The 40,643-nt window shown below is 39.9% G+C and carries 38 protein-coding genes and 2 pseudogenes; 20 read left to right on the forward strand and 20 right to left on the reverse strand.

Features of this window, described 5'->3' with window-relative positions:
- The first annotated feature begins 35 nt into the window (after positions 1 to 35).
- On the forward strand, positions 36 to 1,211 hold the full coding sequence (locus O0V13_RS19445; RefSeq protein ID WP_268036671.1) for an MFS transporter: 1,176 nt from the start codon (positions 36 to 38) through the stop codon (positions 1,209 to 1,211).
- 36 nt (positions 1,212 to 1,247) lie between these two features.
- On the opposite strand, the gene O0V13_RS19450 is transcribed toward O0V13_RS19445, so the two are convergent.
- The 5 genes from O0V13_RS19450 to O0V13_RS19470 all read right to left on the reverse strand — a co-directional run bounded on the left by O0V13_RS19450 (position 1,248) and on the right by O0V13_RS19470 (position 6,461).
- Positions 1,248 to 2,594 (reverse strand): M24 family metallopeptidase, encoded by a 1,347-nt coding sequence (locus O0V13_RS19450; protein WP_268036673.1) that lies wholly within the window; start codon positions 2,592 to 2,594, stop codon positions 1,248 to 1,250.
- A 71-nt stretch (positions 2,595 to 2,665) separates the two neighbouring features.
- A complete protein-coding gene (locus O0V13_RS19455; protein ID WP_268036675.1) occupies positions 2,666 to 4,009 on the reverse strand; it encodes an MATE family efflux transporter in 1,344 nt (447 codons plus the stop codon).
- 2 nt (positions 4,010 to 4,011) lie between these two features.
- Positions 4,012 to 4,554 (reverse strand): NUDIX domain-containing protein, encoded by a 543-nt coding sequence (locus tag O0V13_RS19460; RefSeq protein ID WP_268036677.1) that lies wholly within the window; start codon positions 4,552 to 4,554, stop codon positions 4,012 to 4,014.
- Between the two features lie 56 nt (positions 4,555 to 4,610).
- A complete protein-coding gene (locus tag O0V13_RS19465) occupies positions 4,611 to 5,093 on the reverse strand; it encodes an Lrp/AsnC family transcriptional regulator (RefSeq protein WP_091650251.1) in 483 nt (160 codons plus the stop codon).
- Positions 5,094 to 5,303: 210 nt separating this feature from the next.
- The gene (locus O0V13_RS19470; RefSeq protein ID WP_442780937.1) at positions 5,304 to 6,461 is read right to left on the reverse strand and encodes a tol-pal system protein YbgF; all 1,158 of its coding nucleotides are present in this window, start codon (positions 6,459 to 6,461) and stop codon (positions 5,304 to 5,306) included.
- A gap of 116 nt (positions 6,462 to 6,577) precedes the next feature.
- Here O0V13_RS19470 and O0V13_RS19475 point away from each other — a divergent pair, with 116 nt between their 5' ends.
- The gene (locus tag O0V13_RS19475) at positions 6,578 to 7,228 is read left to right on the forward strand and encodes a sulfate ABC transporter permease (RefSeq protein ID WP_268036678.1); all 651 of its coding nucleotides are present in this window, start codon (positions 6,578 to 6,580) and stop codon (positions 7,226 to 7,228) included.
- Between the two features lie 60 nt (positions 7,229 to 7,288).
- Here O0V13_RS19475 and O0V13_RS19480 read toward each other — a convergent pair whose 3' ends face one another.
- From O0V13_RS19480 to O0V13_RS19495, 4 genes are all read right to left on the reverse strand, one after another.
- A complete protein-coding gene (locus O0V13_RS19480; RefSeq protein ID WP_268036679.1) occupies positions 7,289 to 7,624 on the reverse strand; it encodes a rhodanese-like domain-containing protein in 336 nt (111 codons plus the stop codon).
- Positions 7,625 to 7,707: 83 nt separating this feature from the next.
- Positions 7,708 to 7,947, reverse strand: a complete 240-nt coding sequence (locus O0V13_RS19485) for a hypothetical protein (protein WP_268036681.1) — start codon at positions 7,945 to 7,947, stop codon at positions 7,708 to 7,710.
- Entirely contained in the window at positions 7,926 to 8,804 is an 879-nt protein-coding gene (locus tag O0V13_RS19490) for a sterol desaturase family protein (protein ID WP_268036682.1), read from the reverse strand. The genes O0V13_RS19485 and O0V13_RS19490 overlap by 22 nt, the downstream gene beginning before the upstream one ends.
- Positions 8,804 to 9,610: a sulfite exporter TauE/SafE family protein gene (locus O0V13_RS19495; protein WP_268036683.1), complete on the reverse strand. Its 807-nt coding sequence runs from the start codon at positions 9,608 to 9,610 to the stop codon at positions 8,804 to 8,806. The genes O0V13_RS19490 and O0V13_RS19495 overlap by 1 nt, the downstream gene beginning before the upstream one ends.
- Before the next feature lie 205 nt (positions 9,611 to 9,815).
- On the opposite strand from O0V13_RS19495, the gene O0V13_RS19500 reads away from it, so the two are divergent.
- Positions 9,816 to 10,619, forward strand: a complete 804-nt coding sequence (locus O0V13_RS19500; RefSeq protein ID WP_268036684.1) for a universal stress protein — start codon at positions 9,816 to 9,818, stop codon at positions 10,617 to 10,619.
- A gap of 37 nt (positions 10,620 to 10,656) precedes the next feature.
- On the opposite strand, the gene O0V13_RS19505 is transcribed toward O0V13_RS19500, so the two are convergent.
- Positions 10,657 to 11,313, reverse strand: coding sequence for a Crp/Fnr family transcriptional regulator (locus O0V13_RS19505; protein ID WP_268036685.1), 657 nt, complete (start codon positions 11,311 to 11,313; stop codon positions 10,657 to 10,659).
- 207 nt (positions 11,314 to 11,520) lie between these two features.
- Between O0V13_RS19505 and O0V13_RS19510 the strand changes: the two genes are divergently transcribed.
- From O0V13_RS19510 to O0V13_RS19540, 7 genes are all read left to right on the forward strand, one after another.
- Positions 11,521 to 12,783: an NAD(P)/FAD-dependent oxidoreductase gene (locus O0V13_RS19510; protein ID WP_268036686.1), complete on the forward strand. Its 1,263-nt coding sequence runs from the start codon at positions 11,521 to 11,523 to the stop codon at positions 12,781 to 12,783.
- 107 nt (positions 12,784 to 12,890) lie between these two features.
- On the forward strand, positions 12,891 to 13,529 hold the full coding sequence (locus O0V13_RS19515; protein WP_268036687.1) for a hypothetical protein: 639 nt from the start codon (positions 12,891 to 12,893) through the stop codon (positions 13,527 to 13,529).
- A gap of 104 nt (positions 13,530 to 13,633) precedes the next feature.
- The gene (locus O0V13_RS19520) at positions 13,634 to 13,855 is read left to right on the forward strand and encodes a FeoA family protein (RefSeq protein ID WP_268036688.1); all 222 of its coding nucleotides are present in this window, start codon (positions 13,634 to 13,636) and stop codon (positions 13,853 to 13,855) included.
- 4 nt (positions 13,856 to 13,859) lie between these two features.
- Complete coding sequence (gene feoB / locus O0V13_RS19525; RefSeq protein ID WP_268036689.1) at positions 13,860 to 15,995, forward strand: ferrous iron transport protein B; 2,136 nt, start codon at positions 13,860 to 13,862, stop codon at positions 15,993 to 15,995.
- A gap of 2 nt (positions 15,996 to 15,997) precedes the next feature.
- Positions 15,998 to 16,114 carry a FeoB-associated Cys-rich membrane protein gene (locus tag O0V13_RS19530; RefSeq protein WP_268036690.1) on the forward strand — a complete coding sequence of 39 codons (117 nt, stop codon included), beginning with the start codon at positions 15,998 to 16,000 and terminating at the stop codon, positions 16,112 to 16,114.
- 49 nt (positions 16,115 to 16,163) lie between these two features.
- Complete coding sequence (locus O0V13_RS19535; RefSeq protein ID WP_268036691.1) at positions 16,164 to 17,639, forward strand: lipopolysaccharide biosynthesis protein; 1,476 nt, start codon at positions 16,164 to 16,166, stop codon at positions 17,637 to 17,639.
- A gap of 417 nt (positions 17,640 to 18,056) precedes the next feature.
- Positions 18,057 to 18,977, forward strand: coding sequence for a universal stress protein (locus O0V13_RS19540; RefSeq protein ID WP_268036692.1), 921 nt, complete (start codon positions 18,057 to 18,059; stop codon positions 18,975 to 18,977).
- On the opposite strand, the gene ypfJ is transcribed toward O0V13_RS19540, so the two are convergent.
- Positions 18,974 to 19,864, reverse strand: coding sequence for a KPN_02809 family neutral zinc metallopeptidase (gene ypfJ / locus O0V13_RS19545; RefSeq protein WP_268036693.1), 891 nt, complete (start codon positions 19,862 to 19,864; stop codon positions 18,974 to 18,976). The genes O0V13_RS19540 and ypfJ overlap by 4 nt on opposite strands.
- 137 nt (positions 19,865 to 20,001) lie before the next feature.
- Here ypfJ and O0V13_RS19550 point away from each other — a divergent pair, with 137 nt between their 5' ends.
- The gene (locus tag O0V13_RS19550; RefSeq protein WP_442780936.1) at positions 20,002 to 20,787 is read left to right on the forward strand and encodes a 3-keto-disaccharide hydrolase; all 786 of its coding nucleotides are present in this window, start codon (positions 20,002 to 20,004) and stop codon (positions 20,785 to 20,787) included.
- A gap of 214 nt (positions 20,788 to 21,001) precedes the next feature.
- Here O0V13_RS19550 and O0V13_RS19555 read toward each other — a convergent pair whose 3' ends face one another.
- The 6 genes and pseudogenes from O0V13_RS19555 to O0V13_RS19580 all read right to left on the reverse strand — a co-directional run bounded on the left by O0V13_RS19555 (position 21,002) and on the right by O0V13_RS19580 (position 26,446).
- Positions 21,002 to 21,403 carry an energy transducer TonB gene (locus O0V13_RS19555; protein WP_268036694.1) on the reverse strand — a complete coding sequence of 134 codons (402 nt, stop codon included), beginning with the start codon at positions 21,401 to 21,403 and terminating at the stop codon, positions 21,002 to 21,004.
- Between the two features lie 85 nt (positions 21,404 to 21,488).
- A pseudogene (locus O0V13_RS19560) lies at positions 21,489 to 21,809 on the reverse strand (energy transducer TonB); the annotation flags it as partial.
- 216 nt (positions 21,810 to 22,025) lie between these two features.
- A pseudogene (locus tag O0V13_RS21675) lies at positions 22,026 to 22,760 on the reverse strand (M56 family metallopeptidase); the annotation flags it as partial.
- Positions 22,757 to 23,131, reverse strand: a complete 375-nt coding sequence (locus O0V13_RS19570; protein WP_073569957.1) for a BlaI/MecI/CopY family transcriptional regulator — start codon at positions 23,129 to 23,131, stop codon at positions 22,757 to 22,759. The gene O0V13_RS19570 and the pseudogene O0V13_RS21675, both read right to left, overlap by 4 nt.
- A gap of 88 nt (positions 23,132 to 23,219) precedes the next feature.
- Positions 23,220 to 24,047, reverse strand: coding sequence for a DUF4249 family protein (locus tag O0V13_RS19575; protein ID WP_268036695.1), 828 nt, complete (start codon positions 24,045 to 24,047; stop codon positions 23,220 to 23,222).
- Positions 24,047 to 26,446: a TonB-dependent receptor gene (locus O0V13_RS19580; RefSeq protein WP_268036696.1), complete on the reverse strand. Its 2,400-nt coding sequence runs from the start codon at positions 26,444 to 26,446 to the stop codon at positions 24,047 to 24,049. The genes O0V13_RS19575 and O0V13_RS19580 overlap by 1 nt, the downstream gene beginning before the upstream one ends.
- Positions 26,447 to 26,590: 144 nt before the next feature.
- On the opposite strand from O0V13_RS19580, the gene O0V13_RS19585 reads away from it, so the two are divergent.
- From O0V13_RS19585 to O0V13_RS19620, 8 genes are all read left to right on the forward strand, one after another.
- A complete protein-coding gene (locus O0V13_RS19585) occupies positions 26,591 to 27,556 on the forward strand; it encodes a vWA domain-containing protein (RefSeq protein WP_268036697.1) in 966 nt (321 codons plus the stop codon).
- The gene (locus O0V13_RS19590; RefSeq protein WP_268036698.1) at positions 27,556 to 28,200 is read left to right on the forward strand and encodes a hypothetical protein; all 645 of its coding nucleotides are present in this window, start codon (positions 27,556 to 27,558) and stop codon (positions 28,198 to 28,200) included. Before O0V13_RS19585 ends, O0V13_RS19590 begins: the two co-directional genes overlap by 1 nt.
- A gap of 1 nt (position 28,201) precedes the next feature.
- The gene (locus O0V13_RS19595) at positions 28,202 to 28,810 is read left to right on the forward strand and encodes a hypothetical protein (RefSeq protein ID WP_268036699.1); all 609 of its coding nucleotides are present in this window, start codon (positions 28,202 to 28,204) and stop codon (positions 28,808 to 28,810) included.
- Between the two features lie 127 nt (positions 28,811 to 28,937).
- Positions 28,938 to 30,119 (forward strand): acetyl-CoA C-acyltransferase, encoded by a 1,182-nt coding sequence (locus O0V13_RS19600; RefSeq protein WP_268036701.1) that lies wholly within the window; start codon positions 28,938 to 28,940, stop codon positions 30,117 to 30,119.
- 48 nt (positions 30,120 to 30,167) lie between these two features.
- Positions 30,168 to 31,256 (forward strand): toxin-antitoxin system YwqK family antitoxin, encoded by a 1,089-nt coding sequence (locus O0V13_RS19605; RefSeq protein ID WP_268036702.1) that lies wholly within the window; start codon positions 30,168 to 30,170, stop codon positions 31,254 to 31,256.
- Positions 31,257 to 31,314: 58 nt separating this feature from the next.
- A complete protein-coding gene (locus O0V13_RS19610) occupies positions 31,315 to 32,256 on the forward strand; it encodes a phosphoribosylaminoimidazolesuccinocarboxamide synthase (protein WP_268036703.1) in 942 nt (313 codons plus the stop codon).
- 15 nt (positions 32,257 to 32,271) lie between these two features.
- Positions 32,272 to 32,652: an STAS domain-containing protein gene (locus O0V13_RS19615; RefSeq protein WP_268036704.1), complete on the forward strand. Its 381-nt coding sequence runs from the start codon at positions 32,272 to 32,274 to the stop codon at positions 32,650 to 32,652.
- Entirely contained in the window at positions 32,649 to 33,566 is a 918-nt protein-coding gene (locus tag O0V13_RS19620) for a ribonuclease Z (protein WP_268036705.1), read from the forward strand. The genes O0V13_RS19615 and O0V13_RS19620 overlap by 4 nt, the downstream gene beginning before the upstream one ends.
- A gap of 4 nt (positions 33,567 to 33,570) precedes the next feature.
- On the opposite strand, the gene O0V13_RS19625 is transcribed toward O0V13_RS19620, so the two are convergent.
- Genes O0V13_RS19625 through O0V13_RS19635 form a run of 3 tightly spaced genes read right to left on the reverse strand, consistent with a single transcriptional unit; the run spans position 33,571 to position 39,391 of the window.
- A complete protein-coding gene (locus O0V13_RS19625; RefSeq protein ID WP_268036706.1) occupies positions 33,571 to 34,689 on the reverse strand; it encodes an efflux RND transporter periplasmic adaptor subunit in 1,119 nt (372 codons plus the stop codon).
- A gap of 43 nt (positions 34,690 to 34,732) precedes the next feature.
- Entirely contained in the window at positions 34,733 to 38,002 is a 3,270-nt protein-coding gene (locus tag O0V13_RS19630; RefSeq protein ID WP_268036707.1) for an efflux RND transporter permease subunit, read from the reverse strand.
- Positions 38,003 to 38,011: 9 nt separating this feature from the next.
- Positions 38,012 to 39,391 (reverse strand): TolC family protein, encoded by a 1,380-nt coding sequence (locus O0V13_RS19635; protein WP_268036708.1) that lies wholly within the window; start codon positions 39,389 to 39,391, stop codon positions 38,012 to 38,014.
- Positions 39,392 to 39,752: 361 nt separating this feature from the next.
- On the opposite strand from O0V13_RS19635, the gene O0V13_RS19640 reads away from it, so the two are divergent.
- Positions 39,753 to 40,544: a queuosine precursor transporter gene (locus tag O0V13_RS19640; RefSeq protein WP_268036709.1), complete on the forward strand. Its 792-nt coding sequence runs from the start codon at positions 39,753 to 39,755 to the stop codon at positions 40,542 to 40,544.
- Positions 40,545 to 40,643: the final 99 nt, after the last annotated feature.

A 40,643-nucleotide genomic window follows, 5' to 3' on the forward strand; every position in this document is an offset into this window, starting at 1 on the left:
AATTCGGCCTTTTTTCTTTCACTATACCCAAATTTATGAGAATACTCCCCTCTTTTTTCAGTCTCAATTTCTTCCTTTTGTGCCTGAGCTCATTCTTGTTTTTCTCATCATTCAATATGATCATTCCAGAACTCCCAGCTTACCTGACTTCGCTGGGAGGTGAAGAATACAAAGGATTGATTATTTCCCTTTTTACCCTGTCTGCAGGACTTTCAAGACCATTTAGCGGAAAGTTGGCTGATAAAATCGGAAGGATTCCAGTAATGATAGTGGGAACTTCCATTTGCTTCATTGTGGGCCTACTCTATCCTATTCTCAACTTTGTCAGTGGTTTTCTATTTCTTCGATTTATCCATGGATTTTCCACAGGCTTCAAACCGACTGGAACTTCTGCCTATGTGGCTGATATTGTACCTTTCCAAAAACGAGGAGAAGCCATGGGTATCCAATCTCTTTTTGGTTCACTCGGAATGGCCGCTGGACCCGCTATTGGAGGTTGGATAGCGACCCATTGGGAGTTGAATGTGCTTTTCTACACTTCAGCATTTACCTCCATCTTTTCAATTTTGATCTTGATTCGTCTCAAAGAAACACTACCAAACAAGGAGAAATTTTCATTGAATTTGTTTCGCTTAAAAAAGGATGAAATCATCGAAAAAAGAGTATTGGTCCCCTCAACTATCCTCTTTTTGGCTGTTTTCTCTTTTGGGGTGGTATTGACCATCATCCCTGATTTATCCGAACATTTAGGAATAGAAAACAAAGGGCTATTCTTCGCTGTATTCACCCTATCCTCCTTAGGTATCCGATTATTGGCAGGCAAGGCCTCTGACAAGTATGGAAGGGTTCCAGTAATGAGAGTAGCGATTTTCTGTTTGATTTTGGCTATGGTGACAATAGCCTCTGCTCAATCCAAAGCAACATTATTGGCTGCAGGAGTTTTATTCGGATCAGCGGTAGGAATGTACAGTCCTACTACATCTGCCTGGGTGGTAGACCTTTCCTTGAATGAATTTAGAGGAAGAGCTTTGGCAACGATGTATATTTTTCTGGAGGCTGGAATTGGATTTGGAGCTTTGGTTTCAGGCTGGATTTATGGAAATAATCCCGACAATTTCAGATGGGTTTTTCTTACCTCAGCAGGGATGGCTTCTTTGGCCTTTTTCTATCTGATTTTTATCAATAAAGGAAAGTACCAGATAAGTCATTAAAAAAGGGTCTGAAAATTCAGACCCTTTTTTAAGAATTTAATTCCCCAAATACTCGCTTGTTCGAGGAATGGCAACTAATTTCTTTTGGCGTCCATTGTAGTAAGTCACTTTTTCTCCATCGAAATAAGCACCTTCCTCTAACATGATTCTGACATCTTTGTTCCATTCTTTGACATGGACAACAGCATTCAATTCAATAGCATAGCCAGTGCTAGCATGAAGAGGAAAATCTCCCGCACCCGGAGTATCTCCCTGATTATCCCACATTCCAATAGTTGGACCAGCAGAGTGACCATAAAAACCCAATGGGTGGGTATAAATACTTCCATTGATGCCTTCAGATTGCATTTGGATTCTGGAAGCTTTTAGGATCTCATTTCCTGTTTTTCCCGCAACATAATTGGATGTCAAAATATCCTGCAGCCTATTTCCCACTTCAAATGCCTTTTGAAGATATGCTGGAACCTCGGTCTCACCAGGTTTCAATACATAAGCCATTTCTTGGGTATCTGTATTCAATCTCAAATAGGTGATTCCAAAATCAATATGTAGCAAATCACCAGGCATAATGGTTGCATCCGATGGACGAGAAGCAAAAGATCGCTTGGAAGCCTCTGAATCAGCATCTGCTCTTTGAATATCTACAGAGGGATGAAACCAAGTATCCAATTTCAGCTCCTTGATCTTTTCTCTATACCACCATACCACATCATCGGTGGTCGTGACTCCAGGAGTGATAACAGCAGAAGATAGACCTTCCTGTACAATTTGATGAGCGATTTCCTGAATATGACGATAGGTAGCCATTTCTGAAGGGGTCCGGGTCTCAATCCATCTTACAGCCAAAGTCTGAGCTGAAACCACATTTTTCTGAAGATTTTCTGGCAAATAATCCATGAAAACTCCATATTCATTATGCGTTAATCCGTCTGCATGACCATAATCTTTGGCAAAGTTCAATCCGATCTTTTTCGGGATTTTAGAAGCAATCAGTTTCATTAAAGCATCCCACTGATCTGGCTGTTCTTCAGGATTCCAGGCTCTTTTAAATGATTTTCCTACATCATACCTCGCTACTGCGTAGGTTTCTACTGCGGCATTTGGACTGGGTTGATACATAACCAAAATCGTCCTTCTTCTAGCTGCCATCCAGGTTGCAGGCAACATGGTTCGGATAACTGGATCTTCGTTATATTCTCTTGAAATCACCACCCACATATCGATTCCTGTTTCAGTCATCAATTGAGGTAATAAATTATCAATTCTGTCCTCCAGCCAGGTATCAATGACTTTTGCTTGCTCTCGCAAAGGCAAAACAGCCAAGTCCTGCCCATAGGAAATGGAAGAAATCAAGAGAAAAAGAATAGGTAGTAGTTTTTTCATAAGGGAAGAGGGTGGTTTTAAACTTTGAATATAAACTTCCTCTGCCCAACCTCTATCAATTTTGTTTGAAACTAGATTCTTTTTTCTTGAATGGCTTTTTTGCTAAGGATATGAAAGCGATAAAATAAAACCACAGCAGTGATAGTCAGACCTATCAAAAGTCCATACCAAATTCCTCTTTCTGCCATTCCCATCTCAAAAGCAAGGAAATAACCCAATGGCAATCCCAAGACCCAATAAGCAATTAAGGTGATTAAAGTAGGAAATTTGACATCCTCCATACCCCGTAAAACTCCCAAACCAGCTACCTGCACTCCATCGGATAACTGGAACATTCCAGCAATAATCAATAAAGTAGCTGAGGTCGCTATCACCTCAGGATCGTCAATATAAAGAGATGGCAGGAAGTTTCTAAAGCTGACAAAAAGCAATGCAGTAATGGCCATAAATATCAATACCATTGCAAAAACAACCATTCCTGCCTCTCTCATTGCTTTAAAGTTCCCCTTCCCAATTTGATTACTCACCCGGATCATGCCAGCAGTACTCAATCCGGCAGCCATCATATAGCTAATGGATGCCAAATTCAAGGCAATCTGGTGACCCGCCAAAGCATTTACTCCGATCCAACCCATCATAATAGCCGCCGACCCAAATGCACTTACTTCAAAAATGTATTGAAAGCCAGTTGGTATCCCCACTTTCAAAATTCGATTGATCATTGGAAAACTGAATTTCTTCAGACCTAGAGAAAGCTTTAACTTGGTATATTTCTTGGATCCCAGAATATACCATCCCAATAAAATCGGCATCAAAATTCTAGAAATCAAAGTAGCAAGGCCTGCCCCAACCAACCCCATTTCTGGAGCTCCCAAATGTCCAAAAATCAGTACCCAGTTTAGAAAAACATTCACAAGGTTGGATAAAATAGTCACCACCATTGCTTGTTTGGTTTGCGAAAGTCCTTCTGCCAGTTGCTTGAATGTTTGAAAAAACATAAAAGGAAAAAGCGATGCAGTAATGATGAACAGATAAGGAATCGCCAATTCAACCACTTCCTCTGGTTGATTTAGAAAATGTAAACCTTGGGATAGTCCCAAGATAATCATGGTCAAGATCACAGCCGTACCCATATTGATCCAAAACCCATGCTGAAAAAGTCTTCCAATCCTATTTAACTTCCCTTTCCCTTCGGCCATGGAAACCAATGGAGTAATTCCCATTGAAACTCCCATTCCAAACATCAATAGCACAAAAAAGATAGAATTGGCCAAAGAAGCTGCTGCCAAAGGAACAGCCCCTAACCTACCTACCATCATACTATCGGCCACACCCACCATAACTTGTCCCAACTGACTCAGGACAACCGGATAGGCCAATTTGTATGTAATCTGAAAATGATCTTTAATCGTCATCGCTAAAAGCCCAAAATTCGGGCAACTTTTAAAATACCTGCAATACTGATAGAATCGGTAATCTCACCTCGCATTACCATTTCTACCACTTCCGAAAATGGAAGCTTTTTAATCTGAAGCACTTCTGTTTCTTCAAACTCTGTCTCTCCCTGACTTAATTCTTCTGCCAAATACACAAACCCTTCTTCATCAGTTACTGAGTTGGACGTATGAATTCGAAGAACTTCCGTCCATTTATTGGCTGTTAATCCGGTTTCTTCCTTGAGTTCCCTTTGGGCACTTTCCAGCAAATCCAATCCAATTGGTCCTCCTCCCATGGGTATTTCCCAGGAATATTCATCCAAAGCATAACGATACTGCCCTACCAGCCAAGTATTTCCTTCTTCATCGATAGGTACAATTGCCATGGCCTTGTTCTTAAAATGCAGTTTTCCATAAATCCCTTCTTTTCCAGCAGGATTGAGCACTTCATGCTCTTCCAAATGGATCCAGGGGTTTTGATAGATTGATTTTTTACGAAGAGTTTTCCAGGGATTTTCTAACATAACACAAAAAAAAAGGGGTGACATTGCCACCCCTTTCGATTTTAATATAAAATAGTTTATGCCGGGATAGGCAATACTTTAGAATCTTTGAACGTGGACAAAATTACCATGGATTGCATTGAGTCTACCTCTTTAATCTCAGATACTTTTTCCAACATCAACTTTTGGTAAGCAGTGATATCTTTTGCAATGATTTTCAAAATGAAATCACCGGTACCAGTGATGTGATGACACTCAATAACTTCAGGAATACCATTGATTTCTTTCATAAAAGCATCAATATTTCCTTTGTTGTGGCCAATCAAACTTACCAAAACAAAAGTGCTCACACCTAATCCGATTTTTTCAGGATCAAGTTTTGCGTGGTAGCTTTTGATGATTCCAGATTGTTCCAATTTTTTCACACGTTCCAAGGTTGGAGCGGGAGAAAGTCCTATATCTTTAGAGAGTTGAGCGTTTGTGATTTTCGCATTTCCCTGAAGAATTTCGAGTATTCTGCGATCAATTTTATCAAATTTTATTCTTACGCTATTATCCATGATTTCTTGCTTTTACAAAATTTTCTGTGGTGCAAATTTATAATAATTAAGGAAAATTTTAAAACTATTAAAGATATTTTAATAGACTAAAATCAAAATAATCTTTAGAAATGATGGGGGTTTAGCAAAGAATCCTTTCAATTTAGCTTTTCCAATTCCCAAATTTCAAATTATCTCCTGTATTGATTGCTAAAAACGTAAACTTTTCGCTTAAAGTTTATTCTTTTTGATAAAATCTCTTGCAGCCTGATGAGCGGGGTGTTTTCGCTTTGCGTATTTCTTTACTTTCTTAAAATATTCTTTTGCCAGAGCTTTATTATTCTCATCCATAGCGATTTTGCCAAGTTCTACTAAAGAGAAAAGATAATACCCACTTTCTTGGGACTCTGATTCTTCACCGTAAGAAAGCGTTTTCAGATAATACCGCTTGGCTTGCGTTTGATCTCCTATTCGATCATTATACTGAGCCAGGTAAAAAGCCGCATACCTTCCACTGTTGGCTTCATAGCCTTCTTGCTTGGCGTCGATACGGTCCAATATCTCTTTGGACTGCTCCATGGATTCTGTCCACCTGCCTACAGTATATAAGTGACGAGCATAGGACCTATGGAAATAAGGATTGTCTGGAAACTTCCCATGAAGATATTCTGAAATTCGAAGTGCTTCATAGGGCTTCTTTTCCTCTGATGCATACAATCGGAATAAGAAGTACATCGCCTCTATCCTTGTGTAAAAAGCATTTTCGGCCACTTGTTCCAGCTGCTGCAATCCTAACTCCTTATCTCCTTTTGGAAATAGTGCCATGACAGGTTTCAAGAGCGGATAATTTTCCGGTATCCATTCGGAGAAATAATTGAACAAGGCATCTCCCAGCAACAATTCAGGATTAAATTCTTCTTCTCCCCTACTCTTTTCCATGTATTTCAAGGCATTCTTACCTGCCCAGGCTGCCCTGGTCCAGCTTTTTCTTTCTGAAAGCAATCGACCTTGAAATCCATACCCTGCTGCCAGGAAGAAAGCTGCCTCCTTGTTGTCTTCATCCTCATCATACATCTTTTCGGCCTTTTCATTGGCTCGATCGATGTAGGCAAGAAAAATATCGTCGTATTTTTCATTGGTGACATCCACCTCAATCCTCCACCAATAACTCAAAGCCATCAAAAAATCAGGTAGCGGATGATTGGGGTATTGATAACTCAAAACTGCAAAATCATGCTCTGCAGTCTTGAAATCAAAATTATACATGCTGTTGATGGATTTGGTCACGCGGTATTGTAAGCCGCGGTCCAATAGCAGATAGGGAGACGATTTTACAGTCAGACTATCTGCAGGCAAAGATTGAGCATCCAAAGGACGAATACTCATCATCAATAGCATGAAAATATATATCAGGGTCTTTTTATTCATAGTTATACTCCAATTCTATACAAAATTATACCATATCTCTCACTTTCGATTAGATTTGAATAAGATTGATAAGAAACATGCCCAAAGAACTCAGTACAATAGCTCAACGTGTAAAAAGCCTTTTGGATTTCGATAAGAGACTCTATTTTTTCTTAATTCTGATGTTGTTTTGGGTGATTCGCTATTTGACTAACACAGTTATCATCCAAGCAATTCCCGATGGGGAAAATTTAGATGCACGCGGAGATTTGATGATCTTCCACGTATTCAACACGTTGAACTATATCTGGACACCATTTGCGCTTCTTTGGAAGTTTACCGTGATCTCTTTTTTATTTTGGTTGGGAGGATTTTTTCTAGGGTACAAACTTCCCTATAAAGAATTATGGAAATTCGCTTTAGTCGCAGAAGGAGTATTTATTCTCCCTGAATTAATTCGCTTTTTGGTCTTTTTGAACCCAAGTTCTTCTACCACTTTTTTGGAAATCCAAGAGTATCAACCTTTCTCAGTTTTATCCTTACTTGGATTCAATTCGGTAGCTGAGCGCTGGTGGTATCCATTAGGCACCTTGAATATCTTTGAGGTGATCTATGCGGTTCTATGGATTTACGGCTTTCACGCTATCAGCAATAGAAATATGAAAGAGTCTGTGATTGCAGTTTTGGTTTGCTATGTATTCCCATTAATCGTTTGGTTGACTTGGTTTGTGATGGTCTATAGGGACTAGCAATAAAAAACGCGGGCTGAAACAACCCGCGTTTTGTATTTAAACACCTATTCTAATTCATTATACTACTTCGAAAGGCCATCTTCCGATACCTCCCGACATATTTTTCAATTTGGTAAAACCCATACTTGCCATTACTTCGCAAGCCTGTCCACTTCGGTTACCACTTCTACAGTACACTAAGTAGGTTTTGTCTTTGGGTAGATTTTGAATTTGAGTTACAAAATCCCTTGACATGATGTCAATGTTTCTGGCTCCTCTCAATTTTCCACTTGAGAATTCACCAGCGGTTCTAACATCCAACACTACAGTGTTTGGTTGTAACATCAGATCATTAAATTCACCTACAGGAATATCTTCGTAATTTTTTGGTTTTGCTTTTAAGAAATCAAACATGGTCGTTCTGGTTTAAATTAGTATTACAAATTTACCATATCCCACATCCTCAATCAGTACTTCTTGTCACACAAGAAACTTAATTATTTCTTTCCCATTGCCTTCAAAATGATCAATCTAATCAATAAAACCCATGGAAATCCATGAAGTGCCAGATCGAACCAATCCATCATTTGCATCCCATGCGCCCCGCCTGCTACCCATTTGATTTTTCCCCAAATGTGTGGTTCTGGGGTATAGGGCATCAAGCCCAATGTTAAACAGATCAAAATCACAGGACCCCAACTCAAATTAGGTCTGCTTATTTCTTTTTTTTCAGCCATGGATATGTGATTTGTGACCAAAAAGTCTGAGGAAATTCTTCAATATTTTCAAAGCCCAATGGCTCGTCTTTTCCATCATTTGGGATGTAGGCCGTTCCAAAGATATAATCCCATAAACTCAGGGAAATTCCATAATTCACACCATGACTTCCCTCAGGAAGATGCTTGGCATGGTGCCAAGTATGCATGATAGGGTTATTCAATATGTATTTTAAGGGACCGTAAGAAATCTTCACATTGGCATGGTTCAAATGACCAATCAATATGGTTACGATGTGCAATACAAAGAAATCATCCAACCCAAAACCGATCATCGCCAACGGAATATACTGAATGGACTTATAGACGATCGTTTCCATCCAATGGTATCGTAAATGTGCCGCAAAACCCATTTGCTCAACAGAGTGATGGACTTTATGAAACTCCCAAAGCCATGGAACATAATGGAGCAATCTGTGAACATTCCATTGGATAAAGTCCGCGACAAGAAACATCAATAGAAATTGTCCCCAAACCGGCCAGGAATTCACTTCAATGGCCACCAAATTGGTGACACCAAATACCCCGAGAAAGTCATTGAAAGCCTCTACAAACACATTTGAAAGGGAATTATAGAGGACTAATGAAAACAAAAAGAAGTTGAAAAACATATAAAATGCATCCAACCAGAAGTCTTTTCGGAACAACGGACGATCTTTTCTCCAAGGGAAAATGATCTCTAGCAACCAGACCCCGATAGAAAGACCCAAAAGCCAATAAAAATAATTGTGCCATGATGGGTACAGAATCTCTGAAGTCAGATAATTCCAGTACCCATAATAGCCATCTAGAAATATTTTAAAATACTTTTCAAGCATTATGCACCGAATAATTCTTTACCGATGATATAAATACCCATAATCAATACAAACCAACCGAAGCCTTTCTTCAAAGCTTTATCATTGATTTTCTTAGAAAGTGCAGATCCTATGAAAATACCAACTACAGAAAGTCCTGTGAAGATCAACAACATGTTCCAATCAATAGTTTGGTTACTAACATCTCCCAAGAAACCAATTAAAGATTTTGCTGCAATGATCAAAAGGGAAGTACCTACAGCCAATTTCATCGGAAGTCTAGCCAAAATCACCAATGCTGGAATAATTAAGAATCCACCACCGGCACCTACGATCCCTGTGATCAAACCGACAACTGAACCTTCCAAAGCAATCATTGGAATATTGAATTTCACTTCACTTTCTTCGTCACAATCTTTACACTTCTTGCTACGAATCATAGAAAATGATGCCGCTAACATGATAATCGCAAAGAAAACCATGATCCCCATATTCTTGCTGACTATCGTCTCTCCTACTGTAAACAATGGATCAGGAAGCCATGGAACTAGAAATTTTCTAGTCAAGAAAACGGCAATAAAGGAAGGGATTGCAAATACAAGGGCGGTCTTATAATCTACCAAACCTTGTCTCATGTAATTACCCGCCCCAACCAAAGAAGTGGAACCTACAACAAATAGAGAATAAGCCGTAGCCAACACTGGATCTACACCTAAAATGTAAACCAAAACAGGAACGGTCAAAATAGAGCCGCCCCCACCAATAAGTCCTAAACTCACACCAATTATAATTGCTGCTGCATATCCGATAAGGATTAATACATCCATAATTTCAATTTTTTAAGTTTTACCCTACAAAAGTAGCTTGGCGAGCTCCCGGTAAGCAGTAACAATTGTCACATGTAGTTTATTCCTTTAGAAAATTAATCCCAACCCCTTCATTTACTGCCAGATTAAATTAGTGAAGAGATTGATTTTTATCATGGTTTTATGATTTTCTTTCCAATAAATTGAGACCAATAAATGAAAGACCATGAAAATCCTCATCCCAATTGATTTCTCTGACAATTCCATCAAGGCATTAGAATATGCTATTGGACTAGCGGGCCCTAAAAAGTATAGCATCACTTTGGTGCATGTAGTAGAGATGGTTTATGATTTTGCTGCACAAACAGCCGTGGCAATTGATGGTATGCATCAAGATGCAAGAGAGTCTTTGATCAAACTGATTCATAAGTATGATCATACCAATATTGACTTTCATTCCAAAACCTTAGAAGGAACACCTTCTATCCTACTTGCCAAACAAGCTGAAGAGGAAGATGCAGACTTGATCATCATGGGAACTCATGGAGTTTCTGGAATCAAAAAAGTGATGCTTGGATCTACTGCCGTTGAGGTAGTCAAAGAATCTACCAAACCGGTTTTATTGGTTCCAGTAGAAGGAAATATTACTTACACATCCAAAATCACCCTGGCTCTAGAAATAGCAAATCATGAAGAACCTTTTATTGAAAGAGTAATTAAAATTGCTGAATTCTGGGATTTGGATTTAGAAATCCTTCACCTTCAAAACAAATTTGATTTCAAAGAAAAGCTTTCCGTTTTAGGACTACAGGCCTTTCTCAAACAAAAATTCCCAAAACTAATCAGTGAAGTAATTACTATCCCTACTGTGGAAATAGGAAAAGGATTGGATGCCTATTTTGAAGATAATGAAGATGCCATATTGACGATGTGCCACCATCACCAAACTTTCTGGCAGCAGATCACAAGTAAAAGTCGCTCTCTTGAAATGGCTTATCACACAAAAGTGCCTCTCCTGATCATGCTTTAATGTCAGAAGAGGCACTTTTTTGAATTTCTATATTGATTTATTTACTCATCAATTCTTCGAAATCATCGCGAATGTAAATCACATTCCGGCCCAATTCAATCCACTTTTTCTTCTCTAGCTGTTTTAGAAGTCTAGAAATCACTTCGCGGGAGGTCCCCAATTCTGTGGCTATCTCTTGGTGAGTAGTATGCAGTTCATTGGTTTTGTGCTGCTTCATTTTGGTTACGATGTAGCGCATCAACCGTTCGTCCATTCTTTTGAATGCAACTGCATCCAGTGCAATTAGCATTTCTTGAAACCGACTTTGATAGGTGGAAGAAACAAAGTCTTTCCATTGCTTAAACTCATCGGACAATTGCTCGTGAACGGCAATCGGAACACCCAACATCACAGTGGGCTCTTCTACCACAGCTTTTATTTCACTTGGTTTGGAAGCCGAGCAGCAAGTCAATGATAAAGCACAAGTTTCCCCTGCGTCCAGGTAGTACAAAAACAGCTCTTTACCATCTTCATCCATTCTCATTATTTTGATGGAGCCTTCTAAGACTACTGGGACCATTTTGATGAATTTACCTGGTTCCATTAAGACTTTTCCAGGTTCCAAATGCATGATCTGTCCTTTCTCCAAAAGGATTTCCAAGAGTTTAGGATCTGTGAAATTGGGAAGTGCTGATTTGAGTTCTTCTATAGTCATGATTCTTTTAAAAGCTGCAAAAGTATTTTTTGGTTCCTCTGCAATAAGTGATAATTATCACAAGGAAGCAATCAAAAAATGAGCATTGTAAAGCAATATTTTCTATTAATTTTTTAGTGAATACAAATTTAATACTGAGAAGTGACGTAAGTCACAAAATTTTATTTTAATTAATTATACCTTTTGACCAATAAAAAGATCCAAACTATGAACCATTTTGAAATAGTAATTATTGGAGGTGGCACTGCAGGAATAACCGTAGCAGCACAATTGAAGAGAAAAGATAAAAACCTTCAAATCGCGATAATCGAGCCATCAGAAAAGCATTATTACCAACCAGCTTGGACTTTGGTTGGTGCAGGTACTTTTGATTTTAAAGACACCGAAAGAGATGAGGCTGATTACATCCCTCACGGTGTGGAATGGATAAAAGACAAAGCAACGGGAATTGACCCAGCAAAAAATGAGGTAAGTACAGAATCTTCTGGTCCAGTCACTTATGATTATTTAGTGGTGGCACCTGGATTAATCATGGCACCGGAATTACTTCCTGGACTCCAAGAAGCTATGGAAAAAAAGGTGGTATGTAGTAATTATACTGACCCAGAGCATACTTGGGAGGTTTTGAAAAATTTCAAAGGTGGAAATGCCGTTTTCACTCAGCCCACTACTCCTATCAAATGTGGTGGAGCTCCACAAAAAATCATGTACCTCGCCGAGGAGTATTTCAGAAAATCTGGAGTAAGAGATAAAACCAATGTAGTCTTTGCCACACCTGGAACAGTCATATTCGGTGTCCCAGATTTTGCAAAAACCTTGAATAAAATCATTCATGATAGGAATATCATTTTCAAGCCTTTTTATGCTCCCGTAAGAATAGATGCTGAAAATCAAATTATCTATTTCAAATACGCGAAGCCAGGTGAAAGTAATTGTACCATCATAGAAGGAAATGCCATCGGAGAAGAATTAAGTGGGGATACGGAAATCAAGATTCATTTTGACATGCTTCACCTGGCTCCACCTCAAGCAGCGCCAAAATTCATTCAGGACAGTATAGTTTCCATTCAGGAGGGCCCAGGAAAAGGTTGGGTTGATGTGGACATCCATACACTTCAGCATAAGCGTTTTCCAAATATTTTCTCTTTGGGAGATGTCGCACATTTGCCTACGGCAAAAACTGGTGCTGCTATCAGAAAACAAGCTCCAGTAGTAGTTGCTAACCTTCTGAAACTAATCCAAACTCATGAGTCGGGGAAAGAATCTTATTCTGGATATTCTTCTTGTCCATTGGTAACTGGATATGGAAAAATGGTTTTAGCCGAGTTTAAATATGACAATGTAAGAGATAGCGATCCCTTAATTTCAAAATTTGTTGATACTACTAAAGAACAATACAGTATGTGGCTTCTGAAAAAATATGGATTGCCTTTCATGTATTGGAATCTGATGCTCAGAGGAAAAGCATAGCATTTTTTCTTCATAGACAGGGAGCCCAAACCGATTTTTGGTTTGGGCTTTTTTGTAGCAGATCTAATTGCCCTTTCGTTGGGTAAAAAAAAGGCTATTTTTATACCATGCGGTTCAATTCGAAAAAGACACTTCTTACACTCACAATTTTTTCTGGGATGGCCTTGCTTCCCATGTCATGTGATATCACTGATCCTTTCTGTAACAATTCCTGTGGTTGTGACCCAATCAGTCCTGCCAAAGATTTCATTGTAAAGGGCTTTGAAACAGAAAATATCCAAGCCAATGGAAATGAAGCGAATTCTGAAAATTTCTACCCATTTGATCAGGTTTTTAAAACAATTTCTCTGGGTGAAATAGAATATTTAGCAATTCAAGATTCAAAAAAATCCAATAGTTTCCCGGGCATGGCCTTTGCCTGTAGCTTAGTTCCTGCCAAATCAGCTAACCAATTGATAAATATCCAGATTTTCAATATGGAAAATGTCAATTTGGGAGATGGAGATTCTCTTGCTATTGGTCAGGACATCACTCCTCTTTTCGGCATCAATTACATTCATAATCAAGGAACTAGGCCTATTTCAGAATTTTTAGAAGAGGGTTTGACGATTTACTTTGGTGATGTTTACAAGCTGCAGTTTTTAAAAGATCCAACAGAAGAAGTAGAATTGACATTTAGCATTCGAATTCAACTTCAGGGAGGGCAAGAATTTAACCTTCAAAACGAGATTTTGAAGATCAGTTAATAAGGATCATTTCAAAACCTGATAAAAATCTTTTTTATTTTTCTTTAGATTCATTCCAAATAAATTATTTTTGCATTCCGAGTTTAGAAATTACCGGAATTCTTATGACTGCAGACCTAATTCCATTATCAAAAAGTGCGATTATCAAGGACATCGCAAATTCACCTTTGAAAATCAATCTGATGGAACTTGGATTTCTGCCAGGTAAAACGATCACCCTCCAACATATCGCTCCGATGAATGGTCCTTTGGCTTTTCGTTTGGATGAAACGATTCTTGCTCTTCGAAAGACTGAAGCAGCTCTTTTGGATGTACAAATCCTCTGATTACATGTCTGAACCAACTCAAACTCCCCTCGTTAAACCATTGAAGATCGCCATTATTGGAAATCCCAATGTGGGGAAGTCAACCATATTCAACCAATTAACTGGTCTTAATCAGAAGATTGGAAATTATCCTGGGGTAACAGTCGATAAAAAAACTGGGGTAATGAACTATCAGAGCAGCACTTATGAAATAATTGATTTGCCTGGTACTTACTCACTTTACCCCAATTCCGAGGATGAGATTATCGCCCACCGGGTATTGAACCAATTAAGTGAAGTTGAGCGCCCTGATTATGTATTGATGGTAGTCGATTCCCTTCAAGTATCCAGAGGTCTTTTTCTGGCTTCTCAGTTAATTGACTTAGGTTTGAACCTGGCTTTGGTGTTGAACATGGCTGATATGGCCGAAAAACAAAGATTAGAGATCAAAGGCTATGAGCTTTTCAAATCTTTGGGAGTTCCGATTTTGAGTACTGATGCAAGAGGAGCAAAAGGCATCGAACAAATTCGTGAATTGATTCATCAAAAGAACTTTTCAAAATCAAGTGAATTCCTTCCTGTTAGTGAATATTTAGACCCACAAATCTTAACAGATGTCAAAGAAAAATTCGAGGTTAAAAACGACTATCAAGCATACCAGATTCTTCGATTTGGATTGAAAGACAAAGGTCTTTCTCAGGATAAAAGAGATTGGATCGCCAATAAATTAAATTCAATCCAAGTGGATCTTCCTGCCGCACAGTTGGAGGAGACTAAATTAAGGTATAGAAAAATCACAGGGATCATTGAAAAAGCCCTGAATAAGAAAGAAATCAAGGAAAGAAGATCTTCCGCGATCGATAAAATCATCCTACACCCTGTTTTCGGATATTTGATTTTTGCTACAATCCTACTAGTGATGTTCCAAGCTATATTTGCTTGGGCTTCCGTTCCTATGGATTTGATTGACGGATTCTTTGGTGATTTGGGTGCTTGGGTAAGCACAAATCTCCCTGATGGCCCATTGACAAGCTTATTGGCAGATGGAATTATTCCTGGCATTGGCGGAGTTGTCATCTTTATTCCACAAATCGCCATGTTATTCGGATTCTTAGCCATTTTGGAGGACACTGGATACATGTCACGTGTAGTTTTCCTAATGGATCGCTGGATGAGACCATTTGGTCTTCATGGTAAAAGTATCGTTCCTCTTGTTTCCGGTGTGGCTTGTGCTATCCCCGGAGTCATGGCGGCAAGAAATATTGGTAACTGGAAAGAAAAAATCATAACCATCATGGTTACTCCATTGATGAGTTGTTCTGCCAGACTTCCAGTTTATATCATTTTGATAGGATTGGTAGTTCCAAATGAAACAGTACTTGGCTTTGTCAATATGCAAGCCTTAGCCTTATTGTCCCTTTATTTATTGGGAGTCGTTGGTGTTTTGGTAACAGCTTTTGGATTGAAAAACATTCTAAAAACTGCCGAAAAGAGCTTTTTGATGGTCGAGTTGCCAAGTTATAGAACTCCAAGATGGAAAGACGTGGGTATCACCATGTACAGCAAATCCAAAACATTCGTAACTGAAGCTGGTAAAGTTATCTTGGCTATTTCTGTCATCCTTTGGGTATTGGGTTCTTACGGTCCTCCTTCCAAAATGGATGAAATCAGAGCTGCAAGTGAATTGAGATTGGCGAACGCTGGTACTGAAGAAGAAATCGAAACCATTGAAGCGGAAACCTCTTCTCTTCTATTGGAAAACTCCTTCATTGGAATCATGGGAAGAGCAATTGAGCCGGCTATCAGACCATTGGGATATGATTGGAAAATTGGAATCGCATTGATCACCTCATTTGCAGCTAGAGAAGTTTTCGTATCAACTATCGCAACTATCTACAGTATTGGAGGAGATCCGGAAGATGACTCTACCATTCGTGAAAAATTAAATTCACAGATCAATCCAATAACTGGAGATAAGGTATTTAATAAGGCAACTGCCTTCTCTTTAATGGTATTCTATGCCTTTGCTATGCAATGTATGAGTACATTGGCCGTAGTTTACAGGGAAACTAAAGGATGGAAATGGCCGTTAATTCAAACAGTATACATGACCGTCTTGGCATATGTATCTGCATTGATTACCTATCAAATATTCTCTTGATTATGTGGCAAGAAATTATCGTCGGAATTATCGTATTGGGAGCATTAGCCTATTTGGGGAGAAGATTCTTCTTCCCTGCTAAATCCCAACCTGGGTGTGACAAGTGTGCCAAACCTTGATTGTAAAATCAAGCCATTGATTTTCCTGATTTTTTGATAATTTCAACGCATGGGCAAAGTTGCCAGCCAAAGTATTCAGACCACCATTTTTTCCTACATCGGAGTAGTTATCGGCTATTTCAATGTGCTCTGGCTTTATCCCTATGCCTTAGAGGCAGCACAATTAGGTACTTTCCGAACCATTCAGGACCTAGGGTTACTGTTTGTTCCTTTTGCACAATTAGGTTTAGGACATGGCATCACTAGGTATTTTCCCAAGCTAAAAAATGGCCAATCCGCATTTCTAAGCTTCAGTTTGCTCTTGGCATTTATTGGTTTTCTGATCGTCAGTTCACTATTTTATATTTTCCGTGAACAGGTCGTCGGGCTATTTTCCAAAAATTCACCAGAGGTTATCAACTACCTTTGGATAGTACTGATGATCACGTTCTTGGCATTGGCAAATTCCATTTTGGATGCCTATAGCCGCTCCTACCTGAAAGTGGCAATTCCTGCTTTTTTTAGGGAGGTTTTACTTCGTCTATTGACAGGACTATGGATTTTATCTTTCCTGGGTGGCTGGATCAATTTTGATCAGTTGATGGCTGGATTGATCCTCGTATATGGAATCCCCCTTGTTGGGATGCTTGTCTACCTGATTTGGTTAAAAGTTCTCCGTTTAGATTTCAATTGGACTTCATTTCCAGAAGGCTTTCGCTCTTCATTTTTGAAATTCAGTCTAATCACATTTTTGGCAACAGCTGCTTCTACTTTGATTTTAAAGATCGACAGCATCATGGTAAGCTCTATGGTCAGTTTGGAAGCCAATGCCATTTATACGATCGCCTTTAGCATGGCTTTGGTCATTGAAATGCCAAGAAGAGCAATTTCTCAAGTGGTCATGCCGGTGATTGCAGATCATTTTTCAAAAAATGAAATATCAGAAATCAACACCCTTTACAAACAAGTATCTCGAAGACAACTATATATCTGTCTCTTACTTTTCATTGGCATTTGGGTAAATATTGACTCTATCTACCATTTCATTCCAAATCGTGAAATATATGAAAGTGGGAAGTGGGTAGTTCTTTTCATCGGGGTTGGCAAACTCTTCGATGTTGCATTTTCAATCAACGGGGAAATCCTGGTTTTCTCAAATTATTATCGATTCAATCTGATCGCCACCGTCATCATGAGCGGGATGATTATTTTATTCAACTATCTTCTGATACCTATTTACGGAATCGAAGGGGCAGCCATCGCATCTGCTTTGGTGATGTTGCTCTTCAATTTGGTGAAATTCTTTTACTTGAAAATCAACTTAAAACTCAACCCTTTTGATCTACACAGCTTAAAAATTTTAGGAGCCGGCTTACTTGTTTTAGCATTGGCTAATTTCCTACCAGTCATGGAAAATCCATTGATCAATATGGGAATTAGATCAATTTTAATTGTAGTATTATATTGGATGATCGCTTGGTTAGGATTCTCTGGAGAAGAAGAACTGGAATGGATCAGGCAAAAAATTAAAAAGCCCGGATCTTAGAGTGTTACAAACCTCCTTATAGACAAGATTTGAGCTGCCTGAAAACCGCAAACTTCCACTGTTATCCTGCCAAATGGCGAGGCCCCGATAGCTATCGGGGTGAGGCCTGTTTTTGGAAAGGGCTTCACTCGGTATTTTGTTAAATTGTGAAGTTTGAACATGTCAGCGACCCGGACTCCTGCAAATATACGATTTAATCATGGAGGGGTTAAGGATACTTAGAGAAATTCAAATAAATTGTCTAAGCCATCTCATTCGAGAAATTAAAAATAGAATTTTATTTGGGTAATTATTCTAATAATTCAACACCTTAATTTATTTCACATAAAAATTAAACCAATTCAAAATTTTATACCGAACTAGAACTTTATTTATCCTTTTTAACTTTAACTTTGCAACTTCAAATCCAGGAAGACTATGTACTTGATTAAAAAACTGATTGTTTGTCTTGATCAGACCACTTTGGATAAAACTTTGATCCAATACGCCTCTTTTATTGCCAGAGTCAACCAAACGAAGAAAGTTTACTTTGTTAACGTAATCAAGAACTTATCAGTACCCAAAGAAGTCTTGGAGGAGTTTCCAAATTTGGTCGAAAACATGATCAATGAAAGACAGGAAGCTATGGAAACTGTCGTTAAAGAGAACTTTGGAAACACGAAAAACATCTCATTAAACTATATTGTCAAGGAGGGTTCGCTTTCAAAAAAGGTCCTCAAATTAGCAGAAGAAAAATCTGCTGACATGATCATAATCGGTAGAAAAGTTGATTTACCTGGAACCGGGGTAGCTTCCCTCCGATTAGCGCGAAGAGCTTCCTGCTCTTTGATGATTGTTCCTGAGAACTCAGTTGCCAAGTTGAGCAAAATCTTGGTTCCGTCGGACTTTTCAGAATACTCCAAAGATGCTTTGGAAGAAGCAATCATGATTGCCAATAAACATGGCAATGTGGAGATCGTTTGTCAAAACGTATTCACCGTACCGTCAGGCTATCATTTCACAGGCAAAAGCTATGAGGAGTTTACTCAGATCATGCAGATGCATGCTGAGATCAATTACAAAAAGTTCATCCGAAAAATAGATACCAAAGGAGTCAAAATCACTCCTATCTATACCAAAGACGAGGATGATGATCCAGTACAAGAAATTGTATCCAAGGCTATGGAGATTGAAGCTGACGGAATCATCATTGGTGCCAAAGGCCGTACAGCGGCAACAGCTCTTTTTATTGGAAGTATGGCAGAAAGATTAATCCAATACAATGACAGCATGCCTCTTTTGGTCACCAGACCAAAAGGAAAGAATGCGGGAATTCTGGATTATATTCTTGAAATCTAAAGTGTTTCAGCACTAAAGGTATCTCCCTGTCTTAAATCTCCAGTATCAAACCCTTTCTTAAACCACCTCATTCGCTGGGCGGAAGTTCCGTGCGTAAATGAGTCAGGTACCACGCGTCCAGTAGCTTGTTTTTGAAGACGGTCATCACCAATGGCGTTGGCAGCATTGAGTGCTTCTTCCAAATCTCCTCTTTCCATCATTCCACTGGTTTTCTGGCTATGATGGGCCCAAACACCCGCTAAAAAGTCAGCCTGCAGTTCCAATTTGACAGAATACTGATTGTATTCCTTTTCACTGACTTGACCTCGGAGATTGTGGACTTCATCAGTGATTCCCATGATTTTTTGAATATGGTGTCCCACCTCATGTGCAATGACATAGGCTTGGGCAAAATCTCCAGGAGCATTGAGTCTTCTTTCCATTTCCTCAAAAAAGCTCAGGTCAATATACAATTTCTCATCACCTGGGCAGTAAAAAGGACCTGTTGCTGCACTGGCATTTCCGCATGCAGAAGAAACAGAACCTGTAAAAAGCACCAAAATTGGCTCTCTGTAATTTTCAATCAGTTGATTCCACACCAATTCTGTATCCCCTAATATAGTGGCACTAAATTCTGCCAAACGATCTTCTTCGGCTGTAGGAGTATAATTGGTTTCTGTTGTAAATCCCTGACTTCCACCCCCCAAAAATCCACCTATAAAATTCAATGGATTCGTTCCTGTCACAACAGAGAAGACAATCACAATCCCTACGATGATTAAACCAGTCTTGGAAAACAATATTTTCAACAAAGGACCAATCAGCAAGGGATTAAATCCTCCACCTCCTCCACTTTGTCCCCTTCTATCTTCTACATTTTGACTTTTTCTACGGCCTTCCCATTTCATAATAATCAGTATTTGTGTAAAAATTCCAGCCTTTCAGGGCATTCTGTGGAAAATTAATTTTTCGCTCTCCTAAAAATAACCAAATTGACAAAAAAGTATTGAATACATACTAAATCTTTCTTTAAACCCTTAAACCTATGAACCAAAATTTTTCCTGGATGAATTTCAAATCAATCTTAGCTACCCTTTTACTAATTGGGAGTTATTCCTTATCAAATGCACAAGTGGGAGTTGGAACAGCTCCAATTGAAGGAGCTGAACTGATGCTCGATGGCAGCAAAAAGATGCTATTGGAAAAGTGGGAATATTGGAAAGGTCCTCGGTTCAAAGCTGAAGACCCTATCAAATGGGCCGAAGTAAAGGATCCTGTTTCAGGTGGGAAAGCAATCAGCTCCAATGATCCAGCAGCAGCAGGAGGTTTGTATGGAGCGGCTGACATCGTCACCAAGAAAAAATTAAAAGACTTCAGAGCTCATGTAGAGTTTCTGATCGAAAATGAAGGTGGGAACAGCGGGGTCTACCTTCAAAATCGTTATGAAATCCAAGTGCTTGACGGAGACTATGGTCTACATGGAATGGCTGCTGTGATCAATGAACATCTTCCAAAAGTTGAAGCTTACAACGGAATAGGCAAATGGAATTCTTACGATATCGTATTCAAGGCAGCACGATTTGAAAATGGAAAATTGACAGAACAGCCCAAAGTCACCATCTATTTCAATGGCAAAAAAATTCATGAAGATGTAAGTATCCAGCAAGTTTGGGGAGGCCCCAATTCAGGACTTGACGGTGGAAATGATGGTGGAAAAGGAATAACTGATAGACCGGGAGGATTGAAACTTCAAGCGGAAGGGCATGATGTACTCTATCGAAATGTCTGGATCAAGGATTTGAATTTGGATGGTAAGTCGACGGATTTTTAAGGATTGAAAGAGGTTGTCTCATAATTGAATGTTGTCACATTGAGCGAAGTCGAAATGTTACTTACCTTGCTTCATAAGGCCTTCGATATACCCGTCTTTCGTCGCTCCAGTGCTCAGGCTGACAAATTTTAGACTTTTGAGACAGCCTTTTTTTTTAACAAAAAAAACTCCACTAAAAAATGGAGTCTTTCAAAAAATTGAATCATCTACAATATCAACTAAGCTTAAATTGGATTGGAAGCCTCATTTCGGTTCTTACTTTTTTCCCATCCTTCACTCCAGGAGACCAATTTTTTGTTTCTGAAATGACTCTCACAGCTTCCTGATCACATCCTGCTCCAATTCCTCTGAGAATCTCTACATTGGAAACCGAACCATCAAGTTCTACAACAAACTTCACCGCTACAGTTCCTTCAATTCCTTTTTCTTTGGCCGCTTCAGGGTATTTTAGATTAGTGGACAAATAAGTAATCAGTCCGTCCATCCCACCTTTGAATTGAGGAATTTCATCCAATTCCTGAACCTCATTGGCTTTGATAGTTTCTTGACCTAATGAGATTTGACATAGGCCCATGGTTAAGAATAGGACCAAAGAAAGTACGCTTAATTTTTTCATGTTATTTTATGGTTTAGTTTTCAAAAAAGGGCAAAAAAAGACTCCCCTTTTACCGGGGAGTTTTTCAAATAATCACCCCTAGATTTTAGCTTAATTTAAATCGGATTGGAAGTCGCATTCTGGTTCTTACTTCTCGACCTCTTTGCTTACCTGGCTCCCAATTAGGAGCATTCTGAATTGCCCTAATCGCTTCCTCATCACAACCAGCACCTATTCCTCTTAGGATTTGTGGGTCTTCCAAAGATCCATCTGTATTGATCACAAAGACTACAATCACAGTTCCTTCTATCCCCATTTGTCTTGCTTGAGCTGGATAATTTAAGGTAGAGGCTAAGTACGAGTTCCAGCCTTCCATTCCCCCTGGAGGAACAGGTTGTGTTTCAACTACATCAAAAATTTCATCTGCTGAAATTTCAGTAACTCGACCATTCACAACACCTTTCAAATCAGTAGACCCATCTTCATTAATGACCTCCACGATTTGTTCAGGCTTGATTGGCTCATCCTCCAGATTCTGCTCACAGGCAAACACAAATACCATCAATGCCAGCATTGGCAGTACCAGCAGAAATCTACTCTTCTGCATCTCCGTTGATTTCGTTTTGTTCATCATCACAATTCGCTTTTTGGTTTGAAATTGGTTAAAAGAATTCATCAACTGCCAGCCTTGATCCTGAGCGATCAGCTTCACCAATAATCTTGAATAATCAATTTGTGAATAAGACTGAGTAACCCCTTGATCTGCTTGAAATTCATGGACCTCACGAAGGGATTTTTCAAAACTGTAGACCAATGGATTGAACCAGAAAACAGCTTTGCACAATTGAATCAAAATCAGGTCCCAAGTATGCTTTTTGGACACATGAATCGATTCATGAAGTAAAATCTGCTTCTGATCGGGGTCCTCAGGATCATACTTAGGCAAAAGAATATAATTGAAAAAAGAAGCTGGCTCAAAGCTAGGATGAACTGCCAGTTTCATCCCTTTGTAATCGTATTTTTCAACCAATTGCAATTGGAAAATCGGCTTGGCAAGTCCCAATGAAAATTTGACCAACCCCACCATCAGCCCTATTAAATAAACTCCTAAAAGTGCTTCCTGCCAAGTAAAACCCGACTGAGTTTCAACACCCTGCCCTACCTGAAATGTCGGCATGGTGTATTCCAACATGGCAGAATCAGGATTATTTAATTTGAAGGATAAAAACGGAAGAACAAGAACCATGGTCAATAGGCTCAATAAGACTGTTCTATTCCAATCAAAAAATGTTAGTCTTTCCAAAACAAGTTTAAAAAAGACCCAGCCTATCGCCAAGATCAAACTCCCTTCTAGGAGAAAATTGAAGAGGATTTTCATTTCTTACCTTTCTTTTCGTAGTCATCAATTAACTTTTGTAAGTCTTCCACTTCATCTTTGGAGATCTTTTTTTCTTTGACCATAAAAGAGAGGAAATTTCCGACAGAACCTTCAAAGAAATGCTTCACCATATGGTTGATGCTTGACTTTGAATACTCTTCCTGGCTCACTGTGGGAATGTACATGTGAGTCGTACCATAAACTTTATGAGTTAAATACCCCTTTTTCTCCAATAATCTAATCGTAGAAGCCAAAGTGGTATAAGGTGGCTTAGGCTCAGGCAATTCATCCAAAACATCTCTAACCAAAGCTTGTCCCTTTTTCCAAAACAAACGCATGACGCGTTCTTCCTGCTGCGATAATTCTTTCATAACCCTAATGTAAAATGAATTTTTTAAACTTCCTATTAAATTTTCGTAGATCTACTTCAAAAAAATAAGAAGAGTAATCAAACTCCTCTTATTCTCGTATCAAAACAGTCTCTGAAAGCACTGGACTCACCATGAAATATCCCAATACATCTCCTCCTCCTTGCTGGATTCGAATATTGGTATCTGGATTTTGGGGTGGCGGACTGAATAAACCTCCGTCATTATATAGAAGTCCGACTAGTTCGGTGAAATAGTTATAAACATCCCGATTCATCCGAAACAATTCCATTCTCACTCTATCTCCTTCATCAAAAGCATAACCAAGCTCCAATCCTTCCTCAAAGAACTTTAAGCCAAAAGTGTCATCGAATAACAAATAATCATCCCTGCTATTCTTCAAGGAATCATTTTCGATAACCCGTATTCGATAATAATTATCATCCTCAAAAGGGATTTTGCCGTAGGCTTTAATAAAATAACCCTCATCAAAAAAAAGACGCTCCTCTTTAAATTCATAAGTCAAACTATCCAAAATTGGCGGAGCCAGCATAGTCCCTGAAGAGACAAAATATTTATCCTGCCAAGCAACATGGAGCTCATAGGTTCTTCCTATTTCAGCAACCACTTGATTGTCTGAACTTTTATAGGACTCCGTCTCTGGATAATACGTCAATTTTTTAACCATATCCCTTTCTGGAGTCATCACAAATACTTCTGCGTCAGAAATAATCGGTCGGGCCGTAGTATCAAAATAGTTCTTGGCCAGGGTAATTTTCACTTCATTATAATAGTCCTTGTCAGTCCACACCCCTTCGATGACGGGAATTGCTTCATCTATGGTCGCCAAAGGCAAATCCACCTCCTCCTGACAGGAAAACAATGCAATCAATACTAAAAAGGAAAAGTATCTTTTCATCAAAACTGGAAATTATAGGTTATTGAAGGGAGGAATGTAAATAGATAAGTCATTACGATCCCCTGTTTGGTAGATGTGATAGGTCCATCGTCTGCACCGTATCGGAAATCATCATTATAAATCTCTCTAAACTCATAAGCAAATGGATTTTTTCTTCCATATAAATTGTAGACGCTAAAATTCCAGCTTCCTCTCCACTTTCTACCTTTATTTGGGTTCTTTAAAGTGACTGAGGCATCCATCCGATGATAATCTGGGAATCTATCTTGATTTCTATAGTTGGAATAAAGAGGCAATTCTTGATTATCCACTGGATAAGTGCCTATTGGAAAAGAAACTGCCTGCCCCGTACTATAAACAAATGTCACACCTGCAGACCACTTGGCATTAAATTCATGATTCAACACCAAGGTGACATCATGAGGCCTATCGTATCGGGGATTGTATTTTTGCCCTTCTGAAATCCCTTCAATCTGTCTCCAAGTTCTGGACCAGGTATATGCAAGCCAACCTGTCGTATTCCCTACATTTTTTCTCAATAAAGCTTCCACCCCATAAGCCCAGCCTTTTCCTGTTAAAATCTCCGTTTCTACCTGATCTGAAAACAATACCTGGGCCCCATTTCTTAAATCTATGATATTTCGAAGATCCTTGTAATAACTCTCTATGGAAAGCTCCCATCTGTTTTCATCAAAATTCTTAAACACCCCAACCGAGATCTGATCCGATCGGATCGGCGGAACGTATGTCCCTGCCAAAATCCATCTGTCTATCGGAAGGCCCGCAGAGCTGTTGGAAGCAATTTGAACATATTGGAAGTTGCGGTTATAGGCTGTTTTGATGGACAATTCCTCATTGATCAGATATCGAAAAGCAACCCTTGGTTCCAATCCCTGATAAAATTGCATGTTTTCAAATTTGCTGTATTGGATAGAATCAAGCACCTCAGCCTCTGGTGTAGGAATCCCACCTTCGTAGATGTAGTCTGTACCTGCCCCCACCTGATTGTACAGGCCCCATCTAAGACCTACCTCCGTACTCAGTTTGGGAGTAAAGTGATAGGTAGCTCCAGCGAAAACATTGTTCAACAATCCATTTTTAGAACTGGTAGTAATCGGTTCAAGACCACTATTCTCCAAGGGTAAAAGCTCTATCGGCGTAAATCGATACAATTGACTATGAAAACCCCAATAAGTCTGCATATTGGAGGTTTTAGAGAAAGTCCATTGGGCCTTCATTCCCGATTCAGAAAGTTTGTTTTTCCACTCAAATCCATTATCTGGATCGTTGATTTCTATCTTGTAATTGTAATTGGAATGATAGGCGTCTAAGTCAAAGAAAAGCTGATCGGAGATATTTCTGGACCACTTTGCAGCTGTCACCCAATTACTCCAGCCCAATCCAAATTCATCATTGACTCCCAGAAAGTCTCTTCCTTGATAGCTGGAAATGGTGATCTTATCTCTATCAGAAAGTCTAAAAGACAACTTTCCACTGATATCATGAAAATTCAATTGATTGTCACGAATGTCCTCATTTCCAAAAACCTTCAGAAAGACATCGGCATAGGTTCTTCTAGCAGAGATCACAAAAGTAGATTTATCGGAAAACAAAGGGCCATCTAATGTTACCCTGGAAGAAATAGTACCAATCCCTCCCTCTCCGTGAATTTGATCGGTATTGCCCTCTTTCAGAGAAACATCGATCAAAGAGGATAGCCTTCCGCCAAATGAAGCTGGCATATTTCCTTTGTACATCTCTACTTGATCTAGGGCATCTGGATTGAATACAGAGAAGAATCCAAAAAAGTGAGATGGATTATATACAGGTGCTCCATCAATCTGTACCAGATTTTGATCAGCCGATCCACCCCTGACAAACAAGCCAGTCGTTCCTTCTCCGGCCGTTTGCACCCCAGGTAAAAGCTGAAGACTTCGCAGCAAGTCCACTTCTCCGAATAAGGCTGGAATATTTTTGATCGTTTCTATGGGGACCCGAGCCTTTCCAGTCTCCAAATTTCTTACATTTTCATCGGGTCTTCGTTCCTGAATAATCACCTCCTGAAGTGACATTTCTTCAGGGTTCAAATAGAATTTCAAGTCTTTGTCCAAATCCTTTTGGGTGATATCCCGAATGGAGGTTTCATACCCTATGAATGAAATCACCAGCCTTGCCGGTAAATCCAAAACTGCGATAGAAAAAGTACCATCAGTTTGAGTGACAACACCTGATTGAGGATTTTTCTCCCAATAAACATTGGCCCCTGGAAGTGGTGAAGAGTTTTCAACATCCATCACAAGCCCCTTAAAAACTCCTTTTTCTTGTGCGAAAAGGTTTTGGAACAAAAGCGAAGAGAAAAGGAATAGAAAAGCAAAAAATGCCTTGGTAGAAAATCTCATGGATTGAAATTAGACCCTGTAATTTATAGCCTACACGTGATCTAAAAATTAATGTTTGTTAATTCTTTGAATAAGCTTTCTTTACAGGATGACCGTTGGTGATAATTTTCTTTTAAAGTAAGCTTTATTTTATAATTTCAAGCCATGATTTGGGCCTATCCTGATTACAAGTTAATAGCATTACTCAGCGGAGTTTTTATCCTCCTCTATCTCATATATTTATACCGTTATTGGTCGATCAATAGACGTCTGAAAGTTCAAAAAAGACGGCTTTTCACCAAAATGGTACTGAGAACCCTCTACTTTGTTTTATTCCTCATTGCCTTTGCAGGGCCTTCCATTGGTTCCTCAACTAAGGAAATCAAAGAAGAAGGAAAGGATATTTTTATCGCAGTAGACCTTTCACAGTCCATGAATGCCCAGGACATAGGCCCCAACAGACTTCAGCGTGTAAAGTTTGAATTGAAAAACCTGATCAAAAGCTTTCCATCTGATAGAATTGGATTGATCATTTTCTCTTCGGAGGCCTACATGCAATGTCCTTTGACCTTTGATCAAAATGTTCTTCAATTGTATATCGATGGCTTGAATACCGGCTTGGTACCCAATTCAGGAACTGATTTGAACGGACCATTGAGGATGGCTTTGGACAGATTTGAAAATGAAGAAAGCCAGGAAGTTACATCCAAATCCATCATTTTGATTTCTGATGGTGAAAATTTCGGAGATGATCTGGAAGAAATTGGATCTCGGCTTAATGATTTGGGAGTCAAAGTATTTTCATTGGGAATTGGTACGGATCAAGGAGCTACCATCCCAAGAGGAAATGGAGTCATCATTGATCCTGACACGGGAAAACCAGCTGAAACCTTTTTGGACCGAGCTCCGCTTCAGCAAATCGCTTCAGAAACCAATGGGCAATACTTTGAGATTTCAAACGAAGCTCAGGAATTGGGTGATTTGACTGCCGCTTTGGAAAGATTAGAAGGCGGAACTGTTGGAACTCGCCAAATCGAAACCTCCTCAAATAAGTACTTCTATTTTCTTTTAGCAGGATTGGTTTTATCTTTATTAGATATGATTTTACCCATCAAAACCATCAAATTGTAATGAGCTGGAGCAAAGTCATTCTTTCCGTACTTCTATTGATCCCAGCTTCTTGGACGCGAGATTCCAGAATGAATTCAGCCATTGATGTGGCAGCAGAAAGCTATGCCAATGGAGAATATGAGCAATCTATTCAGGATCATTTAGCCATCGTAGAACAATTTCAGGTTCAAAGTCCAGAGCTAGATTATGATTTAGGCCTTTCCTATCATTATGCAAAGCAAGATGATGAGGCAGCCACCTATTTTGACAAGGCTACTATCGCTCCAAACAAGGTTTTATCTTCTTTTGGTTTTAATCAGGGGGGCGTAATTCTAGGTAATAAAAAAGAATATGATGCTGCTTTAAGCAAATTCAAATCTGCCCTTATCCAAGATCCATTGAATGAGGTGGCCCGCCATAATTACGAGCTGTTAGCCAGATGGATGCAAAGAGATCAGGAGCGTCAAAATGAAGATCAAAACAAGCCTGAACCATCTGAATTTGCGAAGCGTAAAAAAGCAGAAGCTGATCGTCTGGTTGAACAATTTAGGTTCCAAGATGCGTTACAGGTAATGTCGGAGGCCCTTCAGCAGGATGAAACTGTCGCTGCTTATCAGGAATTTATCGGAAGCCTCCAGGAGATCACCGAAATAGACAAACAATAACATGAAATATTTATTCAGCCTTCTATTTATGCTTGCTGCCTGGACTGTTCAGGCTCAATCTGCTGGGGATTATTTCAACCGAGCAGCCCGCTCCTATGTTAAAACTGAAAAAGAGGATGCTCTGAAGACTGTCAACGACGGGCTCACCAAATATCCTCAGGATAATAAGCTAAAAGCTCTCAAAGAAAAACTGGAGCAAGAGCAGGAACAGGAGCAAAACCAAAATCAGCAGCAGCAAAACCAAGAAAATCAAGAGCAACAAAAACAGGATCAGGAAAATCAAAGCCAAGGTGAAGAGGGAGAACAACAAGACTCCAAAGATCAGGGTGAAAAAACTGAAGAGGATAAAGCTAAAGAATCCCAAGAAGGAAATCCTGAAGACCAAAGCCAAGATCCAGCAAGCGAAAATGCCAATGATCAAATGGACGCCAACCTAGCCGAAAAACAAAAGGCTATGGAAGAGTTCAAGGAAAAACTGAAAGCCATGAATTTGACGCCGGAACAAGCTGCTCAAATTCTAGAAAGCATGAATGCTGCAGAACTCAGGTACATTCAACAAAACAGAAAGAAGCCAACACAAAGACCAAAAAGAGGGATTCCTGATTGGTAAAATGTATGAAGTGGGGAGTTTGGAAATTGGAAGTTTGTCTTAAAATTAATCAATCCCACCTTGTTTTAAATACTTTGTACTTTGGTCATAGTACCATGTACATTCATATAAATAAACCCAAATTAACATGAGTAAAGAAGTATACATCGTTTCGGCTGTTAGAACCCCTTTGGGAAGTTTCGGAGGAAAACTCTCCGGTCTTACCGCAGTAGAGCTGGGAAGCGCTGCAATCAAAGGCGCTTTGGGTAAAGCGGGTGTAAAGGCCGATGCTGTCCAGGAGGTTTTCATGGGGAACGTGATTTCAGCCAATTTGGGACAAGCTCCTGCCAGACAGGCCGCAATCGGTGCTGGAATAGGCTATCAAGTTCCTTGTACCACTGTCAACAAAGTATGTGCTTCGGGCATGAAAGCTGTCATGTTTGGAGCTCAATCTATCATGCTAGGTATCAATGATGTTGTAGTTGCCGGAGGAATGGAAAGCATGTCCAATGTTCCTTTTTATGTCCCTAAAGCTCGATTCGGATACAAATACGGCAATGCAGAATTCGTCGATGGCTTAGTAAAAGACGGGTTATTCGAAGTTTACTATAAGTTCCCAATGGGAAACTGTGCTGATAATACTGCGAAGGAAATGAATATTTCCAGAGAGGAACAAGATGCTTATGCCATCCAATCCTATCAGCGTTCTGCTGACGCATGGGCAAAGGGAAATTTCAAAGAGGAAGTAGTTCCCGTGGAGATGAAAGGTCGCAAAGGAGAAACCATTGTGATCGATGAGGATGAGGAATACAAGAATGTAATGTTTGAGAAAATCCCATCTCTTCGTCCCGTTTTCGATAAAGAAGGAACCGTAACCGCGGCGAATGCATCTACCATGAATGACGGTGCTTCCGCATTGGTTTTGGTAAGCAAAGAAAAATTGGATGAGTTGGGTTTAAAACCTTTGGCGAAAATCCGAGGATTTGCTGACGCAGCGACTGATCCGCTTTGGTTTACCACGGCTCCTGCCCTAGCCATCCCAAAGGCGATCAAACATGCAGGAATTACAGCTGATGATGTAGATTTCTATGAAATCAATGAGGCCTTTTCCGCAGTAGCTTTGGCTAATCAAAAAGAATTAAATCTAGATCCGGAAAAACTGAACGTCTATGGTGGAGCCGTTTCTTTGGGGCACCCACTAGGTGCCTCTGGAGCCCGAATCATTGCAACCTTAAATTCTGTCCTTCATCAGGAGTCTGGATCCATTGGGGTAGCAGGAATCTGTAATGGAGGTGGCGGAGCCTCTGCTATGGTTATAGAAAAAGTCTGATAAAGCTATTATCTTGATCTGCGGTGAAACCCACCGCGGATCCATTTTATGAAACAAACCCTACTTTTTGCTTCCTTCATGCTAGCGGCATTTTTCTCTAATGCCCAAGACACCATCAGAACCTATTATGATGAGGAAGAAACTCTTATCAAAGAGTTGTATTTCCGAGTAAATGGATTGGCAGAGGGTGAAATCAAACGATTCGATGAAGAGGGTAATTTGATACAAATTGGTCATTTGAAAAATGATCAGCGCAATGGAGTCTTTTTAGATCTAGATCCCAAAACTGGAGATACACTAAGAATCACCAACTTTTTAAATAATAACAGGCAAGGCTTTAGCAAAAGTTATTTCGCTGGAGGAAATCTTCAGCAAGAGCTTTATTTCGACCAAAATAAAATTGAAGGAAAAGTCAGTACTTATTTCCCATCAGGTCAAATACAGGACATTACTGAATTTCATAATGATAGGCCAAATGGTCCCAGTGAGTCCTATTATGAAAATGGAAAACTTGAATTCCGTGGTGTATTCCAAGATGGAGAATATGAGGGGCTACAAGAAGAGTTTAATGAAGACGGGCAATTAGTCAGATCTGCCAACTACTCCAAAGGATCTCTTGACGGTATTGAAAAAACATATTTCCCAAACGGATCTCTCCAATCCTCAATTGGATATAAAAAAGGACTTTTGGATGGAGAATACATTTCAAATTTCGAGGGAGAAAAACCCCAACGGAGAGGTCTGTATAAAAATGGACTTGCAGAAGCAGAGCAATTGGAATACTTCGAAGATGGAAGCATTCGATCCAAAATCACCTACAAAAAAGGAATTCCTATCACCCCACTTCTTACTTATTACAATGATGGAACTCTCGCTTTCAAACGTGAGTTTGTTCCCAAAAGTAATTTTCCATTGACCGAGACTACCTTTTTCAGAAATGGACAGGTAAATTTGATTGTCAATTATGAAGATGGAGAGGCTGAGGGTGAAGTAAAGGTCTATCGTGAGGATGGTACCTTATCGGAAATCAGAAACTTTTCAGCTGGAAAACTCCATGGAAAAAGGGAGTTTTATGACGAGTCAGAAAAGTTGATAAAGACTGAATTTTACGAGAAAGGAAAGTTAAACGACAAATAATCTACTTTAGAAAAGCATTAAGGAAAAGCTTTTTCTATTTTTGCCAAAAATCAAAAGCATGAGTCAAGCGATCAAAGAAACACACTTTTCTTTCCCTGGTCAGCAGGGGTTCTACAAAGGAAAGGTTCGAGATGTATATATTTTTGAAAAAGAGCTGGTTGTAGTCGCTTCTGACAGAATATCGGCTTTCGATGTGGTTTTACCACGTCCCATCCCTTTCAAAGGACAGGTTTTGAATCAGATTGCTTCCAAGTTTTTGGCAGCAACTTCAGACATCGTCCCAAACTGGGTAAGTGCTACTCCTGATCCGAACGTAACGATCGGAAAGAGATGTGAGCCTTTCAAAGTAGAGATGGTAATCAGAGGCTATATGTCTGGACATGCCGCCAGAGAATACAAAGCTGGAAAACGATTGCTTTGTGGAGTTCCAATGCCAGAGGGAATGAAAGAAAATGACGCTTTCCCAACTCCTATCATCACTCCTACTACCAAAGCAATGGATGGTGCACATGATGAAGATATTTCCAGAGAAGATATCCTAGCCAAAGGAATTGTTACTCCTGAAGACTATGCTGTTTTAGAAAAATATACGAGAGCACTTTTCCAAAGAGGACAGGAAATGGCTCAAGAAATGGGATTGATATTGGTTGACACCAAGTATGAATTTGGTAAGTTTGGAGACGAGATTTATCTGATCGATGAGATTCATACTCCAGATTCTTCCCGATATTTCTATGCAGATGGCTATGAAGAAAATCAGGCTCAGGGATTGCCTCAAAAACAACTTTCTAAAGAGTTTGTAAGACAATGGTTGATCGCCAATGGATTCCAGGGAAAAGAAGGACAGACAGTGCCTGAAATGTCTGATGAAATTGTAGAAAGTATCTCAGATCGCTATATTGAGCTCTTCGAAAAGATCACCGGAGAAAAATTCCAAAAAGCAGCAACAGACCAATTGGAAAACAGAATTGAACAGGCAGTTCTTTCTTACCTTTCCTAAAAACCAACACAGACTATGAAATACAGTATCGATAAAAAAGAACAATACGTAATATTCACTCCATTGGAGGATAAACTGGATTCTCTATTGGCTCCAGTGCTGAAATCAGAATTGTTAACCGTTCATGCCGAAGGGTATGAAAACTTGGTTTTGGATTTGAGTGAAGTAAAATACGTGGATTCCAGCGGATTGAGTGCCCTTTTGGTTGGAGATCGTGAGTTTGGTAAAAACGGTGGGATCTTCTTGATTTCAGGTGTACAGGATCACGTGATGAAATTGTTGAAAATCTCCATGTTGGACAAAAAACTCAACTTGGTCAACTCTCTGGAAGAAGCTTCTGAAGCTATCTTCATCCACGCAATCGAAAACGGAGCTGAAGAAGAAGAGGAAGATTGATTAGAGATTTTGAAGTAACCGTACTCGGAAACACCTCTTCCATCCCAGCGCATGGGAGAAATCATACTTCGCAGGTGATCCGAATAGGTCAGGATTTAGTACTTCTGGACTGTGGAGAAGGAACGCAAATTCAACTCCGCAGATTCAAAGTCAAAGTCTCTAAAATCTCCCATATTTTCATTTCGCATTTACACGGGGACCATTACCTGGGACTGGTTGGATTGCTTTCGAGCTATAACTTGTCCCGGCGTAAAAGTCCCCTTTTTTTATACGGTCCTCCCGGATTAGATGATATAATCACCACCCATTTTAGACATAGTCATACCGAATTAACCTATTCTCTTCATTTTACTGCGACTGATCCAAGCGGTATGAATCAATTGGTAGATCATCCTAATTTTAAGGTTTTTAGCTTTCCTTTGCTTCACAGGCTACCGACGACTGGTTTTCTGATTAGGGAAAAACAAGGATATAGAAACCTGATCAAGGAAAAACTCCAAAAGCAAAAACTTCCATTGGAAGCCATTCATTCATTGAGAAAAGGAGTGGATTATGTAGGGGCTGATGGATCCTTTTATTCAGTTCGAGAATATTGTTATCCTGCTCCTCCTCTAAGATCGTACGCTTATTGCTCGGATACCATTTACCATCCTGAGATCATCCAATATTTCCAAAATGTAGATTTACTCTATCATGAGTCCACCTTTGTGGAAGCTGATAGCGCACGTGCAGCAGTAACTTTCCACAGTACGGCTAAGCAAGCAGCAGACATAGCAATGCAATCAGGGGCTAAAAAGTTGTTATTGGGACACTTTTCCTCCAGGTATGGAAATTTGGAACCTCTATTAGAAGAGGCCCAAAGTGTTTTCCCAGAAAGTATCTTAAGTGTGGAAGGCGACACCTACCAGATTTAAAATCCTATTCAGCAAGTTTGACATTCAAAGAAGACTGATTTCTGATCTCCTCACTTGGATGAATCAAAATCGTATCTCCAGCGGCAATCTTTCCAAAAATCTCTATTTGATCCAGACTTTTCTTCCCCAAAGAAACATCGATCCAATCTGCTTTATCTCCAGACTTTTTGATCACATAAGTCCCAGTAGTTGAATACAAAACTGAAGCAGCAGGAATCACTAAGGACTTTTCGCCCGATTCAATCGGTAAAGTAACTTCAGCGACCATTCCCGGTAAGAAAAGACCCTCAGGATTAGGAACATCCATTTCTATATATTCAGCTCGAAGCCTGTCATCCAAAGCACCGGCTTTTCTGGAAATCTTGGCAGCAAATTCTTTTCCCGGAAGGGATTGGACAGTGAAGGTCGCCAAATCCTCACTTTTCAAATTTGCAGCATACAATTCAGGGACTTTCACCACTAGTCGCAGCAAGCCCAATTCCTTAAGTGTAAAAATCGGAAACTCAGATCCTTTGCCAGAAGGTCCAACATATGCTCCCAAGCTAACATTTCTCTCAGTAATCACCCCGGCAAAAGGTGCCCTAATCTCCAAATAGCCCTTGGTATCCATGATTTCTTTAAAAGCAGCTTTGGCCGATTCCCAATTAGCCAAATCCGATTCTTGTTTGGCAAATGCCATTTCCAAGTCATTTTCACTGACTGTTCCAGGAGTTTCACTGGTTCGCTTCAATCGTTCATAACTGGCTTTGCTAGCCAAATAAATTGCCTCAAAAGATTTTAAGCGAGATTCAGCGCCAGCTAATCTGCTGCTGATTTCAGGAGCTTCCAGTGTAGCCAACAATTCTCCTTTTTTGACTTGAGAACCAACATCTACCCGAAGCTTCTCAACAAAGCTACTGACCTTGGCATACAGGTCCACCTCTTGGTAGGCAATCAATTCTCCAGGAATCCTGAAATCTGTCTCAAGAGTTTCATTTCCTATGATCATTCCCGCTTGGGTAATCTCCTCTGAAGATGTATTTCCTTCAGAATGAACCTCTTCTGATTTGGTTTCACAGCCCCAAATCAAAGCTGCAGCTATACAGGGCATCCATATTTTTTTGGACATAATCACAGAATTCATAGAAAGGATTGTTGAATGAAAAGAATACATAGCTGGTCGAATTTTAGGAATGTGCATGGGAATGAGGTACATAGTGTATACTTTCTTCGTCCTCAGGATCCAAAGACACACTTTGAGTACTTGTCTTCCCTTGCGCCCATGAAAATGTCAAAGGAAGAATAAATAATGCTGCAATGGTAGAGGCTGCAAGTCCCCCGACGACTGCCCTACCCAATGGAGAGGTCTGATCTCCGGCTTCTCCAAAACCGATGGCCATGGGAATCATCCCTACAATCATCGCCAAAGCAGTCATCACGATCGGTCTCATCCGAAGGGAAGCTGCTTCTTTGGCAGAAAGCAGAGCGTTGCCATTTCTGATTCTAAGTTCTTCGGCATTGGTGATCAACAGAACAGCATTGGAAATAGACACTCCAACTGACATAATAATCCCCATGTAAGATTGAAGGTTCAAGGTAGATCCTACCGAAACCAACAAAACAAGGGATCCCAATAACACGGCGGGAACTGTTACAAGGACTACTCCTGAGACTTTGAAAGATTGGAAATTAGCTGCAAGCATCAGGAAAATCACAATAATTGCCACCAACAAACCACTTTCCAGACTTGCCAGGGTTTCTATCAAAGTCGAGCTCATCCCGATCAAATCCACACTCAATCCTCTTGGCAATTCACCCAGATCTGCAATGGCTTTATCCACTTGGGCTGCAGCAGTGGCCAAATCCACTCCATGAAGATTGGCTGTAACAGTCAACATAGGCATGGTACCCAGGTTATTGATCTCCCCTTCAGTGACTCCCTCTTCAAAAGTGGCTATGTCACTCAAAATGGGACGAGCTTGATTTCTGACCAAAGGAATTTCTCCCAATTCATGAAGGCTATTCATGGTTCCTTCTGGCACCTGAATTTGTACACTATAGGTATTCCCAATTTTTTGATCAATCCAGGTATTTTTCTCCACCAATCGAGAGGATGAAATGGATGCGATCAGTGACCTAGAAACATTTTGTACATCGATTCCCAAACGTGCCGCCTTCTGTCGGTCGATATTGATATTGATCGTCGGATAATTCACCGACTGACCCAACTGTACATCCCGAAGAATTGGTAACTCTTTCAATCGGTCAATCAGTTTTTGGGCATATTCTCGGTTGTTCTCCTTATTTCTACCAGAAAGCCTTACTTCAATCGGAGTTGGAGATCCTTGACTTAAAATTTTGTCAGTCAATTCTATTGGCTCAAAAGAAAGACGCATTTGGGGATTAATTTCTTTGGCTTTAGCACGAATCTGATCTTTCAACTCATCCAGATCAAAATCCACTTCACCTTCCATGGCAACCATCATAGCCGCTTCATGAGGACCTTGCATCCACAGGAATACCGGGTTGATTGAATAAGTCTGGGGATGCAAACCGATGTAAGTGGAAGAAACTACTTTCACATCGTCTCCCACCAATTCCTGAATCCCATCCAATAATTTGATGGTTACCAATTCGGTTTTTTCCATTCGGGTTCCATCCGGCAATCTCATTCTCAACTGAAATTGGCTCCCATCCACTTTGGGCAGTACATCTCTTCCGATTCCAGCTACCAAAAGCCCTACTAAAAGAATACTCACTACCAAGTAGCTACTGACGATAGGCTTTTTATAAGGTATCATTTTATCCAAAGTGGATAGATATCGCTGCCTCATTTTTTCAAACATATCAATCTTTCCATCTTGATTGATATCCTCACGAGTTGCCATTTCTTCTTTCTGACGCCAGGTTTCCTCTTCCTCCTCCTCTAGAGTTGGAGGTTCGGAAGTGATGCTATTCTTTTTCTCTTCAGGATGATGATGGGTTTTCATGATCCAGTTTGCCAGAACCGGAACGAATGTCTGAGAAAGAAAGTAAGATGCCACCATACTGAATCCAATTGCCAAAGCCAAAGGCAAAAACAAAGAACCCGGAATCCCCCCCATACTGAAGGCTGGGGCAAAAACAGCCAAAATACAGAGTAAGATCAATAGCTTTGGAAAAGCGATCTCCTTACAGGCATGCCATATAGCCAAAGCTTTGGGCTTGCCCATATCAAAATGTTGGTGGATATTTTCTATTGTCACCGTACTCTCATCCACCAGAATTCCAATAGCCAAAGCCAATCCGCTCAAGGTCATGATATTGATGGTCTGACCAAAAAGATTGAGGAACAGCACTGAAATAATGATAGAGGTAGGAATTGTTAAAATCACAATCAATGCGCCTCTCACATCACCCAGGAAAAGGAATACCATCAAGCCGGTTAAAATGGCACCGATAATCCCTTCGTGGACCAAACTTTCAACTGAGTTGACCACATATTGTGACTGGTCAAATTCCAAAGTCAATTTGACATCCTCTGGAAGTTGCTCCTGGATACCCGGAATATTCTTCTTCAGATTTTGAAGAACATCCCAAGTAGAAGCATCGGCACTTTTTGCGATGTTCAGGTAGGCAGATCTTCTCCCATTTACCAAAGCGTAACCGGTCACGATATCTGCTCCGTCTTCTACTTTGGCTACATCCTTCATATACAAGTTATGGACGTCACCATCTTTGAAAAGAGGGATATTTTCAAAATCCTCCACCTTTTCTAAAATGGTATTGGAAGGCGTAATATAATTTTTATCCCCAATCCTGATATTTCCCGAAGGTGTGGTGATATTATTGACCCGCATAGCCTCTACCAACTGATCCGGAGATAGGTTGTATTCCCTCAGCTTCTTGGGATCCACACTGATCACCACTGTACGGCTACTACCTCCATTTGGTGGAGAAGAAACCAAGCCCGGAATGGAAGTAAATGTAGATCGAACATAAATGTTTGCGATATCCAGCAACTCATTGTTTGTTCTTCTATCACTACTCAAAACCAATTGAGCCACCGGTAAGGTCGACGCATCAAACCTGATGATAAAAGGTGGATTGGAACCGGGAGGAAAAACTACCTGAATCCTATTAGAAAAGGCTGAAACTTCTGCAGCGGCCTGAGCCATATCTGTTCCAGGATAAAACTCAATTTTCATCAACATCAAGCCCTGGATATTCTTGGTCGTGATTTGTTTGATCCCGTTGACAAACAAGAAAATATTCACATAAGGCTTCGCATAAAAAGCCTCCATTTGTTCTGGCATGTATCCCCCATGTGGGTGTGAAACATATAGAACCGGCAAATCCAATTGGGGAAAGATGTCAATTTTAATAGAGTTGACAGCTTTTATTCCAAAGAACAGCAAACCCAAAACTAGTACTAGAATGGTGATGGGTTTCCGTAATGCAAATCGTATTAATTCCATGAAAGGAGGTTAAAGTTCGTTTTCGAAAATGTCAAAATCACCCACTGCAGCGGATTGGTAAAGCAGTGCCTGCCAAACATTATTCTGTGCAATCGCCTGGTCAGTTTCCGCCCTGATCAGTAAATACAAGGCCTGGGTTACATTGACTAAATCAGATAATCCGTTTTCATACATGACTACTTGGCGCTGGTATGCCTCAGTGGCTGCTTTCACCTGTATGGGAGCTTCCAAGGCATTGGAAATGGCATTTTCCATTTTGGTCTTTGCCAAACTCGCATTTTGACTTAATTCCAAATAAGCCTGATCATACTCTTTCTGGAGCCCTAAAACCACTTCTTTTTGTGCTGAAGTTTGCTTAGATATTCTGAGCAAATCAGTCAGGTTCCAGGTCAAGCCAAACCCAAAAAGGTAATTGGAACGAGTAGGTTTGACACCTTGTAAATAGTCGTGAGAGTAATCAGTAGGGTCTTGATTATAATTACTTCCAAAGCCAGATGCTCTTGATTGAAATACTCCCACAAGTGTCAATGCCGGATATTTTAGCGTGCTGGTATAAGCTCTTTGTTGATCTGCGGTGATAATTCTTTGCTGTCTCCAGGCCAAGTTAGGGTGACTAGACAGCGTTTCTCGGGTATCAACAACCCTAGGAAACTGGGAAACAAATAAGGTATCAGGAACAAATTCCCCAATGGCTGTTCCAGTAAGAATGGTCAATAAATTCTGGGCTTCCTGCTCTCTATTAAGTGCATTGGTCCAGGCTATTTTTGCATTGGAAAGCTCGGCATCTGCCTGAGATGAATCAGCACCGGGAATCAAGCCATTTCTAGCTCGGGTCTTCACTATTTGCTGGAAGGTTTCTGCCCTTTCTAGGTTTTTCTCAAATGACTCAGTTAACTGATGGGCCGCCAACAGATTTAAATAGGCGCTGGCAACTTTTACTTTATGCTGGAAAATTTCTTGCTGCAAATCTCCTTCGCTCTCAATTGCTCTGGCGTTTGCTAGGGCAATCTTTCGATTGCTCCTTCCAAAGGCAAAAACATTCCAGTTTACATTGGCTAGGTACAAAGCTCCAAAAGTGGCTTCCCAGGTCTGGGTATCGCGTGGTAAACCTGAAGATGCTGCATTGAGTCCAAAACCATACATGGGACCGAGCTGACCATTAACAGTACCATAGGTTTGCTGAGCACCCAGGTTAAAATTGGGTAAGTAATCTCTTCTGGCCTGATCTGAAAGTAATTGAAATGATTGGGCGTAGTGTTCCTTGGAAGTAATGGATCCGTAATTGGAAACTGCCAAACTTAAAGCCTCTTGAAGGGTTAGGGTTTCTTGGGCCTGAAGGCCCCTCCCCATCAATCCAGAGGCAATAAGTACTAAAAGAAGTTTTCGCATAAACCTAAACTGAATAACAAATATGGTCTTCCATCTGAGCTTCCTCATTGGAGAAATAAGTAGATAGAAAAAGGTCAGTTTGGGTTGTAGGGTTTTAAAGAGTAGAATGAAAAATCTAAATGGTAAGCTTTTACATTCACATGCATATTACTTCATTAGGTTGATCATTTCCTATGTATATACATGATAGTCGTATACTTGTTATTAATGGAAAATGACTTACAGGAAAGAAAATTAGCGCTATAGATCTAATTCCCTCCAAAGAATTACCAAGTAAATATCCATTTAACTGGGTTATTTTTAATTGCAAAAATTAAACAATCCTCTACTTTTTCATCTTTTATAGTCTATTTTCGAACTTATGAACCAAAGTCAGCAAGCCAAAAAAACGAATCTTTTCCTTGTTCTAGGATCCATCTTTTTGACCAATGCGATCTTAGCCGAAATTATTGGGGTGAAAATCTTTTCTGCTGAAAAAACCTTGGGTTTCGATCCGGCCAACATCAATATCTTAGGTGACTACGTCCTGGATTTCAATTTAACTGCTGGAGCAGTAATTTGGCCTATTGTGTTTATCACTACAGATATCATCAATGAGTATTTTGGAAAAAAAGGAGTCCGTAAAATCAGTTTTATCACGGCCGGATTGATCGCCTATGTATTTTTAGTGATTGGTGTTGTAACCGTTTTAACTCCGGCAGACTTTTGGTTGGATGTGAATTCTCAAGGTCCCGACGGCAGCCCTTTCGACATTAGTTTTGCATTCAATACCATATTTAGACAAGGTCTGGGCATTATCATTGGATCTTTGACAGCTTTTCTTTTAGGTCAGTTGATTGATGTCTATGTTTTTCAAAAACTCAGATCCCTCACTGGAGCCAAAATGATCTGGTTAAGAGCTACTGGTTCCACATTGGTTTCCCAGTTTATTGATTCATTTGTGGTTTTGGGGATCGCCTTTTATGTTTTTGGCAATTGGGATTTGAGCCAAATCATCGCAGTTGGAATCATCAATTACATCTATAAGTTTACTGTAGCCATCCTACTTACTCCACTCCTTTATGTAGGTCATGGGATCATTGATAATTATCTAGGAAAAGAATTGGCAGAGGAAATGATTGAGGAGGCTTCAGATAATGAAGCTTTTCAATGATCTGAAAAGAGGGTGTGGACTGATGTCGAAAGACGAAAAAAATGAGAAGTTAATAAAGTGAAGATTCCAGATTTCTGAAAGAATTTCCAATTAATCAAT

Source organism: Algoriphagus sp. PAP.12, assembly GCF_026652115.1.
Classification (GTDB): Bacteria; Bacteroidota; Bacteroidia; order Cytophagales; family Cyclobacteriaceae; genus Algoriphagus.

Bases quoted from the DNA above. Each gene is read 5' to 3' on its own strand.
- O0V13_RS19485 (WP_268036681.1), bottom strand. From the start codon at position 7,947: ATGGCTGAAAAAAAAGAAATAAGCAGACCTAATTTGAGTTGGGGTCCT.
- O0V13_RS19455 (WP_268036675.1), bottom strand. From the start codon at position 4,009: ATGACGATTAAAGATCATTTTCAGATTACATACAAATTGGCCTATCCG.
- O0V13_RS19445 (WP_268036671.1), top strand. From the start codon at position 36: ATGAGAATACTCCCCTCTTTTTTCAGTCTCAATTTCTTCCTTTTGTGC.
- O0V13_RS19605 (WP_268036702.1), top strand. From the start codon at position 30,168: ATGAAACAAACCCTACTTTTTGCTTCCTTCATGCTAGCGGCATTTTTC.
- O0V13_RS19490 (WP_268036682.1), bottom strand. From the start codon at position 8,804: ATGCTTGAAAAGTATTTTAAAATATTTCTAGATGGCTATTATGGGTAC.
- O0V13_RS19570 (WP_073569957.1), bottom strand. From the start codon at position 23,131: ATGAAAGAATTATCGCAGCAGGAAGAACGCGTCATGCGTTTGTTTTGG.
- O0V13_RS19510 (WP_268036686.1), top strand. From the start codon at position 11,521: ATGAACCATTTTGAAATAGTAATTATTGGAGGTGGCACTGCAGGAATA.
- O0V13_RS19530 (WP_268036690.1), top strand. From the start codon at position 15,998: ATGTGGCAAGAAATTATCGTCGGAATTATCGTATTGGGAGCATTAGCC.
- O0V13_RS19450 (WP_268036673.1), bottom strand. From the start codon at position 2,594: ATGAAAAAACTACTACCTATTCTTTTTCTCTTGATTTCTTCCATTTCC.
- O0V13_RS19590 (WP_268036698.1), top strand. From the start codon at position 27,556: ATGAGCTGGAGCAAAGTCATTCTTTCCGTACTTCTATTGATCCCAGCT.
- O0V13_RS19640 (WP_268036709.1), top strand. From the start codon at position 39,753: ATGAACCAAAGTCAGCAAGCCAAAAAAACGAATCTTTTCCTTGTTCTA.
- O0V13_RS19600 (WP_268036701.1), top strand. From the start codon at position 28,938: ATGAGTAAAGAAGTATACATCGTTTCGGCTGTTAGAACCCCTTTGGGA.
- O0V13_RS19495 (WP_268036683.1), bottom strand. From the start codon at position 9,610: ATGGATGTATTAATCCTTATCGGATATGCAGCAGCAATTATAATTGGT.
- O0V13_RS19625 (WP_268036706.1), bottom strand. From the start codon at position 34,689: ATGAATTCTGTGATTATGTCCAAAAAAATATGGATGCCCTGTATAGCT.
- O0V13_RS19555 (WP_268036694.1), bottom strand. From the start codon at position 21,403: ATGAAAAAATTAAGCGTACTTTCTTTGGTCCTATTCTTAACCATGGGC.
- O0V13_RS19595 (WP_268036699.1), top strand. From the start codon at position 28,202: ATGAAATATTTATTCAGCCTTCTATTTATGCTTGCTGCCTGGACTGTT.
- O0V13_RS19610 (WP_268036703.1), top strand. From the start codon at position 31,315: ATGAGTCAAGCGATCAAAGAAACACACTTTTCTTTCCCTGGTCAGCAG.
- O0V13_RS19465 (WP_091650251.1), bottom strand. From the start codon at position 5,093: ATGGATAATAGCGTAAGAATAAAATTTGATAAAATTGATCGCAGAATA.
- O0V13_RS19585 (WP_268036697.1), top strand. From the start codon at position 26,591: ATGATTTGGGCCTATCCTGATTACAAGTTAATAGCATTACTCAGCGGA.
- ypfJ (WP_268036693.1), bottom strand. From the start codon at position 19,864: ATGAAATGGGAAGGCCGTAGAAAAAGTCAAAATGTAGAAGATAGAAGG.
- O0V13_RS19615 (WP_268036704.1), top strand. From the start codon at position 32,272: ATGAAATACAGTATCGATAAAAAAGAACAATACGTAATATTCACTCCA.
- O0V13_RS19470 (WP_442780937.1), bottom strand. From the start codon at position 6,461: ATGATGAGTATTCGTCCTTTGGATGCTCAATCTTTGCCTGCAGATAGT.
- O0V13_RS19475 (WP_268036678.1), top strand. From the start codon at position 6,578: ATGCCCAAAGAACTCAGTACAATAGCTCAACGTGTAAAAAGCCTTTTG.
- O0V13_RS19635 (WP_268036708.1), bottom strand. From the start codon at position 39,391: ATGCGAAAACTTCTTTTAGTACTTATTGCCTCTGGATTGATGGGGAGG.
- O0V13_RS19460 (WP_268036677.1), bottom strand. From the start codon at position 4,554: ATGTTAGAAAATCCCTGGAAAACTCTTCGTAAAAAATCAATCTATCAA.
- O0V13_RS19575 (WP_268036695.1), bottom strand. From the start codon at position 24,047: ATGAAAAGATACTTTTCCTTTTTAGTATTGATTGCATTGTTTTCCTGT.
- feoB (WP_268036689.1), top strand. From the start codon at position 13,860: ATGTCTGAACCAACTCAAACTCCCCTCGTTAAACCATTGAAGATCGCC.
- O0V13_RS19540 (WP_268036692.1), top strand. From the start codon at position 18,057: ATGTACTTGATTAAAAAACTGATTGTTTGTCTTGATCAGACCACTTTG.
- O0V13_RS19550 (WP_442780936.1), top strand. From the start codon at position 20,002: ATGAACCAAAATTTTTCCTGGATGAATTTCAAATCAATCTTAGCTACC.
- O0V13_RS19535 (WP_268036691.1), top strand. From the start codon at position 16,164: ATGGGCAAAGTTGCCAGCCAAAGTATTCAGACCACCATTTTTTCCTAC.
- O0V13_RS19515 (WP_268036687.1), top strand. From the start codon at position 12,891: ATGCGGTTCAATTCGAAAAAGACACTTCTTACACTCACAATTTTTTCT.
- O0V13_RS19520 (WP_268036688.1), top strand. From the start codon at position 13,634: ATGACTGCAGACCTAATTCCATTATCAAAAAGTGCGATTATCAAGGAC.
- O0V13_RS19630 (WP_268036707.1), bottom strand. From the start codon at position 38,002: ATGGAATTAATACGATTTGCATTACGGAAACCCATCACCATTCTAGTA.
- O0V13_RS19505 (WP_268036685.1), bottom strand. From the start codon at position 11,313: ATGACTATAGAAGAACTCAAATCAGCACTTCCCAATTTCACAGATCCT.
- O0V13_RS19580 (WP_268036696.1), bottom strand. From the start codon at position 26,446: ATGAGATTTTCTACCAAGGCATTTTTTGCTTTTCTATTCCTTTTCTCT.
- O0V13_RS19480 (WP_268036679.1), bottom strand. From the start codon at position 7,624: ATGTTTGATTTCTTAAAAGCAAAACCAAAAAATTACGAAGATATTCCT.
- O0V13_RS19500 (WP_268036684.1), top strand. From the start codon at position 9,816: ATGAAAATCCTCATCCCAATTGATTTCTCTGACAATTCCATCAAGGCA.